Genomic DNA, 54,975 nt, shown 5'->3' with positions numbered 1-54,975 from the left:
TCAGAACCGGAACAAACAAAAAGTCTTACAAAACACTTTATATTTATATTCCAACCATTTGTTTTTCATGTGTTTTAGCATAAAAAAACAGAGACTTTCATAAAATCCGGATCCGTCTTCATTCCGACCAGCAGTCGCCCTGCGACACTTGGGTACAGGCAACCACAGCACCCGGCATCACCAGCCCCTACGTCAAACGCGACAAATTTCCAACGTGGCGCGTAACCCGCCAGCGATACGGTTCTCCAGTCTGATCTGTCCACCCAGGCGATCGGCAATGGCCTTGACGATGGTCAGCCCCAACCCTGCCCCCTGATCGTTTGCGCGACTGTAGAACCGCTCGAAGAGCCGATCACGATCCTGCTCATCGATACCCGGCCCCTCATCTTCGACAGACAGTTCGTAGCCGTTTCTCTTTTCGACCAGCTTTACCGTGATCACTCCGTGCCGGGGGGAGAAATTCACCGCGTTGGTGACCAGGTTGTTCAAGGCAATGTCGATGGCCGCAGGGTCGACCCTCACAAGGCCGATGTTGTCGCCGACATCGAAAACCAATTCAAGATCCTGGTTCAACAACCAGGGTGTCAATTGAACCAGGCTGTCGCGAACCGTGGCTGCCAGGTCAATCGGTACAGGCGGTTGCGCGCCTGCTTGAGGCTCGATACGAGCCATCGTGAGCAATTGATTGACCAGCCGGCTGGTACGGTCAACCCCGGCAATCAAGTGCTCAAGCGACGCACGACGCTCCCCTTCACTCGCCGCTTCCATCAGGTTCTGCGCATGCACCCTGAGCACGGCCAGTGGTGTGCGCATTTCGTGGGCGGCATCCGCGATAAAACGTCGCTCACGTCCCATGACTTCCTGAATCTGCGCAAGCATACGGTTAAGGGCTGCCTGCATCGGCTCAAGCTCAGTAGGCAGCGGCGTCAATTGCAGGGGTTCGAGTGAACCGGGCTGCCTCGCCCGCAGTGTTGCAGCCATGTTGACCAGAGGTTTCAATCCCCAGCCGATGGCCAGCCAGAGCATGGCGGCCAGTATCAAACTCCCCAGAATGTTAGGCCACAAGGTGTGGCGTACGATGCGGTCCACCAGGTCCGTTCGCACGTCGTCCCGTTCCCCCACCCAGATGCGCAGGTTGTTCTGCTTGTCTTCAAGCAGGAAGGCGCGCCAGTGCCGGTTGTTCAGGTCGACGACATCGCTGAAGCCTGGTGTGACCGGGGGTTGGCTGAAGGACGGAGAACTGGCGGTATGTACCAGCACTTCATTCCTGGCATTCCAGACCTGAAACGCAATCTTCGTTTCATACGGATGCCCGTCGGCCCTGGGCGTCGCCTCGTTCAGGGCCTGGTTGAAAGCCCTGTACAGATCTGCGTGATCCTCGCTCACCATGGGCATACGCATGACGCCTTGCAGCAGGCGAGCATTCTGGGCCAGTTGGGCATCATAGACTTCGGCAATTTCATGGTTGCTGTCGTGCAGGTTCAGCACGCTGATCACCGCCAGACCTGCGAGCATCAGGCCAATGATCAGGGTCAGGGTGCGACGCCGGATCGAGGTCATCGACGCTCCTCCACCAGATAACCGATACCACGGACGGTGCGAATCAGATCGGTGGAGAGCTTCTTGCGCAGGTGATGGATGTGCACTTCCAGCGTGTTGCTTTCGGCCTCCTCGCTCCAGCCGTACAGCAACTGCATCAGATGATCGCGAGTCATTACCCGCCCCGGTGGCGAGAGCAGTTCGTGGAGCAACTGGTATTCCTTGGGTGTCAGGGCCACCGGTTCGCCCTTGTAGCTGACTTGCTGGGTGCCGGGGTTGAGGCTGATGCCCGCGTGCTCGATCAGCGATTGCCCACGCCCGGCGCTGCGCCGAAGCAACGCACGTAGGCGCGCCTTCAATTCTGCCAGGTCGAAGGGCTTGATCAGGTAGTCATCGGCGCCGGCATCCAGACCGGCGATGCGGTCTTCGGTGGCATCGCGCGCCGTCAGGATCAGCACCGGCAGGTTGGAGCCGCTGTCACGCAAGCGCCTGAGCACTTCGAGACCGTCCATGCGTGGCAGGCCAAGGTCGAGCACCGCCAGATCGAAGATTTCACTGCGCAGCGAGTGCAAGGCACTGTTGCCGTCCTGCGACCAGTCGACGGTATAACCTTCACGGCGCAGGGCCTGATGAATGCCCTCGCCGAGCGCCACGTCATCCTCTACGAGTAATAAACGCACAGGGTCTCCTGTCAGCCGAGTTTCTTGTTCACGTCCACCAACAACGCTTCGATCTCCTTGCGGCGCCCGGCATCGGCGCTCTCGCGGCCAGGTCGGGGCGCAGCCTGCAAGGCTTTTTGCAACGCTGCCCTGGCTTCGCCATAGCGCTTCTGACGGTAGAGGTGATCGCCCCAGAAGTACAGGCTGTCGATGCCGTTGGGGTTTATTTGCAATGCCAGCTTGAGCAACTGCTCGGCCTTGTCCGAATCGCCGAAACCGATGGGCCAGCCCGGTACGCGATCATACAGGGCCCCCAGACTGGTATAGGCTGAGCCTTGCAGGGCCTTGGGGTCCAGGGCCAGGGCTTTTTCCAGATCGGCTTTGGCATCCTTGACCTTGCTCAGCGCACCCAGCCCACCCTGGGCACCCGCCCAGCTACTGGTGACGATGCCAGACCAGATCCAGGCCTCCGCCACCGTTTGGCGCTCCAGCTTGAAGCTCGAAGCCTGGGTGGCCAGCTTCTCAAAAGCCGCGGTGCGTTGTCCCTCGGGCAACTCGTATTGAATGTGCGCCCAGCTTTGCTGGATACCGTTGAGACGCTGCTGGTCGGCAGCATCCAGCGCCCAAACACCCTGGCTCAATGCGCCCAGCAGCAGGCAAGCGATGATCTTTTTCATGGTTCGAGATTCTCCTGGTCGGGATTCTGGCTCAGGCGGCGGATCAGTGGCAGTTGTTTGCGCAAACCACGGTCCACCAGATGGGGCAGGAGGCTGTTCAGGCGTACAAAAAAACGCTCGGGCCAGCCCAGGTACAAGTCGCGACGGTCACCGGCAATGGCGTGAGTCACCGCGGCCGCCACGGTTTGCGGATCGTCGACATTGGTTTTGAGCGCATCATTGAGCGCTTGGGCTGCCGGGCTGTTCATGCCGGTACGGGTCGCTCGCGGAGCAACGTAGAGCACACTGACCCGGGTGTCCGCCAACTCTCGGCGCAGGGCTTCGGAGAACCCGCGCAGGGCAAACTTGGTGGCGCAGTAACTGGCGTAGCCTGGGTAGCCAATGGAGCCATAGGTCGAACCGACGTTGACCACCATGGCACTGTCGGCTTGCTTGAGCAGCGGCAACATCAGTTTTGTCAGGCACATCGGCGCACTGATGTTCACCGCGAGCATCGAATTGATCTCACTGTCGTCGAGCTGTTCGAGCATGGCGAAATGGTTGACCCCGGCGGCATTGATCAGCAGGTTGATGCCGCCGATGTTCTGGGCCCGCGCCAGCACCTCGCGGCGGTCGGAGAGCAACGTCAGGTCTGCACGGATCCAACACAGATTATTGGGATAAAGCTCGAGCAACGGCACCAGGGGCTCCCGATGGCGAGCCACGGCCAGCACCTGGGCACCACTGGCGCACAGTGCAGTGGCGATGGCCAGGCCGATGCCACCGCTGGCACCGGTCAACACGACGCGGGCTTCAGACAGACGCATGCAGGCTCTCCCCGTTACGCGGCAAGCCACGAAACATATCGGTGTAGAGCCGGTACACCACTTTGGAGGCATGAATGACGGCGGCCTGGTCTTGCGGGTCATCCAGCGTGTCCATCAGTCGACGGTAGGTCTGCATATGTTCGATATCCAGCGAGCCGTGGGAACTGAGGTAGCTGAAGGCGCTTTCCGGCAAGTCCAGGCGCTGGCGAATACTGTCCGCGGCATGGGTCGCCAGGGCGATGCTCGTGCCTTCGAGTACGTTGACCATGCCAAACAGTCCCACCGGATTGTCCCTGGCAATCAGGTCATAGAGGAAGCTGACCATCAGTTCGATCGGCAATGACGGGCGCCCGTCCCGTACAGCGTCCCTGTCACCGCCGCAGGCTTGAATGTCATTGAGTACCCATTGTTCGTGGCCGTATTCGTCCTCGATGTATTCACAGACCGCTTCGCGCAGCCATTCCAGACGCAATGGCAGGCGCGCACCACAGGCCATCATCAACGGCACGGTATGGCGCACGTGGTAATAGGCCTGTGCCAGAAAGGCCCGGTAACTTTCCAGGCTGACATCGCCCTGCAGCGCTTCACGGATGATCGGCAGGTTGAACAACTCATTGCGTTCTTGCTCAGTGGCTTGTTGCAAGGTGTCAAAAAAACTCATGGTGCGGATTCCTCGGAAAATGCAAATTCGGTCAATTGCCGTCGGTAGCGCTCGATGATGGCGTCACGGCGGGGCCGGCCATTGGCGGTGAGCAAACCGTTGGTGGCGGTAAAGGGTTGGTCGAGCCGACTCCAGTGGCGGACCTGGGCGTACTCGGGCAAGGCCTCGTTGGCCTGGGCCACGGCGGTGGCCAGCTGTTCGTCGGTACAGTCCGGGCGATGCGGCCAGAGCAGCGCATGGTTGTGGGGCATCGCCTCGCCATAGACGAAGGCCTGGGCGACAGGCCCGCGCTGAGTCAACTCGGCTTCCACCCACTCGGGGTTCACGTTGCGCCCGAAACTGGTCACGAACTGATGCTTCTTGCGTCCCTTGAGGTAGAGAAAACCTTCGGCGTCGAACTCGCCGAGATCGCCGCTAGGCAACCACTGGGCGGTGTGCGGCGCCTCTCCCAGATAGCCCAGCAAGGTTGAACCCTTGATCAGCACTTCTCCGTCATCCGCCAGGCGAATCTCCACATGGGGTAATGGCCGTCCGACACTGCCGGGGCGCCGTGCTTGCGGGCGATTGAGGCACACCACCGATGCGCATTCCGACAGCCCGTAACCCTCGTAGACCGGTACACCCACGCGTTGAGCCCGATACAGGAGATCTTCACTGACCCGGGCACCGCCCACGGCGGCAAAACGCAAGTGCTGTGGGCCGAAAGCCTTCTGCTCGGCAGCAGCGACCAGCATCAGCAACAACTGCGGCACCAGAACCAGGCTCTGAGGCGAGCGGCTGGCCAGGCATCCCAACAATTTCGGCACCTCCACACCGCTGGCGCCTGCAATCCCCAGGGTTTTCTGGCTGGGCAGGCTCAAGGTGGCCCCGGCATACAGTGCGGCGTAACAACCGATGTTCTCCAGCAAAATGGCCAGCGGCAGCAGCGCCAGGTGGTGTTGCGGGTCAGTGGGTTTGCTGGCCTGATCCAGCTCGCGAGCGACCCGCAGAATGCTGTCGGCACTCAGGCACACGCCCTTGGGTGTGCCTGTGGTGCCGGAGGTGAAGGTCAACTTGGCGGTGCCGTCAGGCATCCGGTTCGGGCCACTGAACGTGCGGTGCCAGAACTCGCCGCACTTCTGATATCCAGCGGCTTGCAGTTCGTCCTGCAATGGCGGTTCGGCAATGACGTGTTCGGACTGGCTTTGCTCCAGGCAATGCTTGCGTTGCGCCGGACTGAAAAACGGTGGCAAGGCTACGCAGGTCAAACCCTCGAACAGCGCGGCCAGGTCCCACAGCATGGCCTCGATACCATTGTCCAGTGCCAGGGCGACCACCCTGACCTCTTCATCGCGCAGGCGCTGCTGACGATAAATGACCTCGGCATAGAGCGTGGCGTAGTCGAGCTTGCGATGGTCGTCCCACAAGGCAAGGGCGTTGGCTTTTTGCTCTGAATGATTACGCAGGGTCTGTTTGAAATGCTCCATTTCAGGCGACATGGCAAGCCCCTTCAATGGAGGTTGGCAAACCCAGGCGACTGAACAGGCCGGTGTTGCGCAAATGAATGAAACCCGAGCGGATATTGCCGAAATGAACCCACGGCTTGCTTTCGTAGTAACTGCCCCAGGCGTGGCGGTCTTCGCCAAGACGCGCCGGGTCGGCAGCACACAGGGTCACGGGCTTCAAGCCAAGGCGATGAAAGCTATTGACCAGCCCCAGGTTTCCGGTGAAAGCGACCCACTCCAGCCCTCCCATGGCCAGCAGGTAGGTCATCGCGATGATGCTCATCCGTGCGCTGCCGGTGTCGCTGGCAGCCAGGTTGCCGACCTCGATGATGGCTGAGCGGCTTACGGTCTGGTCGGCCGCGGTACTGATCAGCGCATCGATCGCTTCGTCCAGGTAACCTTCCAGAAACAGCGGTCCGTCGCTCGCCAGACGCACGCCAACCACCGCACAAAGCGTGCCGCACGCATCGCTCATGCCAAACAGCTCCGGCATGAAGTGACGAACATCGGCACCGTGGGACCTGCGAAACCGTTGCTGGATAAAGGCTTCGAAGACACCCCTTTGCGGGGCGTCCGGCAAGGCCCTGACAAGATGCATCTGCTGTGCTTCGGTCAGGCCAAAGCGCAGTGGCAACTGAACGTTCCAGTTGAAATCGGACATTGAAAAACATCTCCCCGGATCAATTGGGGAGCAGTATCAAAGACAATTCTTAACGAAGTCTGAAGGTCACAAAACGATTCTTTTCAGTGGCCTTCTGATTGTCACCTGGCATGACCGGGGCCAGCCCGGGCGTCGACACTGCACCCGTATCCGCCCCGACAACCGGCAGACTGGTCGACAGGGGTACGCTCTGCGTGACGTTGGCCATCCGGGTGATTTCCACCTGCACCTTGTCCTTGCCGAGCAGGTAGTCGGCCAGCTTCTGCGAAAACGGCCAGTAGTTCAGGTCGGCCGTCAGGGTCAGCGGCCCGACGGCGTCGGCCGGCACCAGGAAGGAGAACTCCCCGATATCGTAGCCCTTGGGCAGAATGCGGTTGTCCGAGAGAATCTGCGTGGCATTCCAGACCTCGACGTCCAGCGGGTTGCCGTCCTTGTCGCCTATGTGCACTTTGAAATTTCGCGTGTTGATTTCGGTCTTGCCGTCCTTGATCGAACCCAGTCGGTAGATCTCGCGACCCGTGGCATCCAGCACCCGGAAATCGATCCACATCTCCCGTCCCTCCGGAAAGCCGGTCGGCAGCTTGTGCCCTGCGCCGACATTGGAAACCTTGACGGCGACCGAGGTGTATTGCCCGGCAACGATCGCTGCCGGCAATTGCTCGAAGGTTATTTCCCCCGCGCGCGCGAGCATGTTGCGAGCCCGTTGCGCGCCTTCCTCCTGACCGAGATGGTTGAGCATCATCGCGTTGGCCCCACTGAACCAATGCGAGGCGACCTCCTCGCGATCCGGCCCCATGATCGCAGCCTTACCCTTGAAACCCGGCATGTGGCAGCTCTGGCAGGTGATGTCGTTAAGGCTGTAGGTGCTCTCCTGCCATTCGTCATAGGTGCGCTCCACCGCCACGCTGCTGAACGGGTGCGTGACGTTGTGGCAGGTGCCGCAAAAGTCCGAGCGGGTGTGCAAGGCCGAGTACACCGTGTCGTGATAAGGCGAAACGGCGTCCTTGCGCGGGCCGAACTTGGTTGGTTTACCGTTTGCCCGCGGACTCAGAACATAGGCGCCGTTGTCCAGGCCCGTGCGGGCACTGATGTTGTGGCAGGTTTCGCAATCGACCCCGGGCATCGGAGTGTTCTTCGCGCTGTCTTCAACCGAGGAGCGATTGACTTGCGAAGTGATCTGCCCGGTCGTGAGACCGATAGGCGTATGGCAGCCGGTGCAGAAGTTATCGACCTTGCCCTCGGTGGCCGCACTCGCACGCTTGAGCAAGGCCCGATAGATGGGTTCATCCCAGGCCTGGGACATCATCGACGAGCGCCACTGTTTGTAGATCTCCGTATGACAAGCGCCACAGACCTGGGCATTGTCGAAGTCCTTCACATTCAAGACCAGGTTACCGGTGGTATTGGCCCGGTGCGGGAAGAACGGCATCCCGCCAGTCACATGCATGAGCCTGGAGCGTGCCGGCTCCAGCCACTTGTCATTGCTCTGATTGTCATTGCCCTGATTGTTATTGCTCTGGGGCTCGTCGGCCGCCACCAGCGTCACCGTCAGCAGGCAGGCCAGGAAGAACAAAAAACGGCGAGCCAGAGGTTTGAGCGCCAGGAACAACGGTATGAACAATGACGCCAGGGAAATGTTCAAGTCGACAATGGCCAGCTTGACCCCTGGCGGTACGTTGAACATTGCCATGTAAGACCCGGCGCTGATCGTCCATAGAACAATCAAGGCCGATAGCCCGTGCAGTGCTAACTGTGCACACGTTGGTCTGGTGTGGCTCATGGCATTTCCTCTGGACGGTTCGCAGAGGATGACTGCAGCACTTCTATTGAGTCGCCAAGGGTATTTCGTGATGCAAACCGATGGTTACGTGCAATCACTCAATGGGGGTACTTACAGTTCCACAGCTTGCCGACGCTGAACCTTTCATGAACGGGACACGCTCACTCAGCAATTACCCTGCCATTGCTGTAACAAAATATGAGCGAGGAGCGGAAGGTCCCTGCAAACATTCGTCGAAAGTTGCAATACCGTGCTGATGGAGTTGTGAATACTGCTGGGGAATAGCGCCCCGTTTGTGGGGACGCTCACACCGAAATCGGGGACCACTCACCGTCTTGAATCGATACCCCTTACTCCCTGTCTTTCGTCGTCCGGATGAGATTACCCCGTAACTTGACGATGGCCTTCTGCATTTGCACGAAGTCGTCAGGATCGAGGCCTGTTTGCGGGAAGCCGTCTTCGCGCAGGCCTTCACGCAGTGTTCGCCCCTCTTTTGTGAGATTGATCCGTACCTGGCGTTCGTCTTCCGGGTCGCGCTGGCGCAGCAAATAACCCATCGCTTCGAGCTTCTTCAGGATCGGCGTGAGGGTGTTGGATTCCAGAAACAGCTTTTCGCCAAGGCTGCCGACGGTCTGGTTGTCTTCTTCCCACAGCGCGACCAGGGTGATGTATTGCGTGTAGGTCAGGCCGAGCCGCTCGAGCATTGGCTTGTAGGCCTTGCCGAAGGCCAGGTTGGTGGAATAGACGGCAAAACACAGGAAGTCGGAGAGTTTGAGATCCAGCGCGGATGTCTTGTCGGTGTTTTTCATGGACGTTCTCAGGGGCAATCTTGCGAGACTGAAACTATACGTCGTACACGATGGTATCGGAAGTGCGCATAAACACCGACGGCCGGCTCACCGGGAAAATCCCCGTTGAGCCGGCCGTGCAGAGGGTCAGGCCGTCAGGACATTGATGTCGACATCAATGTTGCCGCGTGTGGCCTTGGAGTACGGGCAGATTGCATCGGCGTTGTGGGCCAATTCAGTCGCCACTCCATGATCCAGCCCCGGCACGCGCAACGTCAGTCGAGCCTGGAGGAAGTAAGCCGCGCCGGTCTGGCCCAGATCGACTTCAATGTCGACGGCCGTGTCGGTCGGCAGTGTCACCTTCATTTGTTGGGCAGCCAGCCCCACCGCTGCGATGTAGCAGGCCGACCACGCGCCGGCGAACAGTTGCTCGGCTTTCGGGTGCGGCTGGACGGCGGTCAGCACGTGTGCCGGTGTGTCGTTGCCGGGGGACGACAGCACGATGTCGAGGTTGCCGTTATGACCGCGCGACGTATTGCCTGCGCTGTTCTGGGTGGTGTGGGTTTTGCCGCTGGCCAGCACTTTTTCGATCTTGCTCATGATGATTCCCTCAAGATTACAATCAGTTAAGTTCGTATGCGCTTGCATCGTATGCGATATCAACGATGCGTCCGCACGTCACGCCGTGATCACGTTCAGGGCAACATCGATATTGCCGCGTGTCGCTTTGGAGTAAGGGCAGATGGAGTCGGCGATGTGCGCCAGTTCGGTCGCGACATCCTGTGCCAGCCCGGGCACGCGTAGGGTCAGTCGGGCCTGAAGGAAGTAGGCCGGACCAGTCTGGCCCAGGTCCACTTCAATGTCGACGGCCATGTCCGCCGGCAATACGATATTGCGTTCCTGGGCCACCAGCCCCACTGCTGCGGTGTAGCAGGCCGACCAGGCTCCGGCGAACAGTTGCTCGGCTTTCGGATGCGGCTGTGTGGCGGCAAAGACGTGGGCTGGCTGGGTGGAACCCGGTGACGACAGGACGATATCGAGGTTACCGTTGTGACCGCCGACATTGCTGCGGGTGGTGTGGGTTTTGCCGGTTGCCAGTACTTTTTCGATTTTGCTCATGGGGATTTCCTCAGGGCTTAAAGTTTGTACGATAATATCGCATGCGATGCATGTGGCATTCAAAAAGACAACGTTCGTCAATTGGCGTGCGCAACGATCCAGTTGTTGCCGTTATGGCCATGGGAAGCTTGAACGGTAGCGATCAACAGAGTGCGGCGGCTTCCGGTGTTCATGGCTGAATCTCCAAACGGCAAGGGTTGTTTTGTTTGCTATCGCATTCGACTATATCGCATGCGATGCATGAATACTCATCCAAAGCCCCAATGATGTCAAAGTTTATTTTATGCCTTGGCGATGAACGGCAGGTTCGCGACCGAGCGTGCTGCCCTGCCCCTCGCCGAATCAAGGGATGAGTGGACAACGTTCGGCCATGGACAAGGAACATAGATAGCGAAATATCTGTAGGAGCGAGCTTGCTCGCGAAAAACCTGAGAGCACCGCGGGGTGTCAGGCTCCCCGCATCATCGTTGACCTCCATCGCGAGCAAGCTCGCTCCTACAGTTATCGGTGTTCCCCGGAACTGCGTGAACACCCAATAAAAACCCCCTCACTGGGAGGGGGTCTGGTGTTTGCAGGGTTCTAACGGTTTAACCCGTCTTCACCTGGACTTTCGTCAGCTCATCGCGCAGGAATTCCAGCGAACAGCCAGGTAGTCTGTTCAGCCGGCGCTGCCGCGTTGCGATTGCGCGCCCACTGGGTCAGCGCCACCATCGTCGCAAAGCCGAGCACGATCAATACCGGATAGGCCATCAGCAATTCAGTCAGCGAGTATTTCCAGGCCAGCGGTCGACCGACACCGAGCATCGCGGCATACAGCCAGGAAACGCCCGACAGTGCACCAGAGAACAGGGCAAACATTCGCACATTGATAGGCAGATCAAGCAAGGAACCGGCCTTGAGCATGGCGGGCAATACATAGCGGTGCAACAGCATGCCGTTGAATGTCAGCAACAAGACAATAATGACTTTGGCTTGAAGTTTCGGGTTGGCAAAATAGGTCATCCCTTTATCAAGGTAATCAATGCCTATAATCGCCGCACCGGTGATCCACAAGAATAGCAACGCATTGGAAACAGACTTCTGAAGACTGGCCATATGATCATTATCGTGCCCGGACGATACACGGCCTTTCAATAAATCCTTGACCATTGCGACATCGCTGGCAAACACCAGACCAATGGCTACGCAGCATGCCAACAGGTGTACGTAAACAACTCCTAAACGCATAAACTCCATGGATTCTTTCTGGCCGAGCAGGCCGATCATTGTATTAATATCCACGCTTACATCTCCACTTATTGCGGCAGTGTGAATTGACCATGCCCCAGGCACGCGAATTAATATTCCACGCCTGCACAATCAAAGTTCACATTGATTGAAGCAACTAAAATAATTTGGGTATTACAAGAGAGAGCGACTCGCCCCGCGAGTCAGTGATGACGGCATACTATCACTCCAGGTCTCAGGTAAAAAAAATCCCCATGTGCATTCCATTCAATGCAGATGAGGTATACGTCCATTTTACTAGGGAGTGCAGTGCGAAGCTCAAGGGATCCGCCTGCTGGAAGATCAGAGCCCAGAATACCCCAATTGTTCATTTTTCGAACAAAAACCACGACAAACGGTACTGTCGACGCCCCCTCAAAAGGCCGGTTTCATTGGCTGAAACCACCGTTGCAAAGCGGCTGAATCGTTTCACTTTCCGTACCGGAAAAAAAAGCGGATTTCGCGCGGAACTCACACCGTTTGCCCCTGCAAACTGCGAAATTTGGCTCCCACGCAGCCGCGCCATTCAATGCTGGCAATACAGCATCCCGGAACGGAACTGCTACGCTTCAACAACGGCTTCGACTCTTTGCGAAACACCAGTGCAGGTCACCCTGAAGGCTGATGGAACAGTCGCATTAGCAGATCCTGTGCCCGAGGGAGTCAGCCTTCGTTGAGCAAAGGAGTGGGCATGCCCCCCCGCAAAAGCAAGGCTGCCGATGGCCTGGCAAAACAATCGGACGACAGCGCAGACGAGTCAGTCTTTCTCTCGCGCAAGGAGCGCCTGTTCGCAGGCGAGCAAATACGCGAACGCTTGCCCCATTCGGTTCACGGCGAATGGAAACCGCCGGGCAAACACCGCGACCCTATCGAACGCCTCGAAGAGTCCAACCGCTATCGACTGCCAAACCTGGTGCCGCTGCGCTACGGCCGGATGCTGCGCAGCCCGTTCACCTTTTTACGCGGTTCTGCGGGTTTGATGGCCCATGACCTGGCCACTACTCCAACCACAGGCATTGAGGTGCAAGCCTGCGGGGACTGTCACCTGATGAACTTCGGATTGTTCGCGACACCTGAGCGCAATCTGATTTTTGATATCAACGATTTCGACGAAACACTCCCTGCCCCCTGGGAATGGGACGTCAAACGCCTGGCAATCAGTTTTGTCGTGGCGGCACGCGATAACCGGCTCACCGATAAAGAGGCACGGGGCATTGCCGTCAAATGCGTTTGTGCTTACCGCGAGGGCCTGCGCAAATTCTCGAAAATGGGCCCGCTGGAGGTCTGGTATGACCGTCTGGATGCCCAAGCGATCATCGACATGGCGCCCAATGCCCAGATCAGGAAAATTCGCGAGCAAGTGGTGGCAAAGGCGAAGATGCGTCTGGGGGATTACCTCTACCCCAAGATCAGCAGCGAAGTCGGCGGTCGACGGCGACTGATCGATCAACCGCCCTTGCTTTTTCATGTGTACGAAAAGGACTTCAAGCAGCGAGTGCGTATCGCACTGCAGGAATATCGTTTGTCGCTGCCCCATGAACGACGTGTGCTCTTCGATCGGTACCGCCTCGAAGACGTTGCCGTCAAGGCTGTCGGCATTGGCAGCGTGGGTACCTACTGTTTCGTCGGCCTGTTCTTTTCTGCGGAAAACAACCCCTTGCTCCTGCAGTTCAAGGAAGCCTGCCCCTCGGTATTGGCGCCTTTTGCAGGCGACAGCGAATTCGAGAACCAGGGGCAGCGTGTGGTCACGGGGCAGCGGCTGATGCAGTCCTCCAGCGACATCTTTCTGGGCTGGACACGCGGACAAAATGGCCGGCATTTCTTTGTACGCCAGTTGCGCGACATGAAAATGTCAGCCCCCATCGAAGGCGTTTGCGCCGCAAGAATGAAGATGTACGCCGAGTGGTGCGGGCAAACCCTGGCCCGTGCCCATGCCAAATCCGGAGATGCCGCGCTCATCAGTGGCTACCTGGGCAAGACGGACTCCTTCGACCAGGCCATCGGCAAATTCTCCATTGCCTATGCCAATCAAAATGCGAAAGACCATGCCGCACTGCTGGCAGCAGAAAAGTCAGGGCGGATCCAGGCACTCAGGGAAGAAGAGTGATGAGGCCGATCCATCGCTCATGGGTCAATCAAAGTCAGTCATCAGGCACGGAAGCCTCAAGGGCCCCCGTGCCTGGTCAGCGGATGGGGCATACCGCAGATCAGCGCCCTTCCAGTTTTTTCACGACGTCGTCTGTGGTCATCACGCCGTTGGCGATGTAGCGGAAATTGACCAGCGCGCTACCGTACCCGTCGCCGTCAGGCAGCTTCGGGCCGGCGATGGCATCACGTACCACAACCACCTCGAAACCGCGCTCCAGAAACTCGCGAAGGTGCGATTCGACGCACAGGTTGGATGCCATGCCGGCCAGGATGATCTTGTCGATCCGCTGCTTGCGCAACTGCAGCATCAGGTCGTTGCTTTGCGGGCCATACAACTTGTGCGGTGAGGCGACGATAGTCTTGCCGTCTTCGATGAAAGGTTTGAACTCCTTCATGAAGTCGGCACCCGAATTGCGGAATCCATCCAGCGTCAGGGCGCCCTTGCGATCGAAGAGCCCCAGTTTGTGCTGCACGGTCTCCGCCGGCGCCTCGAACTCCCATTCATGATCGTGGGGATAGTAGTAGTGCGGCGAGATGGCTACCGTCGCTGCGGCCTGCTTGAACGCCGTGAAAAGCCGGCTCAGGTTCGGCACGAGGTTTTGCTCGGTAACGCTCTGTCCGAAGACCGACCAGCCCGCCCCCTCCGGGCTCATGAAGTCGATCTGCGGGTCGATAACGACCAGCGCGGTTCGACTGGAATCCCATTCGAAGGTGGAGGCCGGGAGCGCGGGTTTGGCCGGATCGGCGTAAGGGTTCTCTGCGGCGAAGCCAACGCCGGGGGCTATCAGGAAAGCCGACAGCAACGTGGCGCAGGAGATCATTCTCGCGGCTTGAATTGTGTTGAAGGTCATTTGCACGTCCTCAATGTGGGGGGGTGCATGTACGGTACGGCGAGAAGGCATCAGCAAATGGACATTAATCCCTGGATTTCGGCCGACAGGCGCAGCCATCTCGCGTGAGGTTTACGGGCTTGATGCGCGCCCCTGACCTTGCAGACGGCAAGCGCGTACCATGGCTCCCCTCCCATGCAGACTTTGGGCGCTCCGTTCATGCAACGTCACATCTGTTTCCTGGTCTACCCGGGGTTCGTACTGCTGGATTTGAGCGGCCCGCTCGAAGCCTTCTCCAACGCCAGCCGTGCGCGCCCCTCGGGCTATCGATTCACGGTCGCGTCCCTTGAAGGCGGATTGATCGAAGCTTCGAGCGGCGTGCAAGTCGCGACGCAAGCCCTGCAGGTTGTCGACCCGCTCGACACGCTCATCATCGTCGGCGCACCCACCGCCCCGATCGATGACAGGATGATGCCGATGGCAGCGGCGATACGGCAGATGTCCCCGCGCGCACGCCGCACTGCCAGCGTCTGCACGGGCGCCTTCCTGCTGGCCGAGAGCGGCCTGCTCGACGGTCGTGTCGCGACCACGCACTGGAACTACGCACCGCAATTGCAGGCACGCTATCCGGCGCTGCGTGTGGACGGTGATCGAATCTGGACCGAAGACGGCAATGTCTGGACGTCCGCCGGCATGTCGGCCGGCATCGACATGGCCCTGGCGATGATCGAGCAGGACCTGGGCAAGGAAGTGTCACGCGCTGTCGCACGCATGCTGGTGGTTTACTACCGGCGACCGGGTGGTCAGTACCAGTTCTCTTCGCTGCTGGATTTCGACCCGGGCTCGGACCGGATCCGCACGGTGCTGAGCTACGTGCGCGATCATCTGCGTGATGATCTGTCGGTTGAACGCCTGGCAGACGTTGCCCATATGAGCGTGCGCCAGTTTGGCCGCGTGTTCGCGGCATCGGTCGGGGTGACGCCGGCGAAAGCTATCGAGCGCCTGCGAATCGAGTCGGCACGGCCGCTGGTCGAAGACGGGCACCAGACGTTCGAGGAGATCGCCAGGTGCTTCGGATTCGGCGATGCCGATCACATGCTGCGCAGTTTCGTGCGAGTCGTCGGGCGCACGCCGCAGGAACTGCGGCGCAGCGCCCGTCTGGCCAAAGGGGCCGGGAACAAGGGCGATCCATTGCCCGCGTAAGCGCAGACGCGTACCTTGCGCAACAGAATCAGGCCAGCAACTGGTCGATCCACCGGACCTGGCGCGCGATGTCCTGCACCTTTTCCTCAGGCACGGCCCGCTGCGCCCCGGCAAATTGGCTCAGGGTCTTCTGCTTCTGGCGCAGCTTGCGCTGCCACTTGACCAGGAACGCCGGACTGCGGGCCTGCATCTGCAACGGACCGAAGTACAACTCTTGAGCGGTATAGATCACCGGCCCGGCGCGCTCGGCGACGATGATTTCGTAGTCGAAACGATTTTCCCGCAGCACTTCCTCGCAGAGGATGCGATAGCCATTTTCCATCAGCCACAGGCGCAGTGGCTGCTCGCCGCCGTTGGGTTGCAGGATCAGGCGCTCGTGCCCGCTCAGGTACGCCTTGCCGCTGTCGAGGATGTCGCGGATCGTTTCGCCGCCCATGCCGCAGAGGCTGATCGCCGTGATCCCGTCCCCCGGCAGGATTGCCGCCAGGCCGTTGGCCAGGCGCACGCTGATCCGTTGCTCCAGATCGTTCTCGTGCACGGTGCGTTCGGCGGCGCGGAACGGCGTCATCGCCACCTCCCCGGCCACCGCTGCCGTGATGGCGCCACGGCGCATCAATGCCACTGGCAGATAGCCGTGATCCGAGCCGATATCGGCCAGGCGCGCGCCGGCCGGCACGTGCGCCGCCACGCGTTCCAGGCGCATGGACAATGTCTGTTCGTTCAACTGCGGCCCCTTCTCACCACAAACGTCCGGCGCCTTTGGCCGGATCGGGGCGCGATTGTGTCGGGCAATGCCGTGCATTTCAAATTTATGCGACCAGGTTACAGCTCCCCTTCACGCGATCACGCCCGCATACACCGATCTGTCGACGTTTCCACCGGACAGGATGACCCCCACCCTTTTTCCCGACATGGCCTCACGCTCGGCCATGAGCGCCGCCAGCGCCGCCGCACCGGCCCCTTCCGCCAGGTTGTGGGTATCGGTGTAATACACGCGCATGGCCTCGGCTATCTGCGCGTCACTGACTGCAACGATTCGCGTCGCACCTGCCACATAGACGGCAAAGGCTTCAGGCACCGGCTTGCGTACGGCCAGGCCGTCGGCGAAGGTGGTCGCCGAGGCCGTTTCGCACAGGGTTCCGGTGTCGAACGATAACTGTGCGGCCGCCGCCTCTGTGGAAACCACGCCCACCACCCGGGTGTCCAGGCCCAGTGCATCGCGAGCGGCGATCACGCCACAAATCCCCGATCCACAGCCAATCGGTACATAGACGGTATCCAGATCCGGCGCGGCGTTGAACAGCTCCAGCGCATAGGTGGCCACCCCCTTGACCAGTTCGGTGTGAAACGGCGGCACCAGGAACAGGTCGTGCTCCTGCGCAAGCCGTGCTGCCTCTTCACGGGCCTCATCGAAATCGCGCCCATACTCGACCACTTCAGCGCCAAAGCCGCGCATGGCGTTGTTCTTTTCCACCGAGTTGCCTTGCGGCACGACGATCAGCGCCCGCAAACCCAGTGCGCCAGCCGCCAGTGCAAGGCTCTGGCCATGGTTGCCGCGGGTCGCGCTGACAATGCCCTTCACGCCCGGATGCTCGTGTTTGAGCCAATGCATGAACGTGATGCCGCCGCGCACTTTGAAAGCACCGGTAGGCGTGTGATTTTCGTGCTTGACCCACACTGTGCAACCCAACCGCCTGGCCAGCAAGGGCCAAGGGTACTGGGCGGTGGCGGGCATGACCTGGTAAACGTGGCGTGCGGCCTGTTCGATGTCGTCGCGAGTCAGTGTGTGCATGAGTTGTCTCCCCCGGGATTTTGCCCAGTCTGAACAGCGGCGCAGTACGCAGGCTTTCAAAAAACCGACCTGACTTTTGTGCCCTCTCTTCACTACTATGGTGCTCATGAGCCATCGAAACCGTCTGCATCCACCCCTGCTGTCCGAACCGGTCCGCCGTATCGAGGCCGGCCCCTGGGCGATCGAATTGCTCCCCGGCTGCGCCTACGCGACCCGATACGTAGCGACCCAGGTAGGCATCGGCTTTGCCTTCGACAGCCAGCGAGGCCTGCACGCGATCGGCAGCGACCGGGTACAACCCTTCGATGCCCTGCCCAACGGCCTGGCGTTCGTTCCGGCGGGGTGTGACGTGTTGTCCGAATCGCCCAAGGGCGGTGAATACCTGCGGGTGATACGCACCGACGGTATGGCGTTGCAGGGCCATCGCGCCTTCAACAATCGCATCGACCGGCAAGCCACGGCCCTCGCATGGCGAATGCGCGCAGCGCTGTTGCACGCTTGCGTGGAGGACGATTGGGAGGCCTGGGCACTGGCATTGTCCGAGCGGGCGACGGCCAGCGAAGGCGTATCGACACCGCCCCATGGCTCTATAACCGGCAGCCGGATGCGCTTGCTCGATGAATTCATTGACGCGGGCCTCGATGGTCCGTTGAGCGTACCGGCGATGGCGGGCCTGCTTGGCTTGTCCGAAGGCTATTTCATGCGGGCCTTCAAAAACGCCACCGGCAAAAGCCCCCACGCTTACCTGATCGACCGACGCCTGGCCAGGGCCCGCGCCTTGATGCGCGACTCGACCGCCACCCTGGCTGAAATCGCCTACGCCTGCGGTTTCAATTCCCAGGCGCACATGGCGACCACCTTCAGGCAACGCCTCGGCGTGAGTCCGGTGCAATTGCGTCAAAAATGAAACGACAGGAAAATCAACGGTTGCGTGCGGGCAGCATGCCCTTGAGCACATCATCCTTTTCAACGAAGTGATGCTTGAGCGCAACCAGCAGATGGCCACCTACCAGGGCGCCACACAACCACGCCATGTAGGTGTGAACCGACTTTGCCAGATCGTACAGGCTCTGATCGGGGTCAACGATTGGCGGGAGCACGAACAGCGCCGCCACCATGACGGGTTTGTCGGCGACCGAGCTCCAGTACCAGCCGGACAACGGCAGCCCGATCAAGGCCACGGCGTACAGCAGCACATGCCCGACCAGCGCACCACGCTTCATCGTCGGGCTCATCGATTCGGGTAGCGCCGGTGCCGGGTGACTCAATCGCCAGGCGATACGCACGACGATGAGAAATAGCAGCGTGCTGGCCATCGCCTTGTGCACGTAGGTGAGTTCATGGTGGGCATTGAATTCGTCGCGCCAATGCGTCGCCACAATTCCGATGACCCAGGCACCCAACCAGATCAGGGCCATGCCCCAATGCAGCCACTTGGCTGTACCGGTATAACTTCCTTCCTTCGCCATCAAGCTGCCCTTCCCGTCACTTTTGAAGGCGGATTATCGCGACATGGCGTTATCGGAAAAAACAGTGAAATCCTGCTTAAACATATCGAAATGATCGATATCTCTCGTGTTTAGCCTTCGATCGGACATGCCGAAATCGCCCCCTGTGGCCGGTGGTCGTTGCATGTCGATTGTCGCCGGCGTTTGGCTAAGCTTATTGAATCAGGGCGACCTGAAACCCCGGGACTGCGGACATCAACGGATCTGTATTGGCATCAAGACGGTACGCTCAAAGGAGACGACCATGTATGCGGTGATAAGAACCTACCTGGGTACTGGAGCCAAGCAGCTATTCGAGCTTCTGGAAGAGCGCAGCGTCGACATCGAAGCGACCTTGCGGACAGTACCTGGCCTCGTTAGCTACACACTGCTCAACACCGGTGATGGTGGTACTTCGATCACTGTTTGCATGGACAAGGCCGGCAGTGATGCGAGCCTGAAAGTTGCGCGTGAGTGGATTCAGAAAAACACTTCGCATATCCACGCGAACCCGCCGATCGTGACGGAAGGTCCGGTCATAGTGCAGATCAACTAGCGACCGGCCCGCAGGGAGGCGAGTGCTATACTTTTTTTCAGATTGCATGAAGTGTGCAACCCAGGTTGACCGCTGCCGGACAAAGGAGGTCTACAGCAAACGCGAGTCGGGAGGTGTGGCATGAATCGGCACTATTACATCAGTGACAATCTCAACGATCTGGAAAACGTTGAATATGAACTGGAAGCCAGCGGCATCAATTCCGAACAGATTCATGTGCTCAGTCAAAACGTTGCCGATGTCGAACAACATCACCTGCACGAGGTCAACTCGTTAATGGAACAGGATGCTGTTCACTCGGGTGAGATTGGCGCGGTGATCGGTTTGCCACTGGCGGCACTGGTTCTGGGTGGCGCCTATTGGATGGGCTGGACCGAATCCGCCGCAGGCTGGATGCCCTTTATCTTCCTTTCCATTGTCATTTTGGGCTTCTGTATCTGGGAAGGCGGTTTTTTCGGGTTCCAGGTGCCGAACACTCACTTCCGCAATTTCAAGCAGGTAGTCAGCGAGGGCAAACATATCTTCTTCGTCGATGTCGAGCCGAACCAGGAATCGATACTGGATCAGGTCATCAACCAACATCCAAAGCTGACGATCGCCGGTACTGGAGCGGCAGCTCCCCATTGGACAGTGGCCTGGCAGCACAAATGGCATCAGTTCAAGCGAGTGATATCGGGTTAGCGCCTGGAGACTCAAGGCCATCCGAAAACTGCTTACTGACCAAAGAAAATGACCCGGCTGAGGAAAATGTAGTCAGCCTCGGTGGCCATTAGCCCGACGAGCACCAGCAAACACAAAGGTGGTACCAATATGGCGTAGACCATCGCCAGCCGCTCCCAGGCCATATGCATGAAGATGGAGACAATCAAACCTGCCTTCAACAGCATGAAAATGATGATCAGGGACCACCGAAGGTAGCCATGGAAGTGGAAATAGTCGACCAGGTACGACAGCGTGCTGAGGACGAATAACAGCCCCCAGATTTTAAGGTACAGACTGATTGGATGTTGCTGACCCTGAGCATGTTCCATCACCCGTGCTCCTCTACCATAAATAGAAGAAAGCAAAAATAAACACCCACACCAAATCCACGAAGTGCCAGTAAAGCCCGGCTATCTCGACATTCTGATAGTTTCCGGAGCGTTCATAATCCCCGCGCAAAACCTTCAGCGCCACAATGCTGAGGTAGAGGGCGCCGATCGACACATGCAGCCCGTGAAAACCGGTAATCATGAAGAAGCTGGCACCAAATTGCGCCGCCCCCATGGGGTTCCCCCAGGGACGCACCCCTTCTGCGATGAGCTTGCTCCATTCAAATGCCTGCATGCCGACGAAGGTCACACCCAAGGCAGCGGTCGCCAGCATCAGGGCCGTCGTTTTCATACGATCACGGCGATAGGCGAAATTGACGGCCATGGCCATGGTGCCGCTGCTACTGATCAGCACAAAGGTCATGATGGCGATCAGAATAAGCGGGATTTCCCTTCCTGCGATCGTCAAGGCAAACACTTCACTCGGGTTCGGCCAGGCCGTAGTGATGGTCATGCGTACTGACATGTAGCCGGTTAAAAAACAGGTGAAAATAAACGTATCGCTGAGCAGGAATATCCACATCATCGCCTTGCCCCAGGGCACCTGCTTGAAGGCGTCTTTGTCCGAGGACCAGTCGCTGGCGATGCCTTGCCATCCCGGCGCAGGTGGCGAGCCTGCTGGATTGGATGAACGGGTCTCGGCTTGGACCTGGGCGTGGACTTGGGCTTGGGCTTGGGCTTGCGGGGGCGATGCCATGGCTGTTCACCTCAGGCCGCAGAATCTGGCGATGGCTTCATAGGTTTGCGGCGAGCTGGCCAGCAGAGCGAACAGCACGAACCAGAGACCCAGCAAGTAATGCCAATAGATGGCACAGAGCTCTACGCTGGCGCTCAATTGCGCCAATGGCACATGACGCGCAAATCTGGCGACAATCCAGCACCAGGCGATCAGTCCGCCCAGCAGGTGGAGCCCATGCAGGCCGGTCAACAGGTAGAAGAAACTGTTGGCCGGATTGCTGGCGACAAAGTAGCCCCAGGCGACAAACTGCTGCCAGACCCAGAGTTGCCCCGCCAGAAAGGCAATTGCAAAAACGCCCCCCAGTGCAAAACCCATCACGGTTGCGACCGGCCGAGCCTTTCGGGCAGCCATGCGCGACCACTGCAGTGAGATGCAACTCAATAGCAGAAAAGCCGAATTCAGCCATAGCGGCCGCAGATTGCCTAAGGGTGCCAAAGGCTCTGTCAGGGGTAGCCAGTCGACCATTTGCGAACGGGCGACAAAGGCGATCAGGAAGAGGAAGAATAACGAACTCACCACCACCAGAAACAAGCGCAAGCCCACTCTTGCGATTTGACTTCTATTGGCGCCCTCGGTGGCCTGAACACCCTCAGGGTCGCGATTCCAACTGCCGCCGGGGTCAGCGCCGTCGACGTTTCTCAATAGCAGCCTGTTCATGTCTTGGCGTCCGCTATTTTAGTCCCGGCACCGAGTTGCCGCATCTGCTCCAGCTCCTCGGCGGAGACCGTTTGCGGCACGAAATCCTGTTCTATCCCCGGTACGCTGTAGTCATAGGCCCAGCGATGCACGACCGGCAATTTCTCTCCCCAGTTACCGTGTTTCGGCGGGGTGTGCAGCGTTTGCCATTCCAGGCTGGCCCCGCCCCAGGGATTACTGCCTGCGGGCTTGCCCTTGAATGCGCTCCAGGCCATGTTGAACACGAACAGCAACTGGGAAACCCCGACGGCCAATGCGACCACTGTAATGAAGGCATTCAGCTCTTGCGCCGACTGCGGGATGAACGCGTAGTTTTCATAGGCGTAGTAGCGACGTGGCATGCCCTGGAAACCCAGATAGTGCATGGGGAAGAAGATGGCGTAGGTGCCCAGGAAGGTAATCCAGAAATGCAGCTTGCCCAGGGTGTCGTTGTACATGCGCCCGGTGACTTTCGGGAACCAGTGATAAATACCGCCGAACACCACCAGTACCGGTGCGACCCCCATGACCATATGAAAATGGGCGACGACGAAATAGGTGTCCGAGAGCGGAATATCCACGATCACATTGCCCAGAAACAACCCGGTCAGACCGCCGACCAGGAAGGTGACGATAAAGGCCAGGGCAAACAGCATCGGCACGGTCAGATGGATGTCGCCGCGCCATAGGGTCAGTACCCAGTTATAGACTTTCAGCGCGGTCGGCACCGCGATGATCAAGGTGCTGACGGCGAAAAAAAAGCCAAAGTACGGGTTCATTCCGCTGACATACATATGGTGCGCCCAGACCACAAAACTCAGTACCCCGATCGCAACAATGGCCCACACCATCATTCGGTAGCCGAAGATGTTTTTACGCGCATGGGTGCTGATCAGGTCGGAGACCAGGCCAAAGGCAGGGAGAGCAACGATGTAGACTTCCGGGTGGCCAAAAAACCAGAACAAGTGCTGGAACAATATCGGGCTGCCACCCTGGTGATCCAGTTGCTGCCCCAGCGAGACCATCGCCGGCATGAAAAAGCTGGTGCCCAACAGCTTGTCGAACAACATCATGACCGCGCTGACGAACAACGCCGGGAAGGCCAGCAAGGCCATGATCGAGGCCATGAAGATGCCCCATACCGAAAGCGGCATGCGAAACAATGTCATGCCGTGCGTGCGCGCCTGCAACACCGTGGTGACGTAGTTCAACCCGCCCATGGTGGCGGCGACGATAAAAATCGCCAGTGAGACGAGCATCAGGACAATGCCCCACTCGACGCCCGGTGTCCCCTGAGCGATGGACTGTGGCGGATAGAGCGTCCAGCCGGCACCCGTGGGGCCGCCCGGGACGAAAAAGCTGCTGAGCAAGACCACTACCGCCAGCAGGTAAAACCAGAAGCTGAGCATGTTGACATAGGGGAAGACCATGTCGCGGGCGCCCACCATCAGCGGGATCAGATAGTTGCCAAAGCCCCCCAGAAACAAGGCCGTCAGCAAGTAGATGACCATGATCATGCCGTGCATGGTCATCGCCTGATAGTAAGTACTGGCATCCATGAACGCCAAACTGCCGGGGAAGCCTATCTGCATGCGCATCAAGCCGGACAGCACCAGGGCGACAAGCCCCACGAACAGAGCCGTCAAGGAATATTGAATGGCTATGACCTTGTGGTCCTGACTCCAGATATATTTGGTCAGGAAGCTTTTGGGCTCGTGCAGTGCTTCTGTTTCGGCTTGCTCCGCATAGGCCATCACGTCATCCTCGTTCCGAAGTTTCAGTGTGCTTCTGGCTGCTTTACGGCTGTTTCCCTGGCTCCGCCTTGGTCGCATCAGCGTCAGCATTCGCTTTGGATTTGATAAAAGCGATCAGTGCATTCAGTTCCTCGTCACTCAGAGCCATGGCTGGCATGACGGCTGCGTAGCCCTTGACGATTTGGGCATTGGGATGAAGAACCGACTCTTTCAAATAGCCCTCATCGACCTTTACGCTCGTATCGTCGGCAAGGGTTTCGGTCTTGCCATACAGGCCCTTCCAGCTGGGGCCGACGCCCTTGTTGCCATCGACACTGTGGCAGACCAGGCAGCCAAGCGACCCGGCCAGTCGCTGCCCCTGCGCCACCAGGTCTTCACCCGGACTCGACGCTTCGCCAGTCGAATTTTGATCAGCACCCAATGATTTGATCAGGGCGATGACGGCACCCATTTCGTCGTCTTTGAGAGTATAGGCCACCATGACCGGTGGGTAGCCCTGTACCAGGCGGGCCTTCGGATCGAGAATCGATTCTTTCAGGTAGGCCTCGTCGACCCGCACGCCGGTGCCATCGGCAAGCTGTTCGGTGCGTCCGTACAGCCCCTTCCATCCCGGGCCGAGACTGGCACTGCCATCCTGGCTATGGCAGGCCTTGCAGCCGTACTGTTCGACCAACTGGCGGCCTTTTTCCAGCACGCTGTCTCGACCGGGTTTGGCAGCTGTGGTCAATGTCTGTGCAAAGGTCGGCTGGCCTTTTAGCCATTGATCGAAGACGCCCTGCTCTTCCACGATCATATGACCACGCATGTTGTAATGACCTACGCCACAAAATTCAGCGCAAAGGACTTCGTATTTTCCGGTTTTAGTCGGCGTAAACCAGAAGTACGACACCATCCCTGGCACCATATCCATCTTGCTGCGAATTTGCGGTACATAGAAATCGTGCAGGACATCTTTAGAGCGCAGTAGAACTTTCACCGGCCGATCGAGCGGAAGGCGAACTTCGTTATTCATGACAAGCACATCGTCCTGGCCTGCAGGATCCTTAGGATCAAGACCGAGGGGATTGGTGGAGTCGACAAACTTGATATCCGACTTGCCCAGCTTTGCGTCTTGCCCGGCAAAACGAAAGGCCCACTGCCACTGCTGGCCAACCACTTCAAGTTCGTAGGCATCTTTCGGTACCCGGATGAAATCGTTGTAGACAACCAGACCTGGCGCCAACATCCCGGCGATACCTGCCGAAGTAACGATGATCAACCAGGTTTCCAGTTTTTTGTTTTCCGGCTGGTAGGCCGCCCTGGCGCCCGCCTTGTGACGATAGCGAATCACCGCTACCGCCATGAATCCCGTGATGGCAATGAAGAATATTCCGCTGATGATCAGAGTGATGAACAGGGTGGTGTCTATGGATCCCCAGTTGGAAGCGGCCGGTGTCGCATGCCAGGGCGCCAGTATGTGGAATAGCACGGAGGCAATAACGATGAGTATCAGGACAATTGCTATTGCCATTTGCTCTTCATCCTATTCCTGTTGTTCATTGGTCATGCAATAAGCATCGCCACTGACATCCAAGCAGGGCTGACAAATACCACCCGTCCGGGCGTTAAAGTCAGTAAGAAGTATAGAGCCATCGGCTTGTACCGTGAGGCCGGCAAGGGAGTTACGGTTGCCAGCTATACTTGTTTGCTGATGACGGATGGCAGCGTTCTTCTGCTTGCGGCAGCAACGTTCGAACCCTGCCCTCGTAGAGTCGTCAAACGAATGTGGTGACATTGAGCAGGGACGATAGCCACACAGTCCAGCAATCCACATGGGAGGTTTCGTCATGAGTGCCCTGACGATCGAAGGCTGGTGCAAAACCAGCGGCGACCAAAAGTCCACCCCGATGGGGGAAGTCCATTTCAACGTCGACGGACCTCTCCATGTCCGTCTGGAAGAGGCCGAAGAGCGCCTGCAGAAGACCCACGAGCGTGAAGCCATGGTCGATGTCGATATGGACTCGATGGAATTGATCATGCCCGAGGGATACGCGCCCTTGTCCGACTGTCAGATGCGTGTCTATCTGCACCACGAACGCGGCCAGTTTCATCTGGTCGGGCATCGTGCGAGCGATGGCAGCCTGATTTATACCAACGCGGTGTTGATCGATCAGTTGCTTGAGTAACGGCGACAGATTCGCTGCATCGATCGTTCTGCGCGGTGCGGTGCCGAAATCTCACTGATCGTTGAACCGGACACCCAGTGCCTCAAGACCTGGCGTACCGCAATGCGTGACCGCTAGTCTTCAAAACGCCCCGTGGAATCCCGATCGCGCTCGTAGCGTCGTGTGTGCGCAAACGCCGGCAGCCAGGCCTCACGCCGCACCACCCAGCTCTCGTAGGTCGGCGTCAGTTGGTTTGGGTCATCCAGAGATCCGAGGTTCACTTCGATTTCGTCTGCACTGTGCGCGAACACGGACGAGCCGCAGTGCGGACAGAAATGCCGCCCGGCGTAGTCACGTGTTTCGCCTTCGATCGTCACGGCATCCTGATGGAATATCGCAGACGCGTGAAACAGCGCCCCATGATGCTTGCGGCAGTCGAGGCAGTGACAAACGCCAACCCGGAACGGGCGCCCCGACGCGACAAGGCGCACCTTGCCGCACAAGCAACCGCCGGTGAATCGGTCCATGGGGTGTCTCCTCCAGGCCGTCCGAAACGGCGTATCAGCGTGGAAACAGGAACGTCACGGCGGCGCGAAAGCCCCAGCCTTGCGGGCCGTCTTCCGGGCTGTCGAGCCAGTAGCGCGGGCCGGCCTGCACCGTCAGCGGTAGACCGCCGATCTTCAACAATTGGGTGACCGTGAGGTTGACCGGTACCGACCATTCCCGCGATTGCCAGTTGTAGGTTGACTCGGTGTTGACCCCGTAGGTCGTGAGCGTACGGGTGGTGTACGAGAGGAAGGGTTGCAGGAAGGTCTGGTTGACCTTTTCCTTGTCGTCCGGCGGGCTGTCGTCCAGGCCCCAGATATGGTTGGCCAGAATGCCGCGGGTCCAGCCATTGGACTGTTTCAACGCCACACCCGTCGGGCCCAGGCCCCATTGCTCGCTGCCGAGCAACTCATCACTGCCGGTCGGTATCAGCAACGCCGGGCCGGCACCGAGTATCCAGCCACTTGCCGTCGGCTTGGTCGGCGAGAAGAAAAAACTCTGGGTGATATCGCCGGTGCCGGATTTATCCGCCGCGCCATTGGGGGCCAGGCCGTGCTGGTCGATGATCGGCAGAATGGTGCGAGAGATGAGATTCCAGTCCTCGTTCAGGGCGAACGGCAGCACGGGCTGGATATTGGTCACGCTGTGCATGCCCTCCCCGGTCGGCCCCATTTTCTGGTCCCAGTTGTACTGCACCGGCAGGCTGTACATCGCGGCGACCGGGTTGAGGGCTTTTTTCGCCAACTCTGCCGCATCCTCAGCCTGAGCCATCGGGATGAAGCCCAACGCGACGACGAGCGTCGACGCGCTACCCATCCACCCTTCTTTCAAATCCATCTCACTCACCTGTCGTTGTCAAACACCGGTGTTGCAAAGGGTTAGCGTAGGCAACTGTGATCGATGTGCAACCCGGCCCTGCCCCTCGCAGACCCTGTATTTAACGGTTTTTGAGAGTTTTTGATTCGGATTATCCCGCTGCTGCAGGCAGCATTCGGCCCGAATTGACCGGCGTGCAAACACCTGTACCCGAATGACAACTTTCATCACGTGAGAACCGAACACATGGGCATGTCGAATAAATGGATTGCGGGTATTGCTTTGAGCTGTGTATTTCAGGTCGGCTGTGTCTCGAAAGTGGCGCAACAGGAGCAATACTCGGGCTTCCTGGGCAATTACCAGGGCCTGGAGGAGCAAACTACGCCGAGTGAGCAGAAGGTCCTGCGCTGGGTATCGCCGGGGTTCGATCCTCGCGCCTACTCCACTGTGGTGTTCAGGCAGATGGAACTGTATCCAGCGCCGAAACCAACCGAGCGCGTCAGCCTGAAGACCCTGCAGGACCTGCAATTGATGGCCAGCAACAGCGTCAAGCAAGCCTTTGCCCGCCGCTATGCGATCGTCCCTTATCCACAACTGGCACCGACCAATTCGCGATCGCTGATCCTGCAAGCGGCGATCACTCATGTAAGCGCCAACAACGAAGGCATGCACTGGTATGAGGCCGTTCCGATCGGCGCCATCGTCGGGGCAACACAAGCAGCCACCGGGCATCGGGATCAGACTGCCGAGATGTACATCGAAGCCAACCTGATCGATGCCAAGACCGGTATGCCGGTCGCGAAGATCGTTCGCAAGGTGTTTGGCGCGACACTCGACAATGCCCAACAGCCGGTGCTTGCCAGTGACTTCAAAGTCGCGCTCAAAAGCATGACAGACGATATGCAGGCCCTGCTCCTCAAGCACTGATGCCCGGATAAGCCCCATCGCACGCAGGCTGGCATGGGGTTTGAACCGCGCTTGTTCTCTAACAAAACCGTCAGCCGTGCCGACGCCTGACGTGAGACCCCATCATGAAAATACTGGCCCATACCCTGGCGGTGCTCATGCTGTTGCCGAGCACCAGCGCCCTGGCAGTGACGGTGATCCCCCTCAAAGGTCAGACTTCCCAGGCCATCCAACAGGACACCAGTGCCTGCCAATCCCAGGCCAACGCACAACATCCGGTACAAAGCACCGTGCCGACCGGTGGTCGGGTAAAGGGCGCCGCAACCGCCGCCGTGGCCGGGGCGACCGCGGCCGAGGTCCGGGGCCGCCAACATGAAAACGTCTATGACCAGATCGACGACGACACCCGGCAAGACTATCGCCAGAACCACGCGCGCAGTGCCGCGGCGGCCGGTGCCGTGGTGGGGGCTTCCAGGCAACGCCAGGCGCGCCGGCAGAATGATGCGGCGAGCGATCAAAGCGTCACCGCCAACAACTCCGTCTATAGCAGCTGCCTGCAGCAGCGTGGCTACGATGTCTTGCCTTGATCGGCGGCGACAATGATCAGAAACATTGGCCGACCTTCTTCACCATGACTCAACGAACCGATTCGAATTTGAGGGCTTCACCGATGCGCCTAGCAGGTGTTCCAGTCGTGATCCTCGCTTCCTGGCTCCTGGCCGGTTGCGCCGCCTCCCCTAACAGCCCGACTTCATCGTTGCAAACGGACAAATCGCCCGAGCAGTATGTCGACTGCCTTGTACCTAAGTTGAAGGACAACGCGATGAGCCCGGTTGTATCTGGCAGCGAACGCAGTTACCGGGTTGTCGTTTCGAGCAAAATTGCCGTAGACACCGTGCTGGAAACCCACAGGGCACAGGATGGAGGCAAGGTGTATCTGTACGAGCGCCAATTGCTGGCCTCGACCTTCAGGCCATCGAGCATCGAGCGTGCCGCGCAGGAATGCCTGTAACGCCGATACCCTCCGCAAAAAAGGTTCTTCACGCATCCCGGCAACCTGTAATTGGATGGACTCAAGTACGCCGCGTTCATCCAGGTCACACGCGTTATCGTTGACGACCATCGCTGGCAGGCCAGCTCCTGCAATTTCCCGGGCTTGCGTGAAAAAAACCAAAAAAAACCCCGCGTCCTCCATGAAGGGCGCGGGGCAAAAGCCGTTGAACGAGAGGTGAGGATCGTTTACGCCGCGCATGAACGCGATGAGTGTCAACGCTCCTCGAGATCCATTAAAAGCGCTAACGAGCGTGGTTCAAAGCTAATTGGAATCAAAAATAATCTGCCGTTGAACGGGCGCACAAACAACAATCATTGACTTGTATTGTGAACACTCTCGCCCCGTTCGGGAGTGACTAAAGCCTTGTCTGGACTGCGCAGGCAATCCGCTCAGACCCCGTCGCCGCACAAACCCACCCGCCGGAGCTTGCAGTTTTCGGATAGCGCAGAACATCCATTCAAAGCATTATTCATGCTGTCAAAATCAAAAACCGTGGGTCATCCAGCAATGCTTTTCCTTTGTCTGATTCAACTGATGCCTCTGACAGGCAGGGCTGTTTACCGCACTGCACGCTCCTGAAACGAGCCGGTCCCGCAATGTAAAGGCGACACACAGCGCGACTTGCACACGGTCCCCATCTTCGTTCACCTCCCAGTCCAGAATGTACCGAGCCAAATCCGGCCCCTATACTCAGGCCAGTACCGCCTGATCGGAAAATTTCTATGAGCTACACCTTCAAGTTGAAAAATGGCGCCGTGGCGATATTCGACCCGGACAGCGCCATGCTCTCCCTTACAACACCCCATGGAGATGTACAGAATTCCACGCTAGGCAGAGCCGAATCGCGTTTATTGGACCTGCTGCTGATGGAGCCGGGTGTCACTAAAAGCCGCGATGAAATCATCGACTACACCTGGAATGACCGCGTAGTTGCTTCCGGCAGTTTGAATCAAACCGTTTTCTCACTACGAAACATTTTGAATGACAGTCGGGATCACGAGATCCTGATGACTGTTCCTCGCCGGGGATATTGCTTCAACCGGCACTTTGTCGTCGATGCAGCAGCCGACGTACCGGCCCCCTCAGAAGAAGCTGTGCAGCCACCCGCAGCCACTCCTGGACAACGACCGTCGCCCGATGGCGATGAGTCGCTGGCGCCCTCGAGTAAAACCGAAAAATCCACCCGCATTACCAAGGCCCAACTGATCGCTTATATCGTTACCCTGGCAGTCGTTGCCTTGACGGTCTTTCAGTTCGACTTCGAAGCGCCAAAAATTGAAATATCCAGCGTCGACAAAAATGGACTGATCATCCACGCCGTAGGCAATGATCTTGCCGAGGCACAAGCGTTGTTGGAGCTATCGGCCAAACAATCAGAACAGCTTCCCCCCAACCTGAAGGGGCAAGTCTGGATCAACCTGTATAAAACCAACTATTCCGTTTCGTGCATTCGCCCGGATCTAAGCACTGCAAATCTACAATTAAACAGCGCCGAAAAAGACCTCGCCATGATGATTCGTCAATGCTTGGAAGTTACCTTATGAAGTTTGAAATTCCGCAAGCGGTTCACTGGCCGGTTATCGCCTTGATCAATGCACTCTGTATTTTCTCCATTTTTTATTCTCCTTCGCACTACATGGAAAATACCAGTTATCAAACAAAGGCCCGGCAATGGCTGGAAGATCTCAATCAACTCAACACCGAAGAGTATCTCACTATCGGGCATGGTCGGCTCACTGGGACCACGCTGGAAAGCCTGAATGGGAAAATCCGCAATGCAACCCTATCGGCAAATATAATCAAAGAAAGTAAAACGCAGGTACAGATCAAAATCAGTAACGTCAAGCTCAGCCAGGACAATGAACTCTTTGCCATTGAAAAGACCCCTGACCTGTTCTTCAGACGCCAATACGTCTTGCAAGAAGGCGCCATTCTGAACTACGAATTGATTCCCACGCAGAATAAAAACGCCGTATGCTTTTACATACATGATCTTGGCCGTTTGCGCTGCATGAACCATTAATTGACTCAGCACTCGCCTGGCACAGGCTCATATCAAAGATCACCCCTAATAAAAATAACAGTTATTGACTTGAATCAGATGGCGTCCCGGAAAAAAAATCCCCCGCCAATAATCTCTGGAATCGAGCCTGCTTGATTCTCGTCCGGGACAATGCCCTACACAGGGGAATCAAGTGAAAACAATGCATTTCCTGCGAAGCAATACATCGACGACCTTCGGATGCCTGGCGGTTCTATTCCTGTCTGCCCTGCCCTTTTGTTCGTTAGCGAACGACGAACACTCCGTCGAAAGCACGACCATTGAATATTATGAAATTCAAACAAATCCGGATGACTCCCAGAAACTATCGCATCTGAAAATTCATAGTGAGAATGAGTATCATGCGGACGAGCAGGACAGTGATTCAGCCCTCTCGCCTCCACAAAGTGATACTGGAATGAGTTACGCCACCTCGCTCATTTTACTTTGAACAGCGCGGTATTTGCCGTCGCAAGCGGCGATTGGCCTCTTCTGACGACCTGGTAAATATGAGTTATTGACTTTGGAAGGCGCAGTCGGAATGAGATTATTTTCAGACCACGTCGTGGCAGAGATACAGCTGACACTAGGTTCTGCCTGAATGAACTGTAAATAAGGGAATCGCCTCGATGCTACTGAAAAACTTCGTCACCGTGTCGTTTGGTTTATTGCTTTCGCTCAAGGCCATGGCCGACGACAAGGGCATCTACAGTGCAAAATTGACGAGTGTCGAAACCAACAAGAAGGCTCCGGATTCTGTGAAAACTGGCTATCAGGTAAAAACGGGTTACCGTGTTGACGACTTTTATTCCTTTACAGCGGCAGCCATTGACCCGATGAAACCCCAGTCGAAAATATTCAGTCCGATGGTTGACCCGCGCAAGGTACAACAGCTGGACGACTCACCATCGCACAGCAATTACGCGTTTTCAGCGGAACTGGAAATAATCCGGGGGCTCTGACAACCCTCCCGACGCGGCTGTACCTTCATCCGGCATGTGACCGTCATCGCTGCACGGACAGTCATTGCCTGACCCTAATCATTCAACAGGTGAGCTTTCAATTTCATGAGTATCGCACCTCCCGATGAAATCTTTCATTTGTCTACTGCCTTGCCAAGCCAACTGAACAGAACCATAGGCAACTGGGAAATGAGCCTTATCCCGACCGAGCATGAGGCGCGCATCCGGCAACACAAGCTCTTTCACAGCCCTGAACTGCAGTGCAGTCGCCTTGAGTTCGACTCATCCATCACCCTGGTCAGTTCCGTTCCCGCCGGATTCGTCACATTTGCCATCTCGCAGGCCCCGATTGGCCGCCCCGTCGTGAACAATCACAAACTACGGCCTGACGAAATCATCGTACTGCACAGCGACGAATCGGTGCATTACACCTGCGAACCGAATGAAACACTGTTCACCATCACCACAACACTGGAGCACTATGACCGGTGCCGCCAACTTCACCCTGTCAAAGACATACTTGCGAACAGAACAAAACACAGCTACCAGGTTGATAACTTTCAATTCATACAGTCCGCCATTCAAGCCATCAGCGCCTGCTGTGTCGACATCAATGACGCGGCCTCCCCACAGTACGCTCAAGCAGATCGCTCAACGATTGAAACTGCGGTACTTGCGTCTGTATTGCAATCATTGACCCCCGCTGGCAGCTTTAGACGTAAAGTCCCCACCAGACGGAAGGTGGCGATAGAAGCCATCGAGTACATTCATGACAATGTCAAAAAAACGCTCACCATCAAGTCACTCGTAAGGCAACTTGAGACGACAACCCGCACCCTGCATTTTGGCTTTATCGAGACATTCGGGATGTCGCCAATCGCCTATATCAGAAACTTGAGACTCGCCAGTGCCCGCCGCGACCTGATCAATAAAACATGGCCCACCGTGACGGAAACCGCCATGTTCTGGAACTTTCATCATCTGGGCCGCTTTTCCAAGGCCTATCAGACTGCTTACGGAGAGACACCGTCAGAAACGGCCAGGCGCAACTCAGCCAGGCCCAGGAATACCACCTCATCCCTATACAACCAGGTCGTTGGCGCGTTTCCATCAACCCCCTGAAAATGAGGATTAATAATTTCCGTTGATTAGCCATGGATGCCGACAATTGCTTGTTTTCCCAATCAAGGAGATAAGCATGCTTCATCGAATAAACACGCTGCCACTCAAGCAAAAAATCATGCTGTGCATGACCGCCTATGTCAGCGGCATCTTATTGGCCTGGGTCATTGACTGGTACTGAAGAGGTTTAACTCGCGACTGCAAAGTGCACAGTGAAATAATGATTCCTCGGGGTTTTCGATGATTGCCGTATATAAAGCGTTATCTGGAAGGCACGCAATCACTGTATGTCTGATTGCTGCAGCGGGCTGGGCTGCATGGTTCTGCGCCGCAGGTCTGGCGGAGTCAGTCGTTGCACGGAAGTTGAATAACGTTTATGCCGATCTGCGTGCGGCTCAAGTGGAGCCCAATGCGCAGATCGACAAGGTACTGGAAACCCTCGGCGATCTTGATCGCTCAGGTCAGGAATGCTCCGTCGAGCAGTATTCACAACTGGCCGACCTGGTCAAAGACCTGCGATTTGTTGATCAAGCGGCAATCCAGTTGCCCAATGGCAAGATCTGCTCCTCCTATGGACAAGAACTGCCGTCGATACTCGCCGGTAATGAGAAGCGCAGGTTCTCCGTTGGAAGGCGAACCTATTGGGTCGATTCCGGCCACGCCGTTTCTGCGGACACCGACTTTATCATCGTGTCGGAACAGTCGACCTACGTCTGGGCAAACAAGAAGATCCTGCTCGACAACTTGAAGTTTCCCGAGGATCTGCAACTGGACCTCATCGGCCCCGGTGGCGCAGTACCCATTGCCTCCACAGGCCTCAAGCCCCTGCAAATGCTGAAACCGTTCCACCTTGAAGAACTGGTTGCCTCGGCAGACAAGGTCCTCATCGCCTTTGCAGGCAACCGAAATGAACTGATCTCGGTCATTTCGCTTCCGTCGAGTTACCTGACAGGTCTTAAATTCAAATTATTCATTGGCCTTGCGTGCGTGTTCGCAGCACTGCTGTTGCTCGCAAGGTGTATCCAACGGCATTACACCTCTACTGCCGTACGACTTCGCAAAGCCCTGAAAGCCAACACGCTGAGCGTTCACTATCAGCCGATCGTCAATTTGACGACAGGCTATCTGGTTGGCGCCGAATCACTTTCCCACTGGAGCGACAACGGCAGCCCTGTGCCGGCGGACGTGTTCATTGCGGTGGCGGAGAAGTCTGACCTGATCCGCACACTGACGCGTTCGGTGATTCGACAAGTAGCGGAGGATTACAGCACTTACCTTTGGGCGTGCAAGGACTTCTACATTACGGTCAATCTGTCTGCCCAGGATATTCAGGACCCGGACTTTCCAGACTATGTGGCCAGCGTGCTGGCGACCTACAACATGCCTGTGTCAGCCATGGCCTTTGAAATCACCGAAAGAACCATGCTCGACCAGAAGCCTGCCGCCATGCAATTGCGACGGCTTCGTGCGTGCGGTCATCGCATCGCCGTGGACGACTTCGGTATCGGCTATTCCAACCTCTCGCTCCTCGATTCAGTGCCTTTCGACATTCTGAAAATAGATCGCTCGTTCATCGCCGCCGACAGGATCGCGGCCGAGGATGCGCTGTGGCGACACATTGCCCAGTTGGCCAGGTCGCTAAGACTCAAGGTCGTGGCCGAAGGTGTCGAGACTGCGGAGCAACTGCCGCATCTGGTTTCGGAGGGTGTCCTGTTGGCACAAGGCTGGTTGTTCTCCAACGCGCTGTCTGTCCAGGCGTTGGCAAGACGCTACTTTCAATGCCCGGCAAACAGCCCGCCTTACGACCCGAAAATATCAATCAATGACTTCTATTAACTCCTCATGGCCCCTCAAATGCTCGCCGAACCCTAACACCTGACAAACCTGTACAAGGACTCCACTACACATGCTACTTCGAAACCTTGGCTTCGCTTCACTGCTATCGCTGCTGTCTTTCCAGGCGCTCGCTGATGACAAAGGTTTGTATCTTGGAGCTGGCGTAAGCAGCATCCAGACCGAAGAATCCCGGCTGGACGACGAGGACACCAGCTACAAAGTTTATGCCGGCTATCGCGTCAACAGCTACCTGGCCTTCGAAGGTGCCTACGTCGATCTCGGTCAATTCAAGGACAAGAACATCGATTTCGACGGCAAGTCGGCTCAGGCTGCCGCCCACGTCGGCTTTCCGCTGGGTGATCGGGTGCGGTTGTTCGGCAGTGTCGGTGCCCACGCCTGGGACGCCGACGGCAATGCCACCGACGACGATACCGGGGTTGACCTGACCTACGGTCTCGGCGTGGAGTTTGACGTCTTTCGCAACATCGGCCTGCGTGCCGAATACGAAGTGCTGGAGGTCGGAGAGATCGACCTGAATCAGACGACTGCATCCGCCTATATGCTTTTTTAACACCGCTGCAACTGAGCGACCGCCCTCGGTCGCTCATCGCACTTGCCGCAATGCGCGTCCTCGCCCTGTCAGTCCCCTGCCATTACTTCAACGTATCCTTCGACTCTTGCGCCGGTGCCATGTACCACTTGTCCCTGGGCACCCATTTCTCCTGTTGCGGATCACCCAGATAGTGCGGCGACATGATCTGTACGCCGTACTCGTTGAACACATCCTGGATGTTGGCGTGCAGCATGCTCAGCAGCACCGCTCGCGGCCGTGGCTGGCTAGGGATGGCCTGGGCCACCAATCGGTACTCGGGGTAGAAATCCGACAACGCCGTCTGGAACACCTGCGGCGGTGGGGTTTCGAGGACGCCGGGCGTGCGTCTGGCGGCTTCCAGCAACATCCCTTCGACCTGTCGCCAGGGGGTGTCATAGCCAATGGTGACCACGGTGTCGACCACATAACCGGGGCCTTGTACCACCCGTGAGTAGTTCTTGGTGACCGTGCCTGTGATCATCGAGTTGGGCAGGGTCAGCACTTCGCCCAGGCCGGTACGAATGCTGGTGGTGAACATGCCCAGTTCAGTGACCGTCCCTTCGTGCTCGCCAATGCGTACGAATTCACCGGGGCGCAGGGTCCGGGTGTACGTCAGGATCAACCCGGCCGCCGCTTGCCCAACGACGCTGGAAGCACCCAGCGAGATCATCAGGCCGACCAGCACCGACAGGCCTTTGAACGCATCGGTACCGGCACCCGGCAAGTAGGGATAAGCCATGGCCAGGGCAAACAGCCAGATCGCCAGCGACGTCAGGCGCTGGGTGGGCTTCAGGGTTTCGTGGTTCAGCCAGTTGAAGGCGCCGGGCGTCGCCATGCGCCGCAGTATCCGGCGAGAGAAGGCTGTGGCGCCTCGTGCAATGAAGAAGATCGCCAGCGCTACGCCGAGTCCGGGGATGGCCCCGAGAATCCCTTGCAGCAAATAGTCGGCGACTTCCAGCAGATAGTTGTTAAGGCTTTCACCCCAGGGCCGGGTATAGGGAAAACGCGACAGGACAAACCCCAGCCATTCGTAGGTGAGCAGCAGCACGATGACCCAGCGCAGCACTTCCAGCACGCGGCTGACCAAGGGATAGAGGAAGTTGGCGTCGATCAGCGGCACCCGCCCGACCTTCAGGGCCTGGGTGTGCCGATGCATCAGGTCGGGCAGTTTTTTCAGCAATTTGCGCCGTAGAAAAACCATGGCCAGGAGCAGGCCGAGATAGACTCCGGTGGCGAGCAGCGCGGCGCCCACCGAGCGGAGTATCAAGTGCAGGCTGCGAGCTTCCTGGGTTTCGGCCACCACCTGACGCAGTTTTTCAGCCGCAGCTTCCGCGGCTTGCTGCACCGAGTCGAATTCGGTGGCGTCGAAATCCTTGGACGTAACGATGAAAGCGCGGCGAGAACCGAGCAGCACCATGTAGCTTGTCATGATCGGGTCGAGGGTAACCTTCAGGTCGTCGGCCTCGTCCAGCGCCTCACCGATCACCGCTTTCGCCCGTTTGACCCGCGAGGCCGGGGCTTCACCGAGGAGGGTCGCGCGAAACACCATGACACTGCGGTTGGCCACTTTCAGTTCAGCAGGCGCATCTGCCGCCTTTGGTGAATCCTCGGCCCACAGCTGCAACGACCAGAACAACCCGAAAACAGTGAACAATACAACGAGCAGCCTGCTCCGCATCTGTCAGATCCCTACTTCACAAATTTCTGTTCGAGTGTACAGACCGCAGCGTAGTCCACCGATGAACGGTTGTCAGATGGGTGCTTCTGTAGGAGCGAGCTTGCTCGCGATAAACCGGAAAACACCGCGGGGCACCTGCCAGCCAGCGTTATCGTTGACGACCATCGCGAGCGAGCTCGCTCCTACAGGGTTTGTGTTTTCGCCGGCGGCCATTGCCCTCTGTAGGAGCGAGCTTGCTCGCGATAAACCGGAGAACACCGCGGGGCACCTGCCAGCCAGCGTTATCGTTGGCGACCATCGCGAGCGAGCTCGCTCCTACAGGGTTTGTATTTTCGCCGGCGACCAATGCCCTCTGTAGGAGCGAGCCTGCTTGCGAAAAACCAGAGAACACCGCGGGGCACCGTTCAGTACCTGATTCAAGGATTGACCTGATAACCCTTGCCCTGCAAACAGCTGGTGTAAGCCGACGTGGTGTTCGCCTGCGTGGTTTTCGATTGCTCCCGGCGTTCCTGGCGCTGACGTGACGCACCGACCACGGCACCGGCTGCCGCCGTCTCCTTGGCGCGGTTCTGGCGATAGTCCTGTTTGGTGTCGTCGTCGACACGATCATAGACCTCGTCACGTTGATTGCCGCGCACCTGGGCCCCAGCGGCGCCGGCGGCGGCCCCCACAGCGGCACCCTTGATCCGCCCGCCAGAAGGCGTGGAAGCCGTCGAGGTGCTTTGGCTGGCGGCGATGCTGTTGCATTCGTTGATGTCGGCCTGGGTTTGTTGTGAACTTTGCCCTTTCATCGGCACCACCGATTGCGCCCATCCCGGGGCGCTCAAAACCGACAAGGCGAGACATAGGCTGATGGGTGACAATTTTTTCATGATGACCTCCGGATGAACCTGGCTCACCCCCAACAGGAGTTTAGATCAGCCCCCATCAGCCACCCGATTGCTGACCGGCGGTGGGCTCGATCTCCATGACCAGTTGGTCTTCGACCCAACGTACCGGCACGGCCTCCAGTTGCGCGCCTTTACACGGGCCGTCGATGCAGTGCCCGTCGTCGTAACGAAACATCGCGCTGTGATGGGCGCACATCAGGACCTTGCCGCGCCAGGTGCAGAACTGCTGCGGATTGAAGTCCAGCGGCACCGAGAAATGCGGGCAGCGGTTGATGTACACCCACACCTGCTCGCCCTGACGCACCGCCACCAGCCCGGCGGGATGCAGTTGCTGGTGCTGTGGCAATCCCAACGCCCCGCCGTCGGCGATGTCGTCCAGTCGGCACAAGGAAATGCGGGTCATGGAAAACCGCGCAGTTCCGGATTGCCCAGGCTCCAGTGCCAGGGGCGAATCTGCAGGCTGGCGAACAGACCCGCCTGGACATAGGGATCGTCGCGCATGAACGCTTCCACCTCCGGGAGGCTGCCCGCCTCGATGACCAGCAACGTCCCCGTCATCGCCGCGCTGGCATCATCAAGGATCGGGCCGCCAAGGCGCACGACCACCCGATGATCCCCGGTCGCACGCAAATGCGCCTGGTGACTGGGCCGCAGACGCTGGCGCAGCGCCTGGCAGTCCGAATGATCAGTGGCAAACACCGCAAAGAACTGACCCATGATTCACGCAGATTCCATGACAAATTCATAACACGCACGCTTGAACGGCACGTCCATACCCAGCCTGGCGGACACATCGTCGTGGCAGGTCAAGTCTTCGTAAATCACCTGCAACGACTGTTTCACCCCAAACACTGCATCGGATTGCAGATACGGATCATCGTGGTTGAACAGATGCGTGACCAGTTTGCGATAGCCCGGCACTTCAATCATGAAATGCAGGTGAGCTGGCCGCCACGCATGGCGGTTGGCCGCATCGAGCATGCGCCCTACCGGACCATCGGTCGGTATCGGATAAGCCACCGGGACAATGGTGCGAATCGCAAAGCAGCCATCCGCGTCGGTACGATAACGCCCGCGCAAGTTGCCGAACGGCTGTTCGGTGTCCTGTCCGGAATACATACCGTTGTCGGCGGTCTGCCACACGTCCAGCACCGCACCGGCCAAGGCATTGCCGTTTATGTCGACCACGCGCCCGCGCACCAACGCCGTTTCGCCCGAAGTAAAGGCCATGTTTTCGCCGAACTCGCGATCCGGCATGCCATCGATGTAGAACGGCCCGAACACCGTGGTCTCGGTGGCCGTTGCGCTGTGGCGGTGGTTGATCGCGTCGACCAGCATCGAAACGCCCAGGGTGTCCGACAGCAGAATGAATTCCTGGCGCACCTGACCATCGCATGTGTGCCCGGTATCGGTCAGAAAGCCAATGCCTTCGAACCACTCCTGTTCGGTCAATTCGACCTCGCTGACAAACCCATGCAGGTGGCGCACCAGGCTTTGCATGATCTGTTTGTAACGTGCATTCGGCGCGTCGTTGAAGCTGTTCACTGCCTGTCGGGAGATCAGTGATTCCATGGTTTTGTCTTGATCGGTCATTGTTGTTATTCCGACGAGGATAAGGGTGACTGGCTGATCAGGCTGGGGCCTGACCTGTCAGACCACGGTTGAGCAGCGCCTCAATCGGGCCTTGTTCAAACGGCCGCGGGTTGTAGTAAGGGCTGGCGCAGGCGATCTGCGCGGCTTCGGCCGGGCCGTTGGCCGGGAAGCCAATGTCCGCCAGCGCCAGTGGAATACCCAGTTTCTGGTTCAGTGCGTACAACAAGGCACCGACCTCGCTCGCCTCACTCCCACCCAACGCACGTGCAGCCCGTTGCAAAGGCCCCGCCGCTGCTTCGCGGTTGTAATGCGCGGCGTGGGGCAAGACGATAGCGTGCGCCTGGGCATGGGGTAAATTGAACGTGCCACCCAAGGTGTGACAGAGTTTGTGGTGCAAGGCCATGCCGACCGAACCCAGGCAAATGCCTGCCAGCCACGCGCCGTACAGCGCCTGGCTGCGCGCCTCGGGGTCATCGGGATGCTTGACCACACCCGGCAAGGCCTGCGCCAGCGAGCGAATCGACTCTTCAGCCATGAAGCCGATGATCGGGTTGGCGTCCTGGGCGTACAGCGCCTCGACCGCGTGGGCCATGGCGTTCATGCCCGAACAGGCCGAAATGGGCGCTGGCAGGGTCAGGGTCAATTGCGGATCGTAGATCACGGTCCTGGGCAAAACCCGCAGATCCCGTCCGGTTTTTTTCAGGCGATTTTCGGTCAGCCCGTAGATCGGCGTCATCTCGGAACCGGCGTAGGTGGTCGGCACTGCCACTATGGGCAGGCCGGAATCCATCGCGATCGCCTTGCCCAGGCCGATGGTCGAGCCACCGCCAATGGCCACGCAACAATCGGCATCCAGCCGCGCCGCCTCAAGGCGCGCCGCTTGCGCCACTTCCAGCGGAACGTGCATCACGGCCTTTGGATAGACACCGGCGGCACGATCACCGAGCAACACCGCGACCTGTTCGCCGAGTCCCTGCTGTTCCGGTGTGGTCAGGATCAACGCACGCCGCGCACCCAGCCGTTCGATTTCCTCGGCCAGCGCCGAGAGCTTGCCCCAGCCGAACACCACACGGGTCGGCAGGCTTTGATAGACAAAGGGATTCATGGCTGGCCTCAACGCTTGTAGTACGGTGGGATGTTGGCGTCGACATTGACCCAGACCGAACGGGCTTCGGTGTAGTCGTGGATCGCTTCGAAGCCCATTTCCCGGCCATAACCGGACTGACCGACACCGCCAAACGGACTGCCCGGGTTGACCCGTTTGTAGCAGTTGATCCAGCACATGCCGGCGTGAATCGCGTCGGCCATCTTGTGCGCGCGGCTCAAATTCTGCGTCCACAGGCCGCTGCCCAACCCGTATTCGGAGCCATTGGCGATGGCCAGGGCTTCTTCGTCAGTGCTGAAACGCACCACGGTCACAAACGGGCCGAAGACTTCCTCCTGGCAAACGCGATCACCGGGCTTGGCCTCGACCACCGTCGGCTCGATGTAAAACCCATTGGCCAACGCCTGGTCATCCGGTGCCTTGCCGCCGGCCAGGACCTTGCCACCCTGCTCGATGGCAATATCGATGTACGCCATCACCCGGTCGCGGTGCAGCGCCGACGTCAGCGGGCCCATTTCGGTGTCCGGGTCCAGCGGATCGCCCAGGCGAATGGACTTGGCCAACGCAATGAAACGCTCAAGGAATTGATCAGCGATGTCTTTGTGCAGAATCAGCCGCGAACCGGCGATGCAGGCCTGGCCCTGGTTGTGAAAGATCGCCCAGGCTGCGCCGTTGACCGCCGCGTCCAGGTTGGCGTCTTCGAACACGATATTCGCGCCCTTGCCGCCCAGTTCCAGCTGGATGCGCTTGAGGTTGCTTTTGGAGGCTTCGACGATCCGCCGCCCGGTGGCGGTCGAACCGGTAAAGGCAATCTTGCCCACATCGAGGTGTTCGGCCAGCGCTTGCCCGGCGGTATGGCCGAAGCCCGGCACCACGTTGACCACGCCTTTGGGGAAACCGACTTCCGTCATCAGCTCGACAATGCGCAAGGTCGACAACGGCGTGATTTCCGAAGGCTTGATCACGATGGTGTTGCCCGCCGCCAGCGCCGGGCCCATTTTCCAGCTGGTGAACATCAGCGGGAAGTTCCACGGCACGATCTGCCCCACCACGCCAATCGGTTTGCGCTGCACGTAGTTGAGAAACCCGGCTTCGACCGGAATCACCGAACCTTCGATCTTGTCGGCCATGCCGCCGAAATAACGGAAGCACGCCGCCGTGCGCGGCACGTCGAGGCCACGGGAATCGCGGATCGGGTGACCGGTATTGAGGGATTCGAGCTGCGCCAGTTCTTCACCGCACGCTTCGATCCGGTCCGCCAGTTTGAGCAACAGGCGTCCGCGTTCGGCGGCGCCCAGCGCCGACCAGGCCGGGAAGGCGCGCTTGGCGGCGGCCACGGCGAGGTCGATGTCAGCGGCATCGGCAGCCGCGATGCGGGTGATCAACGAGCCGTCATGGGGTGATACCACGTCGATGGTGCCGCCGCCGACGGCATCCACGAAGCGGCCATCGATATAGAGCTGATTTTGCATAATGGTTTCCTCGCACCGCGCGGCTGGCGCAGTGTTTGACGAAGTGATTGCTGAACGCTTTGCCCGGCGCAGGGCCGGGCCGGACACGAGGTCCTAGATCTCGATCGGATACGGCTTGAGCTCACCGCTTTCGTAGCGTTGCGGCAGGTTTGGCGTGGCGTTTTCCCAGACCATCAGCATCGAGCGTTTGGTCGAGTAGCCCTGGTGACGGATGTCCGCGGGCATGGCGCAGATGTCGCCGGCACGCATGGTGATGCGCGCACGGGGATTGCCGTCGTCCTTGTCGCCGACGTCCCAGATGATTTCGTCGGACATCTGCAAGAACCACTCGATGCGGTCGTTGCCGTGGAACACCGGCAGGATGAACTCCTCGGTGGTCGGGCAGAACAGGCTGGCCTTGCACACCGAGGTCACCGACGGGTTCCAGGTCACGTCGGAGCGCGACAGGTACTTGAACAGGTTGAAGGCATGCAGTTCGCCTTCGAAGCCTTCGGCGGCATGGACCTGCGGTTCGTCCTGCGGCACATCGATGAACTGGCGGTTGACCGGCAGGTCGTCACGTAGCGGCGAGTCATCCTTAAGGCCCGGCATGCGTTTGGTGGCGATGCGCGAGCGCTCGATGGCTTCGATGTTGTTGCCGTTCTTGCGCCCGAATGCGCTGCCGGTTTCTTCCGGGGCGGCAAAGGGGTCGAAGGTGGCGTTGGTCCAGTCGCGCAGGATGGCCTTGAAGGTGGCCATGATCAGCGGCGTTTCGAAGTTTTCGGTGTAATTGACCCCGGCCGCTTTGAGCGTGCCGTTGAAGGTGCCGGCGTACAGGTCGACCTTGCCGTAGTAGTTGCGGGTGCCGATGACGTGGTCAAAGTTGACCCAGCCATAGAAAAAGCCCCAGGCCACGTCGCGCATCATGGCGCGCAGGAAGGCGTCGACCGGAATCAGGTGCGAGCGGGTCTGGCCCTTGGCCGGCCAGGTGATGCGGGCGAAATACTCGTCGCGCGACAGTTCGAAGGCGCCGAGTTTGAATGAGCGGTAGCCGGTGACGGCATGGGGCGCGCTGGCCTGGACTTCATCGTCGGCAAGGTGGGCGGTGTCGGCAGCGGTTTCAAGCATGGCCATGGCGGAATTCCTCTTGTTGTTGTGGGTTGGACGGTCGGCGTGGCAGATCACTTGAAGCAGATGTCGGCCCATTTCTCGACCGACAACGGGCCTTTGATGGTCTGCTGCAGGATCACACCCGGGCGGCTGGCTTCGAAGCGATAAGCGGTGCCGACCGGCAACAGGCACTGATGGCCGCGCTTGAGCAACACATAACCCATCGGTTTGCCTGCAGGTACGTCACCGGCCAGATGCGTGCCCTCGCCGGCTTTCAACGGCGCATCGAGCTTGAGGAAGTCCACGCGAACCTCACCGTCCATGACGATGGCGAATTCGTCGTGTGCTGCGGTGTACCAGGGCGACTGGCCTTCGGCACGGATGGATTCAACGACGTAGCCGAGGTTGAAACCCACCACGACTTTTTCATAAGGGAGGGATTTATCCGCCACTTCGAAAATGTTGGAAAAGGCATAGTGGCTGGCCTGGCCGCTGATGATTTCAACCGACCCTTTGGTGTAGTTGTCCAGCGAGCCGAAGACCGTTTCGATTGCAGCGCTACTCATGGTTTTCACCGTTTTGTTGTTGTAGTAACAGTGAGCCAACAGTACGTCGCACCCGCTCTGCGAACAATTAGAGGACCGGCGACAACAGTGTTTGCGAAACGCAAACACTGGCGTCATTGCTCAATCGCAATCCTTGTGGGAGCGGGCTTGCTCGCGAAGGCGGAGTGTCAGTCAACACAAATGTCGTCTGATACACCGCCTTCGCGAGCAAGCCCGCTCCCACAGGGTTCGTGTATGGGCTCAGCGGACCCAGCCACGTTCCAGCAAGGGCTTGTCCCAGCATGGTTCATCGCCGAAGTTGTCCACCAGAAAGTCGATCAACGTACGCACTTTCAAGGCCCGACGCTGGGTGGCGGGATACACCGCCGAAAAATTGAACGAGGACAGTGCGTAATCCGGCAATACCGGAATCAGCCGGCCGCTGAGCAAGTCATCGCTGGCCACGAGGGTCGGCAGGCAGACAATGCACACACCGGTCTGTGCGTAATCGCGCAGCAAATGCACCGAGTTGGAGCGCACCTGGCCCGGCAGACTCAGCTCCACTTGCTCGTCGTCACGGGTGAAGATCCAGCGGTTGCGCGACGGATAGCCTTCGTACAGGGCGATCTTGTGTTGCAACAATTCCTGTGGATGGGTGGGCACACCGAACTCGCCGGCGTAATCGGGCGACATGCAGAACAATCGACGCACGCTGAACAGCTTGCGCTCGATCAGGGTTTCGGCCATGGGGGGGAACATCTGGAACGCCACGTCGAAGCCTTCTTCGATGGGGTCCACCACCCGGTCGTTGACGATCACGTCCACTTCGATGTCCGGGTACAAGCGCGTGAACTCGGCCAGCATGCGGCCGAAGTGACCGATGGCAAAACCCGGCAGCATCTGCACCCGTAGCTTGCCAGTGGGCTTGGCCCGCAGTTCGCGCATGTGTTCGGTCAGCGAGTTGAAGCCCGCGACCATGTCCGCGCATTCCTTGTAGTAGGTCTCGCCCACTTCGGAGAGCCGTACATGGCGGGTGCTGCGATGGAACAGCGGCGCATTGATGAATTGCTCCAGCTGTTGGATGCGGTGGGTGATCACCGAACGGGTCACGCCCAGTTGCTGGGCCGCCTTGGCGAAGTTGCCGGTTTCGGCAACCCGCACGAAGGCTTCGACACTGAGTAAACGATCCATGGGGCAGGTTCTCTGGATGTTTTTGTTCTTGTATGAACAGCGAGGTTAGCCGGTCGCTCCACTTCCAGGGCGAAAACCTGCCTGTAGGAGCGAGCCTGCTCGCGATGGACTTGAGAACTCCGCGGGGTGTCAGGTACCCAGCGTTATCGTTAACGTCCATCGCGAGCGGGCTCGCTCCTACAGGTCATGGCCGGGCGGACAATCGTCGCTGCATCGGGAACACCTGCCAGCCCAGGCGTTCGCTGATCAGTCCCCACACCCCTTGCGGAGCCTTGAGCATCATCACTACCGCAACCACGCCGAGGATAATCATGTACACCGCACCGTACTGCGCCAGGCAGCCGCGCAACACGAAGTAAATCAGCGTGCCAATCAACGGTCCTTCGAGGGTACCGATGCCGCCGATGATCACGATAAAGATCACCACCGCCGTCCAGTCCTGCAGGTTGAACGCCGCATCCGGAGAAATGCGCAGCTTTTGCAGGAAGATCAGCGCCCCAACCACGCCCGTACAACCGGCGGCCAGTACGTAGACCATCAACTTGGTGCGGAACGTATCCACACCGAGGCTGCCGGATGCCGGCTCGGAATCACGAATCGATGCCAGGGCCAGTCCCTGACGCGAGCGCAGGAGAAAATACACGACGGCCACGGCGGCAATGGCGATGGCCAGCGCGGTGAAGTAGATCAGCGTTTCGCGTCCGTCCCGGTCATTGCCGATCTGCCGCACAATCGCTGCCGGCAGGCTTTGCCCCGATCCGCCCCCCAGGCTGCTCATCTGCGCCAGGCCCAAACGGAAGACCTCCGCCACCACCCAGGTGCCGATGGCGAAGTAGGCGCCACGCAGACGAAACACGATCAGCGCCGTGGGAATCGCCAGCAACGCCACCAACACGCCTGAAAGCAGCACCGCGACCAAGGGCGGTACACCGAACTGGCTCGCCAGCATAAACAGCAGATAGCCGCCCAGACCGACGAAGGCCTGCTGCCCTACCGAAACCATGCCGGCGTAGCCCGCCAGCAGGTTCCACATTTGCGCCAACGCCAGGTAATAGGCGAACTCCACCACCAGGCGCAGGCTCGCCCGATCGGCCCACAAGGGTGCACTGAGCAAGATCAATATGCACAGGCCCAGCAACGACAGGCCGATGGTGCTGCTGGTGGTCGTGCGTTGTACACGATAAACCGGCACGGGATTGTTCAAGGCATTCATCAGTCGACACTCCGGGGAAACAGGCCACGCGGGCGCACGACCAGGATCAGCAGAAACACAAGGTGACCGGCGAGGATTTGCCAGCCGGGATCGATTTTTGCCCCCAGGGTTTGCGCAACGCCGAGAATCACCCCTCCGGCCAGCGTGCCCCACAGGCTGCCCAGGCCGCCGATGATCACCGCTTCGAAGCCGTACAACAGCCGCGCCGGCCCGACCGTAGGGTCAAAACTGGTGCGGATCGCCAGGAACACGCCGGCAATCGATACCACGGCCATCGCCAGCGCCATGGCCAGGCCGAAAATGTGCGCGTTGTTGACGCCCATCAGCCGTGCGGTGTGCTGGTCATCAGAGGTGGCACGAAACGCCCGGCCCAGCGAGGTTTTGTAGAACAGCAATTGCAGGCCGCCAATGATCAGCAGCGCACTGCAGAACACGATCAGCGGCATCACGCCGACGCTCAGGCTGCCCATGCCGACGCTGGCCACCTCCAGGTCGCCTTGAGCCAGTTTCTGGCTGTCGGCGCTGAAGAATTCCAGCAGCACGTTCTGCACGATGATCGACAGGCCGAACGTCACCAGCAACGGCGGCAGGATGTCCGTGCCCAGCGTGCGGTTGAGCAACAGCCGTTGCAGCAGATAGCCGAAACAAAACATCAGCGGCACCACGATCAGCAAGCTCGCCAACGGGCTGAACCCCAGGTGATTGACCACCAGCAGTGCCAGGTACGACGCCAGCACGATGAAGTCGCCATGGGCGATGTTGACCAGACGCATGATGCCGAACATCAGCGACAGCCCCACCGCGAACATCGCGTACAGACCGCCGAGCAACACGCCTTGAAGCAAAGTATTGAGCCATTCCATCACTAGATCCCGAAATACGCGGCTTTGATTTGTGCTTTGTCCGCATCCCCTGGCCGGCCGGTCAGGGACACCCGCCCTTCCTGGAAGCAATAGAAGCGGTCGCACACACTCAGTGCCTGATTGATGTCCTGCTCGACGAGAATCACCGTGGTGCCGTCGGCCTTGATCGAGGGCAATGCGGCGTAGATGTCCTTGATCGTCGTCGGCGCCAGGCCCAGGCTGATTTCGTCGCACAACAGCAAGTGCGGGTTGGCCATCAGGCCCCGGCCAATCGCGACCATTTGCTGCTGGCCGCCAGACAGTGCGGTACCCGGACGCTTGCGCAGTTTTTCCAGCACCGGGAACAGCTGATAGATGCGCTTGAGCGTCCACGGTCCCGGGCGTTTGCTGTAGGCGCCGATCAGCAGGTTTTCTTCAACGCTCAGGGACGCAAACAGCTTTCGGCCCTCCGGCACCAACGCGATGCCGCGCTCCAGCACCTGATTGGCCGCCATGTCGCCAATGGTCTGCCCCTTGAAAGTAATGGCGCTCGGCTGGTTCTTGATCAACCCGGCCAAGGAGCGCAGGAACGTCGACTTGCCCGCACCGTTGGAGCCGATGATCGCCACGGTTTCACCCGCCTCAAGGGTCAGGCTGATGTCGAATAGCGCTTGAAAGTCGCCGTAGCCAGCGCAGAGTTTTTCGATGGTCAGCATGCGTCAGCTCCCGATGCCCATGTAGATGTCCTGGACCCGAGGGTCGGCCATCACGCTGCGCGGTTCGCCTTCGGCCAATTTGGCGCCGAAGTTGATCACCGTCAGGCGACTGACCACCGCCAGCAAGGCGTGCACGATGTGCTCGATCCAGATGATGGCGACACCCGACTTGTGGATGCCCTGAATGGTTTCCACCAGTGCCAGGCATTCCGGTTCGGTCAGGCCTCCGGCAATTTCGTCGAGCAACAACAGGCGCGGCCGGGTCGACAAGGCCCGGGCCATTTCCAGGCGCTTGCGGTCGAGCAAGGTCAGTGAGCCGGCCAGCACGTTGGCCTTGCGCATCAGACCAGTGAGTTCCAGCGTCTGCGCACACCACTGGCTGGCTTCGTTGTCACGCAGCCGTGCACCGAAGGTTGCGCCCACCAACAGGTTCTCGAACACGGTCATTTTCACGAACGGATGCGGAATCTGGTGGGAACGGCCGATGCCCTGCTGACAGCGCTTGAACACAGGTTCGCGGGTGACGTTGCGGCCTTCGAAATGGATCTGTCCCTTGTCGGCCGCCACGCCACCGGCGATAAGGTTGAACAGCGTGCTTTTACCCGCGCCATTGGGACCGATGATGCCCAGTGCTTCACCCGGTTGCAGGGTCAGGTCGATGGCATCCGTGACCTTCACCGAGCCGTAGCTTTTGTGCACATCGGTCATTTGCAGAAGTGGTTGTTGCATGGTGCACCCGTGTCCTGTTGCGCGATCAATACGTAATGGCCTGCATCTCGCCACCCAGCGGAATCGCCGGGGCGGTGGCATTGCTGGTCACGATCAGGTCGTATTTATTGTCCTTGCCCAGTCGCCACTGGCCGCTGACCAGCGGGGTCTTGGCGACGTTCTTCACCGGTCCGCCATTCCAGTTGATCGGGCCGACCACGGTGTTGAGGTGGGTCTTGAGCAAGGCATCGCGGACCGCTTGGGCGTTGCCGATTTCTTCAGTGCGCTTGAGGATGTCCACTGCCAGTTCGAACAGGGCATGCACGAAGCCCAACGGTTGCGTCCACTGCTTGCCGGTGGCCTGGGTGAAACCCTGGGCCAATTGGCCGGCACTGGCGCCGGTCAATGACGAGCTGAACGGGTGAGTCGGGCTCCACCAGATTTCGGTCGACAGGTTGTTGCCGGCCTTGCCCAATGCCTCGACTGCCGTCGGAAACAGCAATGCCTTGCCCACCGACACGGCTTTCGGATTGAAGCCCTGCTGCCGGGCCTGGGTCCAGAACGTGCTCAGGTCCGGCGGGATGACCACACCGGTAACGATCTCGACATCTGCCTTTTTGAACGCGGCAATCTGCGCGGAAAAATCATCGGTGAGACTCTGAAAGCGGCCAGGGTCGACCAATTGAAAGCCCTTTTGCGCCAGTACCGGTGGGAACCCGAGCTTCTGGTCGCCCCAGGCATTGCCGTCGCCATCGTTGGGGAACAGGCCACCGACCACTTTGTTGGACGGCATCGCCCCCCACATGGCGCTGTAAGTACCGATCACATCTTCCAGGCCCCAGAAAAAGTGGTACGTCCACTCAAAGCCCTGCTCCGGCTTGCCGCCCCGGGTAAAGAACCACGGTTGCCACGGAGCCACCGTGGAGATGCACGGAATCTCGTTGATTTCGCACTGGTCGGACACCGGGTTGGTGGTCTCCGGGGTCGACGACACCAGCATCAGGTCGACTTGATCCGACAGGATCAGCTCGCTCGCCACTTCCGCCGCGCGGTTGGGGTTGGACTGGCTGTCCTTGACGATGACCTCCAGGCGATAGGCCTTGCCTGCGACATTGATCGAGTTCTTCAGCACTTGCTTGAGCGACTCGATGATGTAGTTGTCGGCTGCCGCAAACGGCGCCAACGGCCCGGTCTGCGGGCTGACATAGCCGAGCTTGATCACCCGCTCACCGCCGATGGCAAAGGTGAACGGCATGCTTGCCAGTGCCACGCCACCGGCGGCAATACCGGTACCGCGCAGAAAGTCACGGCGGGAGAAGTCGCGGTCTAACAGGTTTTTATCGTTGTTGTCTGTCATGTAAGTACTCCAAAAGCCTGGACGAACAGGGTCGCCACGTGTGGCCGGGCCATCACGCAGGGTCAGGGGTAAAGCAGGGAAATCCGTTTAGAAGAAGAAACTGACGTCGAACGACGCGACCACTTGCGAATCCTTTTCGCCGTCGGCATAGGCATCGCGGCCGGGGCCTGAATGGATGTCGTAGCGCAGTTCCGGGCGCAGGCGCACGTTGGGTGTCGGCGTCCAGGCCAGGTTGGTGGTGACGCCGTAGAAGCTGCCCCAGGTCGGATCGGGAATGCCGGTGTTCGGGTCGATGTTGGCCATCATCACGTGGACCGGGGCGTCGGTGTAGAACCACTCGGCCCGACTGTTCCACATCAGGTTTTCGCTGAGTTTGTGATACCAGTTCACGTCCGTGCCATACCAGGTCGCGTCGTTCTTGTTGGCGAACCCGGCGAAGGCGCCCTGCTCCTGCTTGCCGTAGTTCAACTCCAGCGCCACGCGGTTGTTCGGGTCGAGCACTTGCGACAGGGTCAGGTAGGACGCCAGGCGCTTGTAGTCGTCATCCTTGGTGCCCGCCGGCAGCGGCGAGCCACAACTGCATTCGGCGAAACTGTCGCCAGCGCCATTGCCGTAGATGTTTTCCCAGTCGATCCAGGTGCCGAAGTCCGCCGAGCGCCAGCGTACGTTGGCGATCACGTCTGGCGAGTGATTGGGGTCCTGCAGGTTGTTCCAGCCCTGAACCACCCCCAGTTCGAAGCCGAGCATGCTTTCGCCCGGCTCCGAAGGCATTTTGAACGAGTACAGTGCACCGGCATGTTTGGCCGGGCCGTGCATGAAGGAGTATGTGTGGGTGTAGAAGTCAGTCGGTGCCGGAGATGGCAAGGCGAAACCGATTTCGTTTTCCAGCGGCGTGTGGAAAATCCCGACCATCAACTCCGAACCGCCAAGCACGGGGAAGTAGAAGTTGACGTAAGCCTGGGCGACGGTGAACGCCGGATCTTCAGGCTTGTTGTCGCGGTTGACGCTCAGGTCTTCGTCCCAGCCGTAGGTCTTGAAGAAGCGCGCATCCTTGCCGTACAGCGCCGTGACGTTGAACCCCCAATCGGCTTCTTGCGGCATCGCGCCGGGAAACGGTCCGACGCGGCCGATCACATTGCTCTTGGGTTTCTTCTCCACGGCCAGGGCGAACTGGTTGAGGTTCACACCTTCGTCGGTATTGAAGAAGCTCTGCTTGCTGACGTCATCCGTGCCGTTGTTGTTATAGATCACTCCGGCCTGAGCCCAGCCGTAGATCTTGATCCCGTGTTCACGCTCAAGGCTGTCGCCGAAGACATTGCGCACCAGCGAGCCCATGGGATCGTCTGCTGCCAGAGCCATAGAGGGAAACAAAACGTCGGCACCCAGAACGGGCGCGAACAGGGTTGCTGCGCAAACCCATGCACGAATACTCATACCTGCCTTCCTTATTTTTATTAGGCGCCAATCCCCCGAAGGGGCATGAGGCCGAAAGCAAGGTATGACGTCTTGATGAGCCCTGGCTTGAGCTCCACCCGATCGTTGGCGGATCGTGGTGTTCGGCGTAATGGAGGCTACAAGCCCGCCACTGCACCAACAATTCCATTCTCGGCGACTTCAGTGTTTGCGTATTCAGAACAATGGCGCGGGTATTCGAATGCACTGAAGTTCAAACTGTGGGAGCGGGCTTGCTCGCGAAGGCGGTGGGTCAACCGACATCAATGTTGACTGTGCCATCGTATTCGCGAGCAAGCCCGCTCCCACAGGGTTAGCGATGTTGATCAGGCATTGGTGGTCAGTGGATAAAGCTTGTCATCGAACTGCGACAGCTTCGGAAATACCAGCGGTTGGTCGTCGCTCAAGTGCTGCAAACGCTGGCCGTAATCAACCAGAAATTGCTGGCGCGCCTCTTCGCTGATGTACGGCACATGCCAGGCCACAAACGGCTCCAGCACATCGAAGCCGACGTAAGCCAGCGTGCCACGCAGGATCGGCCGCAGCATGTCCTCCAGCGGGCCGTGGATCGCGCCTTCGCCAAACATGTGTTCACGGCCACCCAGGGTCACGGTCACCAGCGCTTTCTTGCCGGCCAATCCACCCTGATCGTAGAAGCGCTTGCCGCCATAGCAGATGCCCGACACCAGCACCCGGTCGATCCAGCCCTTGAGCATGGCCGGGGTGGAAAACCAGAAGATCGGGAAGTTGAGGATCAGCAGGTCGGCCCACAGCAGTTTGTCCAGTTCGGCCTGGATGTCCGGCGCCAGCGACTGGCTCTTCACGCCCAGGCGTTGTTCCAGGGCGTAGACCAGGTACTCGGGGTTTTCCCGATTCGAGAAGTCGGCGTCGCTGGCCACCGGGTTCCAGTTCATTTTGTACAGGTCGCTGACCTGCACTTCGTGGTCCTGAGCCTGGAGGGTGGCGACGGCCTGGTCACGCAGGGCGGCGGTGAAGGATTGCGGCTCCGGGTGAGCGTGGACGATCAGTACTTTCATGGTGGTTCCTTAGACGTGTTCCAGCGTATCGGTTGAAGGTGTGCAAGCGCGTGTGGCCAGCAAGCGGTCTAGCCAGTCGGGGTCCATTTGCGGTTCGGAAGAAAACAGCAGCCCGGTGTAGTCCTGGTGCGGCGGGGTGAAGATCTGGCTGCGCGAGCCGTGGTCCACCACCCTGCCCCGTTGCATCACCAATACCTCATCGGCAATCGCCCGCACAGTAGCAACATCGTGGGTGATGAACAGGTAGGCGACACCCAGTTGCTGCTGGATGCGGTTGAGCAATTTCAGTACGCCTTCGGCGACCAGTTGGTCGAGGGCCGAGGTCACTTCGTCGCAGATGATCAGTTGCGGATCGGCCGCCAGGGCCCTGGCGATGCAGATGCGTTGTTTCTGCCCGCCCGACAGTTCCCGGGGTTGACGCTCCATGAAGGTCGCCGGGTCGAGTTCGATCATTTCCAGCAACTCGGCGACCCGTGCGCGCATGGCCTTGCCCTTGAGGCCCAGATAAAACGTCAATGGCCGACCGATGATATCGACGATGCGCTGACGCGGGTTCAGCGCCGTGTCGGGGATCTGGTAGATCATCTGGATGCGCCGCAGTTGTTCCTTGCTGCGCTGGCGAAAGTCCGCCGGCAAGGGTTCGCCGTCGTACAGCACCTGGCCGTAAGTCGGCTGCAGCAATCCGGTGATCAGCCGCGCCGTGGAGCTCTTGCCGCTACCGGATTCGCCGATCACCGCCAGGGTCTGGCCGCGATACAGCTTCAACGATACGTCGTGCAGCACCGGTTGCCGGCCATAACTGGCGCAGCTGTTGCGCAGCTCCAGCAGCGGTTGCTCCTGTTGCGGGCAAGCCTTGGGTTCGGTGCGGAAACTGCGCACCGCCCACAGCGACTTGGTGTAGTCCTCCTGCGGGTCACCGAGCATCTTGCGGGTCTCGGCCTCTTCCACCAGTTTGCCGTGGCGCAGCACCATGATGCGGTCGGCCATCTGCGCGACCACCGCCAGGTCGTGGCTGATGTAGATCGCCGCGCTGCCATAGGTCGCCACGGCGTCGCGAATGGCGGCGAGGACTTCGATCTGGGTGGTGACGTCCAGCGCCGTGGTCGGTTCGTCGAAGATGATCAGGTCCGGGTGACAAGCCATGGCCATCGCGGTCATGACCCGCTGCAACTGGCCGCCGGAGACCTGGTGCGGATAGCGCTGGCCGATGGTTTCGGGGTTGGGCAGGCGCAGCACCCGATACAGTTCCACTGCGTCACGCATGGCCTGTTCGCGGCTCATGCCGCCGTTTTTCACAGCCGTTTCGACGTGCTGGTCGATCAATCGATGGGCCGGGTTGAACGAAGCCGCCGCGCTCTGTGCCACATAGGCAATGCGCAGCCCCCGCAGTTTGCGCAGGGCTTCAGGCTTGGCCTTGAGCAGGTCGATGCCGTCAAAGTGCACCGAGCCGCCGGTGATCCGGCAACCGTCGCGGGTGTAGCCCATGGCCGACAGGCCGAGGGTCGACTTGCCCGCGCCGGACTCGCCGATCAGCCCCAGCACCTCGCCCCGTTGCAGGGTCAGGTCGATGCCCTTGATCAGAGGATGCCAGGCGTCTTCGTAATGGCCTTCGATGTGCAGGTCGCGGATTTCCAGCAAAGGTTTTGCAGTCTTCATGTTCAGCACTCCTTGAGGCCGCTGGATTTATGCAGCATCCAGTCGACGACGAAGTTGACGCTGACCGTGATCAAGGCCACGGCCAGGGCGGGCAGCAACGGACTGATGTCGCCGAAGGTGATGAGCACGGCGTTGTCGCGCACCATGCTGCCCCAGTCGGCGGTGGGCGGTTGAATGCCCAGGCCGAGGAACGACAGCGCACTGATGAACAGGAACACGAAGCAGAAGCGCAGGCCGAACTCGGCAATCAGTGGCGCTGCGGCGTTCGGCAGCACCTCGCGGGTCACCAGCCAGCACAGGCCCTCACCACGCAGGCGCGCGGCTTCGACGAAGTCCTGCACCACCACGTTCATGGCCACCGCGCGCGACAGCCGAAACACCCGGGTCGCATCCAGCAGCGCAATCACCAACACCAGCGACGTTGCGGTGGTGCCGACCACGCTGAGGATCAGCAAAGCGAAGATCAGTTGCGGAATGGCCATCAGGATGTCCACCACCCGCGACAAACCCTGATCGACCCAGCCGCCCTTGATCGCCGCGATCAAGCCGCAGGACCCACCGAGCAAAAACGCCAACACCGTGGTGAGGAAGGCAATGCCCAGGGTGTTGCGCGCGCCATAGACCAGGCGGCTGAACATGTCGCGCCCCAGGTTATCGGTGCCCAACAGGAACTGCCCGCCCCACGGCTCAAAGCCCC

At 58.9% G+C, this 54,975-nt stretch carries 58 protein-coding genes; 16 read left to right on the top strand and 42 right to left on the bottom strand.

Annotation, left to right across the window (positions count from 1 at the left end; translation table 11 throughout):
- Positions 1–192: 192 nt before the first annotated feature.
- The 12 genes from AC3WN7_RS20470 to AC3WN7_RS20415 form a co-directional block, all read right to left on the bottom strand.
- Positions 193–1,560 carry a sensor histidine kinase gene (locus AC3WN7_RS20470; protein WP_102674759.1) on the bottom strand — a complete coding sequence of 456 codons (1,368 nt, stop codon included), beginning with the start codon at positions 1,558–1,560 and terminating at the stop codon, positions 193–195.
- Positions 1,557–2,219, bottom strand: coding sequence for a response regulator (locus tag AC3WN7_RS20465; RefSeq protein WP_102674760.1), 663 nt, complete (start codon positions 2,217–2,219; stop codon positions 1,557–1,559). Before AC3WN7_RS20465 ends, AC3WN7_RS20470 begins: the two co-directional genes overlap by 4 nt.
- An 11-nt stretch (positions 2,220–2,230) precedes the next feature.
- On the bottom strand, positions 2,231–2,875 hold the full coding sequence (locus AC3WN7_RS20460) for a tetratricopeptide repeat protein (protein WP_102674761.1): 645 nt from the start codon (positions 2,873–2,875) through the stop codon (positions 2,231–2,233).
- Positions 2,872–3,681 carry an SDR family oxidoreductase gene (locus AC3WN7_RS20455; RefSeq protein WP_102674762.1) on the bottom strand — a complete coding sequence of 270 codons (810 nt, stop codon included), beginning with the start codon at positions 3,679–3,681 and terminating at the stop codon, positions 2,872–2,874. Before AC3WN7_RS20455 ends, AC3WN7_RS20460 begins: the two co-directional genes overlap by 4 nt.
- A complete protein-coding gene (locus tag AC3WN7_RS20450) occupies positions 3,668–4,342 on the bottom strand; it encodes an iron-containing redox enzyme family protein (protein WP_102674763.1) in 675 nt (224 codons plus the stop codon). Before AC3WN7_RS20450 ends, AC3WN7_RS20455 begins: the two co-directional genes overlap by 14 nt.
- Positions 4,339–5,820: an AMP-binding protein gene (locus AC3WN7_RS20445; RefSeq protein ID WP_102674764.1), complete on the bottom strand. Its 1,482-nt coding sequence runs from the start codon at positions 5,818–5,820 to the stop codon at positions 4,339–4,341. Before AC3WN7_RS20445 ends, AC3WN7_RS20450 begins: the two co-directional genes overlap by 4 nt.
- Positions 5,810–6,487, bottom strand: a complete 678-nt coding sequence (locus AC3WN7_RS20440; RefSeq protein ID WP_095966040.1) for a thermostable hemolysin — start codon at positions 6,485–6,487, stop codon at positions 5,810–5,812. Before AC3WN7_RS20440 ends, AC3WN7_RS20445 begins: the two co-directional genes overlap by 11 nt.
- Before the next feature lie 49 nt (positions 6,488–6,536).
- Complete coding sequence (locus AC3WN7_RS20435) at positions 6,537–8,267, bottom strand: multiheme c-type cytochrome (protein WP_102674765.1); 1,731 nt, start codon at positions 8,265–8,267, stop codon at positions 6,537–6,539.
- Between the two features lie 350 nt (positions 8,268–8,617).
- Complete coding sequence (locus AC3WN7_RS20430) at positions 8,618–9,076, bottom strand: MarR family winged helix-turn-helix transcriptional regulator (protein ID WP_102674766.1); 459 nt, start codon at positions 9,074–9,076, stop codon at positions 8,618–8,620.
- Between the two features lie 126 nt (positions 9,077–9,202).
- Complete coding sequence (locus AC3WN7_RS20425) at positions 9,203–9,655, bottom strand: Ohr family peroxiredoxin (protein ID WP_095966037.1); 453 nt, start codon at positions 9,653–9,655, stop codon at positions 9,203–9,205.
- Positions 9,656–9,733: 78 nt separating this feature from the next.
- Positions 9,734–10,174: an Ohr family peroxiredoxin gene (locus AC3WN7_RS20420; protein ID WP_095966036.1), complete on the bottom strand. Its 441-nt coding sequence runs from the start codon at positions 10,172–10,174 to the stop codon at positions 9,734–9,736.
- A 618-nt stretch (positions 10,175–10,792) separates the two neighbouring features.
- Positions 10,793–11,440, bottom strand: coding sequence for a hypothetical protein (locus AC3WN7_RS20415; RefSeq protein WP_102674768.1), 648 nt, complete (start codon positions 11,438–11,440; stop codon positions 10,793–10,795).
- 691 nt (positions 11,441–12,131) lie between these two features.
- On the opposite strand from AC3WN7_RS20415, the gene AC3WN7_RS20410 reads away from it, so the two are divergent.
- Positions 12,132–13,547 (top strand): DUF2252 domain-containing protein, encoded by a 1,416-nt coding sequence (locus AC3WN7_RS20410; RefSeq protein ID WP_207258407.1) that lies wholly within the window; start codon positions 12,132–12,134, stop codon positions 13,545–13,547.
- A gap of 100 nt (positions 13,548–13,647) precedes the next feature.
- Here the strand turns inward: AC3WN7_RS20410 and AC3WN7_RS20405 are convergent, their stop codons facing one another.
- Entirely contained in the window at positions 13,648–14,439 is a 792-nt protein-coding gene (locus AC3WN7_RS20405; protein ID WP_173862109.1) for a cysteine hydrolase family protein, read from the bottom strand.
- A 198-nt stretch (positions 14,440–14,637) separates the two neighbouring features.
- Between AC3WN7_RS20405 and AC3WN7_RS20400 the strand changes: the two genes are divergently transcribed.
- Entirely contained in the window at positions 14,638–15,621 is a 984-nt protein-coding gene (locus AC3WN7_RS20400) for a GlxA family transcriptional regulator (protein WP_095966210.1), read from the top strand.
- 28 nt (positions 15,622–15,649) lie between these two features.
- Here the strand turns inward: AC3WN7_RS20400 and AC3WN7_RS20395 are convergent, their stop codons facing one another.
- On the bottom strand, positions 15,650–16,345 hold the full coding sequence (locus AC3WN7_RS20395) for a tRNA (adenine(22)-N(1))-methyltransferase (RefSeq protein ID WP_310650744.1): 696 nt from the start codon (positions 16,343–16,345) through the stop codon (positions 15,650–15,652).
- A 111-nt stretch (positions 16,346–16,456) separates the two neighbouring features.
- Entirely contained in the window at positions 16,457–17,413 is a 957-nt protein-coding gene (locus tag AC3WN7_RS20390; RefSeq protein WP_102674770.1) for a threonine dehydratase, read from the bottom strand.
- Between the two features lie 97 nt (positions 17,414–17,510).
- Here AC3WN7_RS20390 and AC3WN7_RS20385 point away from each other — a divergent pair, with 97 nt between their 5' ends.
- On the top strand, positions 17,511–18,320 hold the full coding sequence (locus tag AC3WN7_RS20385) for a helix-turn-helix transcriptional regulator (protein WP_102674771.1): 810 nt from the start codon (positions 17,511–17,513) through the stop codon (positions 18,318–18,320).
- A 13-nt stretch (positions 18,321–18,333) separates the two neighbouring features.
- On the opposite strand, the gene AC3WN7_RS20380 is transcribed toward AC3WN7_RS20385, so the two are convergent.
- Positions 18,334–18,882, bottom strand: a complete 549-nt coding sequence (locus AC3WN7_RS20380) for a cytochrome b (RefSeq protein WP_102674772.1) — start codon at positions 18,880–18,882, stop codon at positions 18,334–18,336.
- Positions 18,883–19,165: 283 nt separating this feature from the next.
- Between AC3WN7_RS20380 and AC3WN7_RS20375 the strand changes: the two genes are divergently transcribed.
- Positions 19,166–19,456 (top strand): hypothetical protein, encoded by a 291-nt coding sequence (locus AC3WN7_RS20375; RefSeq protein ID WP_095966030.1) that lies wholly within the window; start codon positions 19,166–19,168, stop codon positions 19,454–19,456.
- 120 nt (positions 19,457–19,576) lie between these two features.
- Entirely contained in the window at positions 19,577–20,137 is a 561-nt protein-coding gene (locus AC3WN7_RS20370) for a hypothetical protein (protein ID WP_102674773.1), read from the top strand.
- A gap of 32 nt (positions 20,138–20,169) precedes the next feature.
- On the opposite strand, the gene AC3WN7_RS20365 is transcribed toward AC3WN7_RS20370, so the two are convergent.
- Genes AC3WN7_RS20365 through AC3WN7_RS20345 form a run of 5 tightly spaced genes read right to left on the bottom strand, consistent with a single transcriptional unit; the run spans position 20,170 to position 25,225 of the window.
- Positions 20,170–20,487, bottom strand: a complete 318-nt coding sequence (locus AC3WN7_RS20365) for a cytochrome C oxidase subunit IV family protein (protein WP_095966028.1) — start codon at positions 20,485–20,487, stop codon at positions 20,170–20,172.
- A 13-nt stretch (positions 20,488–20,500) separates the two neighbouring features.
- Positions 20,501–21,244: a heme-copper oxidase subunit III family protein gene (locus tag AC3WN7_RS20360; protein ID WP_095966027.1), complete on the bottom strand. Its 744-nt coding sequence runs from the start codon at positions 21,242–21,244 to the stop codon at positions 20,501–20,503.
- A gap of 6 nt (positions 21,245–21,250) precedes the next feature.
- Positions 21,251–21,943, bottom strand: a complete 693-nt coding sequence (locus tag AC3WN7_RS20355; protein ID WP_102674774.1) for a cytochrome c oxidase subunit 3 — start codon at positions 21,941–21,943, stop codon at positions 21,251–21,253.
- Positions 21,940–23,715: a cytochrome c oxidase subunit I gene (gene ctaD, locus AC3WN7_RS20350; protein ID WP_095966025.1), complete on the bottom strand. Its 1,776-nt coding sequence runs from the start codon at positions 23,713–23,715 to the stop codon at positions 21,940–21,942. Before ctaD ends, AC3WN7_RS20355 begins: the two co-directional genes overlap by 4 nt.
- A gap of 43 nt (positions 23,716–23,758) precedes the next feature.
- A complete protein-coding gene (locus tag AC3WN7_RS20345) occupies positions 23,759–25,225 on the bottom strand; it encodes a cytochrome c oxidase subunit II (protein WP_102674775.1) in 1,467 nt (488 codons plus the stop codon).
- A gap of 316 nt (positions 25,226–25,541) precedes the next feature.
- On the opposite strand from AC3WN7_RS20345, the gene AC3WN7_RS20340 reads away from it, so the two are divergent.
- Positions 25,542–25,880, top strand: coding sequence for a hypothetical protein (locus tag AC3WN7_RS20340; protein ID WP_095966209.1), 339 nt, complete (start codon positions 25,542–25,544; stop codon positions 25,878–25,880).
- A gap of 113 nt (positions 25,881–25,993) precedes the next feature.
- On the opposite strand, the gene AC3WN7_RS20335 is transcribed toward AC3WN7_RS20340, so the two are convergent.
- Positions 25,994–26,386 carry a GFA family protein gene (locus AC3WN7_RS20335; protein ID WP_102674777.1) on the bottom strand — a complete coding sequence of 131 codons (393 nt, stop codon included), beginning with the start codon at positions 26,384–26,386 and terminating at the stop codon, positions 25,994–25,996.
- A 34-nt stretch (positions 26,387–26,420) separates the two neighbouring features.
- Positions 26,421–27,242 (bottom strand): hypothetical protein, encoded by an 822-nt coding sequence (locus AC3WN7_RS20330; protein WP_102674778.1) that lies wholly within the window; start codon positions 27,240–27,242, stop codon positions 26,421–26,423.
- A gap of 225 nt (positions 27,243–27,467) precedes the next feature.
- On the opposite strand from AC3WN7_RS20330, the gene AC3WN7_RS20325 reads away from it, so the two are divergent.
- From AC3WN7_RS20325 to AC3WN7_RS20280, 10 genes are all read left to right on the top strand, one after another.
- Positions 27,468–28,148 carry a DUF3313 domain-containing protein gene (locus tag AC3WN7_RS20325; protein ID WP_095966020.1) on the top strand — a complete coding sequence of 227 codons (681 nt, stop codon included), beginning with the start codon at positions 27,468–27,470 and terminating at the stop codon, positions 28,146–28,148.
- 104 nt (positions 28,149–28,252) lie between these two features.
- The gene (locus AC3WN7_RS20320; RefSeq protein ID WP_095966019.1) at positions 28,253–28,714 is read left to right on the top strand and encodes a hypothetical protein; all 462 of its coding nucleotides are present in this window, start codon (positions 28,253–28,255) and stop codon (positions 28,712–28,714) included.
- 83 nt (positions 28,715–28,797) lie between these two features.
- Positions 28,798–29,139: a hypothetical protein gene (locus AC3WN7_RS20315; RefSeq protein ID WP_102674799.1), complete on the top strand. Its 342-nt coding sequence runs from the start codon at positions 28,798–28,800 to the stop codon at positions 29,137–29,139.
- A 764-nt stretch (positions 29,140–29,903) separates the two neighbouring features.
- Complete coding sequence (locus AC3WN7_RS20310) at positions 29,904–30,725, top strand: winged helix-turn-helix domain-containing protein (protein ID WP_095966016.1); 822 nt, start codon at positions 29,904–29,906, stop codon at positions 30,723–30,725.
- Complete coding sequence (locus AC3WN7_RS20305) at positions 30,722–31,204, top strand: hypothetical protein (RefSeq protein ID WP_095966015.1); 483 nt, start codon at positions 30,722–30,724, stop codon at positions 31,202–31,204. The genes AC3WN7_RS20310 and AC3WN7_RS20305 overlap by 4 nt, the downstream gene beginning before the upstream one ends.
- A 181-nt stretch (positions 31,205–31,385) precedes the next feature.
- Positions 31,386–31,673 carry a hypothetical protein gene (locus AC3WN7_RS20300; RefSeq protein WP_102674779.1) on the top strand — a complete coding sequence of 96 codons (288 nt, stop codon included), beginning with the start codon at positions 31,386–31,388 and terminating at the stop codon, positions 31,671–31,673.
- Positions 31,674–31,851: 178 nt separating this feature from the next.
- Entirely contained in the window at positions 31,852–32,184 is a 333-nt protein-coding gene (locus AC3WN7_RS20295) for a hypothetical protein (RefSeq protein WP_095966013.1), read from the top strand.
- 105 nt (positions 32,185–32,289) lie between these two features.
- Positions 32,290–33,306, top strand: a complete 1,017-nt coding sequence (locus AC3WN7_RS20290; RefSeq protein ID WP_095966012.1) for a helix-turn-helix domain-containing protein — start codon at positions 32,290–32,292, stop codon at positions 33,304–33,306.
- A 240-nt stretch (positions 33,307–33,546) separates the two neighbouring features.
- A complete protein-coding gene (locus AC3WN7_RS20285; protein WP_102674780.1) occupies positions 33,547–35,142 on the top strand; it encodes an EAL domain-containing protein in 1,596 nt (531 codons plus the stop codon).
- A gap of 70 nt (positions 35,143–35,212) precedes the next feature.
- Entirely contained in the window at positions 35,213–35,713 is a 501-nt protein-coding gene (locus AC3WN7_RS20280; RefSeq protein WP_102674781.1) for an outer membrane beta-barrel protein, read from the top strand.
- Between the two features lie 82 nt (positions 35,714–35,795).
- Here the strand turns inward: AC3WN7_RS20280 and AC3WN7_RS20275 are convergent, their stop codons facing one another.
- The 19 genes from AC3WN7_RS20275 to AC3WN7_RS20185 all read right to left on the bottom strand — a co-directional run.
- Positions 35,796–37,412 carry a mechanosensitive ion channel family protein gene (locus AC3WN7_RS20275; RefSeq protein WP_102674782.1) on the bottom strand — a complete coding sequence of 539 codons (1,617 nt, stop codon included), beginning with the start codon at positions 37,410–37,412 and terminating at the stop codon, positions 35,796–35,798.
- Positions 37,413–37,828: 416 nt separating this feature from the next.
- Positions 37,829–38,284, bottom strand: coding sequence for a YMGG-like glycine zipper-containing protein (locus AC3WN7_RS20270; RefSeq protein WP_015095234.1), 456 nt, complete (start codon positions 38,282–38,284; stop codon positions 37,829–37,831).
- A 55-nt stretch (positions 38,285–38,339) separates the two neighbouring features.
- Positions 38,340–38,705: a Rieske (2Fe-2S) protein gene (locus tag AC3WN7_RS20265; RefSeq protein ID WP_102674783.1), complete on the bottom strand. Its 366-nt coding sequence runs from the start codon at positions 38,703–38,705 to the stop codon at positions 38,340–38,342.
- Positions 38,702–39,019 carry a YciI family protein gene (locus tag AC3WN7_RS20260; RefSeq protein ID WP_102674784.1) on the bottom strand — a complete coding sequence of 106 codons (318 nt, stop codon included), beginning with the start codon at positions 39,017–39,019 and terminating at the stop codon, positions 38,702–38,704. Before AC3WN7_RS20260 ends, AC3WN7_RS20265 begins: the two co-directional genes overlap by 4 nt.
- Before the next feature lie 3 nt (positions 39,020–39,022).
- Positions 39,023–39,895 carry a dioxygenase family protein gene (locus tag AC3WN7_RS20255; RefSeq protein ID WP_102674785.1) on the bottom strand — a complete coding sequence of 291 codons (873 nt, stop codon included), beginning with the start codon at positions 39,893–39,895 and terminating at the stop codon, positions 39,023–39,025.
- Positions 39,896–39,932: 37 nt separating this feature from the next.
- Positions 39,933–41,000: a maleylacetate reductase gene (locus AC3WN7_RS20250; protein WP_102674786.1), complete on the bottom strand. Its 1,068-nt coding sequence runs from the start codon at positions 40,998–41,000 to the stop codon at positions 39,933–39,935.
- 8 nt (positions 41,001–41,008) lie between these two features.
- The gene (locus AC3WN7_RS20245; protein ID WP_102674787.1) at positions 41,009–42,472 is read right to left on the bottom strand and encodes an aldehyde dehydrogenase family protein; all 1,464 of its coding nucleotides are present in this window, start codon (positions 42,470–42,472) and stop codon (positions 41,009–41,011) included.
- Between the two features lie 93 nt (positions 42,473–42,565).
- The gene (locus tag AC3WN7_RS20240) at positions 42,566–43,585 is read right to left on the bottom strand and encodes a hydroxyquinol 1,2-dioxygenase (RefSeq protein WP_102674788.1); all 1,020 of its coding nucleotides are present in this window, start codon (positions 43,583–43,585) and stop codon (positions 42,566–42,568) included.
- Between the two features lie 47 nt (positions 43,586–43,632).
- A complete protein-coding gene (locus tag AC3WN7_RS20235) occupies positions 43,633–44,127 on the bottom strand; it encodes a cupin domain-containing protein (RefSeq protein WP_095966003.1) in 495 nt (164 codons plus the stop codon).
- Between the two features lie 240 nt (positions 44,128–44,367).
- On the bottom strand, positions 44,368–45,297 hold the full coding sequence (locus tag AC3WN7_RS20230; RefSeq protein ID WP_095966002.1) for a LysR family transcriptional regulator: 930 nt from the start codon (positions 45,295–45,297) through the stop codon (positions 44,368–44,370).
- 184 nt (positions 45,298–45,481) lie between these two features.
- The gene (locus AC3WN7_RS20225; protein ID WP_102674789.1) at positions 45,482–46,510 is read right to left on the bottom strand and encodes a branched-chain amino acid ABC transporter permease; all 1,029 of its coding nucleotides are present in this window, start codon (positions 46,508–46,510) and stop codon (positions 45,482–45,484) included.
- Positions 46,510–47,373, bottom strand: coding sequence for a branched-chain amino acid ABC transporter permease (locus AC3WN7_RS20220; protein ID WP_102674790.1), 864 nt, complete (start codon positions 47,371–47,373; stop codon positions 46,510–46,512). Before AC3WN7_RS20220 ends, AC3WN7_RS20225 begins: the two co-directional genes overlap by 1 nt.
- A gap of 2 nt (positions 47,374–47,375) precedes the next feature.
- Positions 47,376–48,068, bottom strand: a complete 693-nt coding sequence (locus AC3WN7_RS20215) for an ABC transporter ATP-binding protein (RefSeq protein WP_102674791.1) — start codon at positions 48,066–48,068, stop codon at positions 47,376–47,378.
- A 3-nt stretch (positions 48,069–48,071) separates the two neighbouring features.
- Positions 48,072–48,797 carry an ABC transporter ATP-binding protein gene (locus AC3WN7_RS20210; RefSeq protein ID WP_102674792.1) on the bottom strand — a complete coding sequence of 242 codons (726 nt, stop codon included), beginning with the start codon at positions 48,795–48,797 and terminating at the stop codon, positions 48,072–48,074.
- A gap of 25 nt (positions 48,798–48,822) precedes the next feature.
- Positions 48,823–50,133 carry an ABC transporter substrate-binding protein gene (locus tag AC3WN7_RS20205; protein ID WP_102674793.1) on the bottom strand — a complete coding sequence of 437 codons (1,311 nt, stop codon included), beginning with the start codon at positions 50,131–50,133 and terminating at the stop codon, positions 48,823–48,825.
- 87 nt (positions 50,134–50,220) lie between these two features.
- Positions 50,221–51,567, bottom strand: coding sequence for an outer membrane beta-barrel protein (locus AC3WN7_RS20200; RefSeq protein WP_102674794.1), 1,347 nt, complete (start codon positions 51,565–51,567; stop codon positions 50,221–50,223).
- A gap of 344 nt (positions 51,568–51,911) precedes the next feature.
- Entirely contained in the window at positions 51,912–52,622 is a 711-nt protein-coding gene (locus tag AC3WN7_RS20195) for an NAD(P)H-dependent oxidoreductase (RefSeq protein ID WP_102674795.1), read from the bottom strand.
- Between the two features lie 9 nt (positions 52,623–52,631).
- Positions 52,632–54,278, bottom strand: a complete 1,647-nt coding sequence (locus AC3WN7_RS20190; protein WP_102674796.1) for an ABC transporter ATP-binding protein — start codon at positions 54,276–54,278, stop codon at positions 52,632–52,634.
- Positions 54,279–54,280: 2 nt separating this feature from the next.
- Positions 54,281–54,975 (bottom strand): ABC transporter permease (locus tag AC3WN7_RS20185; protein WP_102674797.1); only part of this gene is annotated, 695 nt, incomplete at its 5' end.

It is taken from the genome of Pseudomonas sp. FW305-70, from assembly GCF_058783925.1.
This window is presented reverse-complemented; position numbering and strand designations above follow the sequence as displayed.

Excerpts from the sequence above, each read along its gene's own strand:
- AC3WN7_RS20470 (WP_102674759.1), bottom strand. The coding sequence starts at position 1,560 with ATGACCTCGATCCGGCGTCGCACCCTGACCCTGATCATTGGCCTGATG.
- AC3WN7_RS20460 (WP_102674761.1), bottom strand. The coding sequence starts at position 2,875 with ATGAAAAAGATCATCGCTTGCCTGCTGCTGGGCGCATTGAGCCAGGGT.
- AC3WN7_RS20455 (WP_102674762.1), bottom strand. The coding sequence starts at position 3,681 with ATGCGTCTGTCTGAAGCCCGCGTCGTGTTGACCGGTGCCAGCGGTGGC.
- AC3WN7_RS20450 (WP_102674763.1), bottom strand. The coding sequence starts at position 4,342 with ATGAGTTTTTTTGACACCTTGCAACAAGCCACTGAGCAAGAACGCAAT.
- AC3WN7_RS20445 (WP_102674764.1), bottom strand. The coding sequence starts at position 5,820 with ATGTCGCCTGAAATGGAGCATTTCAAACAGACCCTGCGTAATCATTCA.
- AC3WN7_RS20440 (WP_095966040.1), bottom strand. The coding sequence starts at position 6,487 with ATGTCCGATTTCAACTGGAACGTTCAGTTGCCACTGCGCTTTGGCCTG.
- AC3WN7_RS20435 (WP_102674765.1), bottom strand. The coding sequence starts at position 8,267 with ATGAGCCACACCAGACCAACGTGTGCACAGTTAGCACTGCACGGGCTA.
- AC3WN7_RS20430 (WP_102674766.1), bottom strand. The coding sequence starts at position 9,076 with ATGAAAAACACCGACAAGACATCCGCGCTGGATCTCAAACTCTCCGAC.
- AC3WN7_RS20425 (WP_095966037.1), bottom strand. The coding sequence starts at position 9,655 with ATGAGCAAGATCGAAAAAGTGCTGGCCAGCGGCAAAACCCACACCACC.
- AC3WN7_RS20420 (WP_095966036.1), bottom strand. The coding sequence starts at position 10,174 with ATGAGCAAAATCGAAAAAGTACTGGCAACCGGCAAAACCCACACCACC.
- AC3WN7_RS20415 (WP_102674768.1), bottom strand. The coding sequence starts at position 11,440 with ATGATCGGCCTGCTCGGCCAGAAAGAATCCATGGAGTTTATGCGTTTA.
- AC3WN7_RS20410 (WP_207258407.1), top strand. The coding sequence starts at position 12,132 with ATGCCCCCCCGCAAAAGCAAGGCTGCCGATGGCCTGGCAAAACAATCG.
- AC3WN7_RS20405 (WP_173862109.1), bottom strand. The coding sequence starts at position 14,439 with ATGACCTTCAACACAATTCAAGCCGCGAGAATGATCTCCTGCGCCACG.
- AC3WN7_RS20400 (WP_095966210.1), top strand. The coding sequence starts at position 14,638 with ATGCAACGTCACATCTGTTTCCTGGTCTACCCGGGGTTCGTACTGCTG.
- AC3WN7_RS20390 (WP_102674770.1), bottom strand. The coding sequence starts at position 17,413 with ATGCACACACTGACTCGCGACGACATCGAACAGGCCGCACGCCACGTT.
- AC3WN7_RS20385 (WP_102674771.1), top strand. The coding sequence starts at position 17,511 with ATGGTGCTCATGAGCCATCGAAACCGTCTGCATCCACCCCTGCTGTCC.
- AC3WN7_RS20380 (WP_102674772.1), bottom strand. The coding sequence starts at position 18,882 with ATGGCGAAGGAAGGAAGTTATACCGGTACAGCCAAGTGGCTGCATTGG.
- AC3WN7_RS20375 (WP_095966030.1), top strand. The coding sequence starts at position 19,166 with ATGTATGCGGTGATAAGAACCTACCTGGGTACTGGAGCCAAGCAGCTA.
- AC3WN7_RS20370 (WP_102674773.1), top strand. The coding sequence starts at position 19,577 with ATGAATCGGCACTATTACATCAGTGACAATCTCAACGATCTGGAAAAC.
- AC3WN7_RS20365 (WP_095966028.1), bottom strand. The coding sequence starts at position 20,487 with ATGGAACATGCTCAGGGTCAGCAACATCCAATCAGTCTGTACCTTAAA.
- AC3WN7_RS20360 (WP_095966027.1), bottom strand. The coding sequence starts at position 21,244 with ATGGCATCGCCCCCGCAAGCCCAAGCCCAAGCCCAAGTCCACGCCCAG.
- AC3WN7_RS20355 (WP_102674774.1), bottom strand. The coding sequence starts at position 21,943 with ATGAACAGGCTGCTATTGAGAAACGTCGACGGCGCTGACCCCGGCGGC.
- ctaD (WP_095966025.1), bottom strand. The coding sequence starts at position 23,715 with ATGGCCTATGCGGAGCAAGCCGAAACAGAAGCACTGCACGAGCCCAAA.
- AC3WN7_RS20345 (WP_102674775.1), bottom strand. The coding sequence starts at position 25,225 with ATGGCAATAGCAATTGTCCTGATACTCATCGTTATTGCCTCCGTGCTA.
- AC3WN7_RS20340 (WP_095966209.1), top strand. The coding sequence starts at position 25,542 with ATGAGTGCCCTGACGATCGAAGGCTGGTGCAAAACCAGCGGCGACCAA.
- AC3WN7_RS20335 (WP_102674777.1), bottom strand. The coding sequence starts at position 26,386 with ATGGACCGATTCACCGGCGGTTGCTTGTGCGGCAAGGTGCGCCTTGTC.
- AC3WN7_RS20330 (WP_102674778.1), bottom strand. The coding sequence starts at position 27,242 with ATGGATTTGAAAGAAGGGTGGATGGGTAGCGCGTCGACGCTCGTCGTC.
- AC3WN7_RS20325 (WP_095966020.1), top strand. The coding sequence starts at position 27,468 with ATGGGCATGTCGAATAAATGGATTGCGGGTATTGCTTTGAGCTGTGTA.
- AC3WN7_RS20320 (WP_095966019.1), top strand. The coding sequence starts at position 28,253 with ATGAAAATACTGGCCCATACCCTGGCGGTGCTCATGCTGTTGCCGAGC.
- AC3WN7_RS20315 (WP_102674799.1), top strand. The coding sequence starts at position 28,798 with ATGCGCCTAGCAGGTGTTCCAGTCGTGATCCTCGCTTCCTGGCTCCTG.
- AC3WN7_RS20310 (WP_095966016.1), top strand. The coding sequence starts at position 29,904 with ATGAGCTACACCTTCAAGTTGAAAAATGGCGCCGTGGCGATATTCGAC.
- AC3WN7_RS20305 (WP_095966015.1), top strand. The coding sequence starts at position 30,722 with ATGAAGTTTGAAATTCCGCAAGCGGTTCACTGGCCGGTTATCGCCTTG.
- AC3WN7_RS20300 (WP_102674779.1), top strand. The coding sequence starts at position 31,386 with ATGCATTTCCTGCGAAGCAATACATCGACGACCTTCGGATGCCTGGCG.
- AC3WN7_RS20295 (WP_095966013.1), top strand. The coding sequence starts at position 31,852 with ATGCTACTGAAAAACTTCGTCACCGTGTCGTTTGGTTTATTGCTTTCG.
- AC3WN7_RS20290 (WP_095966012.1), top strand. The coding sequence starts at position 32,290 with ATGAGTATCGCACCTCCCGATGAAATCTTTCATTTGTCTACTGCCTTG.
- AC3WN7_RS20285 (WP_102674780.1), top strand. The coding sequence starts at position 33,547 with ATGATTGCCGTATATAAAGCGTTATCTGGAAGGCACGCAATCACTGTA.
- AC3WN7_RS20280 (WP_102674781.1), top strand. The coding sequence starts at position 35,213 with ATGCTACTTCGAAACCTTGGCTTCGCTTCACTGCTATCGCTGCTGTCT.
- AC3WN7_RS20275 (WP_102674782.1), bottom strand. The coding sequence starts at position 37,412 with ATGCGGAGCAGGCTGCTCGTTGTATTGTTCACTGTTTTCGGGTTGTTC.
- AC3WN7_RS20270 (WP_015095234.1), bottom strand. The coding sequence starts at position 38,284 with ATGAAAAAATTGTCACCCATCAGCCTATGTCTCGCCTTGTCGGTTTTG.
- AC3WN7_RS20265 (WP_102674783.1), bottom strand. The coding sequence starts at position 38,705 with ATGACCCGCATTTCCTTGTGCCGACTGGACGACATCGCCGACGGCGGG.
- AC3WN7_RS20260 (WP_102674784.1), bottom strand. The coding sequence starts at position 39,019 with ATGGGTCAGTTCTTTGCGGTGTTTGCCACTGATCATTCGGACTGCCAG.
- AC3WN7_RS20255 (WP_102674785.1), bottom strand. The coding sequence starts at position 39,895 with ATGACCGATCAAGACAAAACCATGGAATCACTGATCTCCCGACAGGCA.
- AC3WN7_RS20250 (WP_102674786.1), bottom strand. The coding sequence starts at position 41,000 with ATGAATCCCTTTGTCTATCAAAGCCTGCCGACCCGTGTGGTGTTCGGC.
- AC3WN7_RS20245 (WP_102674787.1), bottom strand. The coding sequence starts at position 42,472 with ATGCAAAATCAGCTCTATATCGATGGCCGCTTCGTGGATGCCGTCGGC.
- AC3WN7_RS20240 (WP_102674788.1), bottom strand. The coding sequence starts at position 43,585 with ATGGCCATGCTTGAAACCGCTGCCGACACCGCCCACCTTGCCGACGAT.
- AC3WN7_RS20235 (WP_095966003.1), bottom strand. The coding sequence starts at position 44,127 with ATGAGTAGCGCTGCAATCGAAACGGTCTTCGGCTCGCTGGACAACTAC.
- AC3WN7_RS20230 (WP_095966002.1), bottom strand. The coding sequence starts at position 45,297 with ATGGATCGTTTACTCAGTGTCGAAGCCTTCGTGCGGGTTGCCGAAACC.
- AC3WN7_RS20225 (WP_102674789.1), bottom strand. The coding sequence starts at position 46,510 with ATGAATGCCTTGAACAATCCCGTGCCGGTTTATCGTGTACAACGCACG.
- AC3WN7_RS20220 (WP_102674790.1), bottom strand. The coding sequence starts at position 47,373 with ATGGAATGGCTCAATACTTTGCTTCAAGGCGTGTTGCTCGGCGGTCTG.
- AC3WN7_RS20215 (WP_102674791.1), bottom strand. The coding sequence starts at position 48,068 with ATGCTGACCATCGAAAAACTCTGCGCTGGCTACGGCGACTTTCAAGCG.
- AC3WN7_RS20210 (WP_102674792.1), bottom strand. The coding sequence starts at position 48,797 with ATGCAACAACCACTTCTGCAAATGACCGATGTGCACAAAAGCTACGGC.
- AC3WN7_RS20205 (WP_102674793.1), bottom strand. The coding sequence starts at position 50,133 with ATGACAGACAACAACGATAAAAACCTGTTAGACCGCGACTTCTCCCGC.
- AC3WN7_RS20200 (WP_102674794.1), bottom strand. The coding sequence starts at position 51,567 with ATGAGTATTCGTGCATGGGTTTGCGCAGCAACCCTGTTCGCGCCCGTT.
- AC3WN7_RS20195 (WP_102674795.1), bottom strand. The coding sequence starts at position 52,622 with ATGAAAGTACTGATCGTCCACGCTCACCCGGAGCCGCAATCCTTCACC.
- AC3WN7_RS20190 (WP_102674796.1), bottom strand. The coding sequence starts at position 54,278 with ATGAAGACTGCAAAACCTTTGCTGGAAATCCGCGACCTGCACATCGAA.